The sequence below is a fragment of the Rahnella sp. PD4 genome (assembly GCF_049199325.1).
GTDB lineage: Bacteria > Pseudomonadota > Gammaproteobacteria > Enterobacterales > Enterobacteriaceae > Rahnella > Rahnella perminowiae.
Genome location: NZ_JBLZQF010000015.1, coordinates 1 through 56,042 on the forward strand (window position 1 = coordinate 1; position 56,042 = coordinate 56,042).

Here is a 56,042-nt window from a genome sequence, read left to right on the forward strand (position 1 = left end):
ACCGAGATTGCCGTGACTAAACACGGCCGGATCAAATGAACTGAAGTTCAGTGGCCCCGGCTTTTTTATCAGCAAACTGACGTCCGTCAACAGCACAATTGCCACTTCCGCGATCATCAGCACTCCCAACAGTTTCCCCCCGACTTCTACCCGTTTAATACCGAAAATCCAGGCAATAATGGTAAACAGCATACTGAGTGCCCACCAGGGAATATGTAGCGCAAGATGCTGTGCAAGGAACTCCTGGCTAAAGAAGCCGAGCATGGAAATTATGGCTATCTGAATAGAGAGGTAGGCAATCAAGGCCAGTACTGACGCGGAGGCCCCCCAGTTTTCTCCCAGGCCTTTTGATATATAGGTATAGAAAGCTCCGGCGTCATTTACATAGCGGCTCATCGCTATGTAGCCCACAGAAAAGAGCATCAGAATAATGCAGGCCATAATATAAACGGCCGGAACACCGCCGCCATTCCCCGTAAAAATTGCCACAGGCAACCCACCAATAACCCCTGTCAGGGGGGAGGCAGCGGCAACGACAAAGAAGACCAGAGAAAATAAACCCAGGGAGTTTTTTCTTAACCCATTAATGTTACTCATCGCCAGCGCCCTATTTGTAAGTGGATATAGGACAGCATCATTTCCCAGCGGCGCCAGCGTGGGATAGAACAAATCGGACAGTCATATAGTGCAACATATGCACTTTTTTAGTGCCACCTTCTGTTAACTTGAAAATAACCTAATGGTAACTAATGCGCTCGGCATGGGCGGCAAGAAGCATACGGCGCTGGAAATCAAGCGGGGTGGTACTGATCAGTTTTTTGAATTCGCGCAGGAAATGTGACTGATCACTGAAACCCAAATTCAGTGCCAGTTCGGAAAACGAGACGCTGGCACCCTGATGTAAGCTGTTCAGGGCAGACTGGCAGCGCATGATGCGGCCAAATGCCTTCGGAGACATACCGGTATCCTGGCGAAACTGTCTCTGGATGGTACGACAGGTATAGCCAGTTAATGCCTCCAGTTGCCCGACACGGAAATTGCCTTTCTGTTGCAGGATTGTGCGAATAATTGAAGCAGTCACCGTTGACGTTTTGCGTGCCAGTCGCGGCGTAAAATAGTTATTAAACAAGGTGATTTGCTGTGCAAATAACTCAGTGCGCAGGATTTGCTCGCAGGCCTGACGTGCGTCCGGAACCACGTCCAGAAAATTAAACTCGCGGTCGGTCAGATCTTCTGCCATCACATCGAGAAAATCCGGAATGACACCAGGGGCAAAGCGCACACCGAAATAGCGGTGGTTTGGGATTAACCTTGCGCTGCGCGCTTCAAGGGTGGTTCCGCATACCCGCGCCATGGGATGAATGGTATCGCAGTCAAAGACAATATCTACGCAACCATCCGGTACCGCGAGGGTCAGAGGGGCAGACGGAGATACCTCGAAACTGTAAAAATGGGAAATGGCCGAATTCTCAGCGTTCATCAGCGAATATTGTCTCGCTGCACTGAGCACAAACCACGGCTGTTCCGGATTGATAATGTTTGTACAGGACATAAGCCCCCCGCCATAACAAAGAACATTTCCTGTCTCTGCAATTCGGATGCCATATCCGGCGATCTCTTTTTCACAATGTCGCAAATATTCAATACAGCCGTTTTCCTATCCCGTAATTTTCATCGTGTCGCGAAACGATTAACAAAAATGTAACCCACCCATTAACGGAGTAACTGGCATGTCTGACGCCGCTAAAATTGATTTTATCTATCTTTCCGAGCAGGACATGATCCGTGCTGGTGTAACTGATATGACTGCCTGTGTTGACACGATGGAAAAGATGTTTGCTCTGCTATACCAGGGAGATTATCGCATGGCCGGAGCGAACAACGATTCACATGGGGCAATGGTGACTTTTCCGAACGACTCACCGTTTCCCAATATGCCTAAACCGACAGCTGATCGTCGCTTTATGGCGATGCCCGCCTATCTCGGCGGCGATTTCTGCACTGCAGGTATGAAATGGTATGGCTCTAATATCGCCAACCGGCAGAAGGGATTACCACGATCCATTCTGATGTTTACGCTAAACGATGCGGATACTGGGGCACCACTGGCGTATATGTCGGCAAATTTGTTGTCAGCCTACCGCACGGGGGCTGTACCCGGTGTCGGCGCCCGCCATTTAGCACGTCGCGATGCACAGGTGATCGGGTTGCTGGGGCCCGGCGTTATGGGGAAAACTACTGTGGCGGCGTTTATGGCTGTCTGCCCGCAGATAAACACCATCAAGGTGAAAGGCCGTGGTCAGAAGAATCTCGACAGCTTTATCGTTTGGGCCAGAAATACCTTTCCTCAGATCACCAACATCCAGGTCGTCGATAGCCTTGAACAGGTGGTGCGTGATTCGGATATCGTCACCTATTGCAGCTCCGGGGAAGTCGGCGATCCGGCAACTTATCCGTTGGTAAAACGCGAATGGGTCAAGCCTGGTGCTTTTCTCGCCATGCCGGCGCTGTGTAACCTTGACGAAGGCATGGAGCAACCCGATGTGCGTAAAGTGCTCGACAATACCGGGCTTTATCACGCCTGGTATGAAGAGGTCCCGAAACCTGCCCATCACACCATCCCCGTAATAGGCGTGCGGTTTATGGACATGCTGGCGGCCGGGAAATTGTCCGCTGACCAGTTGGAAGACATCGGCAAGATTGTTGCCGGAGATGCGCCGGGGCGCCAAAGCGATGACGAAATCATCATCATGTCAGTCGGCGGTATGCCGGTTGAGGATGTGGCCTGGGGTACTGTTGTCTATCGCAATGCGCTTGAAAAAGGGATCGGCCTCAAACTCAACCTGTGGAATGCGCCTGTACTCTTCTGAGTACCGGACAAGTCACGTCTTCACCTCCAATAATCTGATCTTACAGGTACAAAATGACCCAAATTACTAAAGTAAAAACCGGCTCAAAATTTGAAGAACGGGGGAGTTATTCCCGCATTGTTGCTGTCGATAACTGGATTTTTGTCTCCAATACGGCCGGCCGGGATCCGCGTAGCAACGAAATTCCTGACGACGTGACTGAACAAACACTCCAGGTTTTTGCAAATATTGAGATGGCTCTGGCAGCGGTCGGTGCCACGCTTTCCGATGTGGTTTTTTCCCGGGTATATATTCAGGATCCGAAGGATGTCGCTAGCGTGATGGAGATTATTGGTGCGAAGTTTCGTGGCATCAATCCGGCGACCACGGTGACCTGTCCGCCGTTGGGATCGACCGTTTATAAAGTTGAGTTAGAAGCCACTGCCTGGCGCGGGGCTGGAAAAGCGGAAGTGGAAGAAATCATTGTCGGGTCTTAGTGCCGGGTTCTTTTACTGAATTTTTGCATATTAAACCACTTAAGAAGGTCGCTATGGCTCCGGCAATAACTCCTGTTCAGACTTCCGCCACTTTCCCTGCCGCAACGACTGTGGTGGTGATCGGAGGGGGCATCGTTGGCCTGACTGCTGCACTGGCGCTGGCTGAACGTAAAATCCCTGTAGTTTTATTGGAAAAAGGCGCTATTGCAGGAGAGCAATCATCCCGTAATCTCGGATGGGTACGTAAGACCAGCCGTCTTGCCGAAGATATTCCGTTAGCGCTGGCATCGGATCGGCTCTGGGCGATGATGCCGCATCGGCTGGGAAGTGATGTGGGTTACCGCCAGGCGGGGATAATGTTCGTTGCTCGCACGCAAGCGCAGATGGCTTTGTATGAAGGTTGGCTCAAATCGGTTGCGCAGCTGTCACTTGACTCACGTTTGCTTAGTCGGCACGAAATTGCTGCAATGGTCCCCGGGGGCAGAGGGCAATGGGCAGGGGGGATCTATACGCCTTCCGACGGACGTGCCGAACCGACACTGGCTGCCAGCGCGATAGCAAAAGCTGCGATCGCCAGAGGAGCCTTTATTGTGGAAAATTGCGCAGTGCGCAGCCTGACACTTTCTGCCGGGAAAGTCAGTGGTGTGGTCACGGAACGAGGCGAAATTCGTTGCGATCAGGTGCTGCTCGCCGGCGGGCTCTGGTCGAGGCGTTTTTTGGGCAATCATGGCGTATCCTTGCCGACCTTACCATTAATCTGTTCGGTATTGCGCACTCGTCCGATGGCTGGCCCGACAGAAATAGCAGTTGGCGCACCGGATTTTTCTTTCCGAAAACATCAGGATGGCGGGTTCATTATTACCCAGCGCGGCGCGCTGGACGCCTCACTGGTACCGGACCATCTATTGCTCGGATTACGCTATTTGCCCCAGCTGCGTGCACAGCGCGACAATTTACGCATTTCGCTGGGTAAGAATTTTTTGCATGACCTGACGCTGGCACGTCATTGGGGGGCAAAAAGTATCACGCCGTTTGAGAAGGTGCGGATGATGGATCCCCCTGCCAACCGGGCACTTAATCAGGAAGCAATGGATAATTTAATGGCAGCCTGGCCCGCATTCGCCAAAGCGGAGATTGCCGATACATGGGCTGGAACGATTGATGTTACACCAGACTCCAACCCGGTTATCGGACCTGTAAACCGAATACCCGGTCTGACGGTTGCAACGGGTTTCTCCGGTCATGGTTTTGGTACTTCGCCAGCAGCCGGACAACTGGCGGCCGATCTTGTTTCCGGCTGTCAGCCAATTATTGATCCCGCTCCGTATCGATTTGAGCGTTTCTGAGACAGAAATGATTTATTGCCACTTGGTGCTTTGACCGAAAAGGGGATGTTAAGCCGCTCATCAGTTTACTTCCCTAATAATTTCTTCTGAATATAACTGGTTAAATATTCCCATATTTTTCTGACGCCGATAAAACCAATGATACCGCCGATACTCATCGTCATATTTTCAGAGGCTCCAAAGTATAAACTTATTGAAATCGCAGTTATAGTGAGAGCTCCACAAAGTAACGCTTCGCATATTATCTCCCGTCGGGAGCCTTTCAAATATATTGTCCTGAGCAGTGCCATTAACATTGACATCATTACACCGCTGGCAAGAGAATCCTGGCGAAAAAAAAGCGTTAAGAACAACATTATTAATGGATGGTCGGGTTTCAAAATAAAGCCTTTTTACCTTTGAGGTCTGATGAGGCATATAACTTTCAGATACTATGACTCATTTAATCTGCCCCTCCGCAAACAGTATGCGGAAGGGCAGATTACCTCATTAATTTAAAATAATGTTTTTCATTGGCGGGATATACCCGTAATCAAACACGCGCTCTACAAATGAACGGTTTCCCTTAAGGACAATTTTTACGGTAGGAGCTTCTGTCCCACCAATACGATAATTACCGTCGCTTGTCGGAACGTTATCAATAAAGGATGTCACCAGGCCATTGGGCATGACGCAATGTGAGTAGGTCTGGAAGGGCTGAGAAGGCGGATTGCCTAACACCAAACCGGAGCCGTTCATCGGAGAATACGGGCCGGTAAGGTTATCACTCAGGAAGCCGTAAACACCGTCAGGACCTGTCAGACCATCTGCATAAGTAAATTTATGACTGATAGTGAATAAGTAATATTTTCCATCCTGGAAGACAAAATGCGGGCGTTCGGTTTGATCATTCACACCGACAGCCGTGACCAGAGGTGGGAGAATTTCCCATTCGTCTCCCGACAGATCTTTGGCGACGGCCATACCAATACAGCCCACCTGGAATTTCGAATTACCCACATCACGATGGCCCGGCGGCAGGATACCCATTTCCTCTTTGCCAACGATGTGAGAACCGCGTTCACCCGCCACATTTCCTTCAAATACCATGTAGAGCTTCCCGTCATGGGGATCGATAAACGGGCTTGGATCCCTGAAGTTCCAGTACGGATTTTGACTTTCAGTTTGGTAGTACACGCCGTCAGCTGAAAATAATGATTTAACCTCGTTGAAACCGGCCAGCGTTACACCTTCTTCTGAGGTCAGCACTTTGCCTCTCACTTTTGCAATGGTCGCTCCCGGCGTGACGCAGGTATAATAAAGATCAATATCACCGTCTTCATTAAGCAAAATGGGTGTTCCTGCCCATTCGCGGGCTGTAGGGGAGACACCTTCTGCCATAACACGCCCGCCAAAAATCCAATCTTTACCCGTACGGGAATACCAGTAACAAATTCTTGCGCGCCCGTGGCGATTATTCCAGTCACTGGTGATGTCATAATTTCCTTCCGCATCGAGATACTCTGAATTATTGTTATTACGCTGAGCGGTAAGCGTGAAAATAACAGACCATCCGTCTACAGAAACCACCGTACCGTCTAATGACCGCAGGGGCATAGTATCCCAAATAAATACTTCATCACTCATGACCGGAAAATCGGCGCTCACAATCGGTTGGGTGGTGGTAGGGTCGTTTTCGTTGACCTTAAGAGCATCAGCACGAGTCCAGATTGTCGGTGTATAATTTAAATTTGTCATGTAAATATCCTTTAATTAAATAAGTATTAAGAGTGTTTGACGTTTGAAGTCGTAAGAATAGTTGCATGATTAAATAAGGCATGCACTCAGTTGATGTTGTGCCATTATGTATACATAATTTATATGAAATACCTTATGTATATGTTTTTGGAATGGAAGTTGTGTAGTTGGCTACATATTATTTTTTCATAGTCAGGAAAGGAAGCGAATTCTATCCTCTACCGGTTCATCACAACTTCTAGTAAAATAGCTAGCAAACGAGATGGGCTTACTCATTATGAATGTCCAGCGAAAAAATAATCGGTTTAACTGCGGGAAATAGCACGAAATTCTAAATAATTATTAATAAATCCTTAGGAAGAAATATTTTGAATTACTTTTCAATGTCAATTTAATTTGTTGTGTGAGGGTTAAGACAGCTATAAATTATTTAATTTTTATGGAATGTATCAGACAGTAAGTACACAACATCTTTAAGGAAAGCGTTATGTCAGGAATGATTTTATTTTCTCCTCTTTATTTTGTTTGCATCCCACCCATTTCTTCTGCGCTCTCAGTCGAAGTAAGACAATCATACCCCACGCAATATAATTTTTAACATTCAATGAGTTAGCATGATTACATTAACGAGGCTTTACCTATGATGCGTTGCCCGCTTTGCAATCACTCAGCACATATACGAACCAGCCGATACCTGTCACAGCAAACCAAGGAGTCATATTATCAATGCCAGAACATAGAGTGTTCATGCACTTTTAAAACAATTGAAACCGTTTCTAAAATCCTCTGCAGCCCAACCTTTGAAAAAACAGAAGATGCAGGCTGGAATCAGGAAGAATCCTATTTAAAATAGCTAGCGACCACAGATTAATATTGTCTATCATATTCTGCGCTTTTATTAAACAAATGAAAAAACTAAGGTCTTTAATTTGTTTGAAGCGCATTCTATTGATCACTTTTAGTGAGAATTAACAATACACTTAGTTTGATTGGGGACGAGGCTTGAATGGAGAGGGCGATCCATCAGTTAATTTCCTGCTACCAAGATCAATTGATCGTTAAGATAAGCCACTCTGGACAGAGAATTTGAGTTCCATTTTGAAACGCACAGAATGCTATACCGCTCAGCGAGCTGGCTCAACATCCCATGTTTGCTGAAGTGGATCGTTATTCCTTTCGTCCTGGTTGCTGTATTGATGAAAGGCCGTTATTTAATACGCCTGATATGCACTAAAGAGCCGATCAACATTTTTTTATCCGCATCTGTCAGATGCGGTGCCTGCAATAGACTAAATATTTCTGACTCGTCTGACTCACGGAAGCCGCCAGCAAGTAATTTCTGACTGATAGCTTCAAGAATCTTTTTATCCTGCAGAGAAATGGACGCCCTGACGTCATCCAGGCTTCTTTGCGTACCCGTGCGGTCGGGTGGTTGAGATAACCACTGGGCAAAGTAACGATACTGAATCGCCTTTGCGACATCCATTTGCGCCTGAATAAAGGGCTGTATTGAGCTGCCGTCGAGCCCTGACTCTTCAGCCTCCTCACGGGTACGGGTTAGGACACTTTGTTCCCGGATCATATCTTCTACAGGCAGATGGTGTGCGGCTTTATAATCCGCGACATCTTTCATGTCCAGCATGCGCTGATTCATGGCTGAAGTGAGGGAGGAAATCGCAACGGTGGACACGGAAGCCGCAAATACGGAACCCACCATAAACAATGATGATAAAAAAACCACGATGTAAGCCATAGAACCCTCTGACGCAACAGTAAACATGAGTTAGGTACTCTACTCAGGTAATAATACCGTTCCGTGACAAAATACCTTCCGTTAATCCTAAAAGTGAGTCATCAGTTGATGAAGTGAAAGAAATTGTTGGAGAAAATCGCCGTTTTTTTTGCCCGATTATATTTATTTAATATGACTTCTCATCGGGAGAGGAGCCGCTAACATAATGACCCACCACAGAATTTCATTTTAAAGCAGGTTTCCCCCTGACTTTGAATGAACTCATGTCCCTGAAATTTATCAAGGCAGCCAAACACATCATTGAAGTAATGCAAATCCGCATAAATACTTTCTCTGGGCCCCCTGATGGGATAACGATGATCTGCCTGTCCACGGTTCTTACGCGCAATAAACCTGAGATTACGCATTGTCCTCTCATCCAGGGACGGTATTGTGGCACCGCCATTAAATTGCATACACCAAATTGGATTATTGTTTAGCGAGATAATTATCTGTCCGAAAACGATTTTACCTTCCGTAAAGTAGTTTCTGTACGAATAATTATCCCTACTGTATTCAATGAGATTCACATCATTTTGAGGTAATTTTCTTATAATTAATGTATCGGGTGCAGTGTATAGAAAGCGATTTGCTTCGATTAAAAAATCCTTCATTAATATGTTTTTTCCTGCCTGAAATTAAAGAGTCGTAAAAATAGTTAAAAATCTTTTATTTGACAAGTTTCAAAAGTGAAATATTTGTTAATAGTTTATTCCCCTGTAGCGTCGGAAATTTTTCTGACGCTACAGGGAGCGGATAAACAGCAATGCCCCGTTTAAGAGGTTTAAATCCTTATCAGAGTTTAAACATGCTAACCGCCTTCACCAGTCGGACAGCCTGATCCTCCAGTGACTGCGCAGCTGAAGAGGCTTCCTGAACCAGGGAGGCATTTTGTTGTGTGACGCTGTCCATCTGGTTGATCGCAGCATTGATCTGACCGATGCCGGTGCTTTGTTCAACACTGGCGATAGAAATTTCACCCATAATGCCGGTGACATTGCTTACGCTGCTCACGACGTTGGAAATAGTTGAGCCCGCCTGAGCGACCAGACGGGTACCTTCATCCACCCGGGTAACGGATTCCTCAATCAGACTTTTAATCTCTCTGGCTGCTGTCGCAGAACTGTGTGCAAGGCCACGTACTTCTGTTGCAACGACCGCAAATCCTCTTCCCTGCGTTCCGGCCCGTGCAGCCTCCACCGCAGCGTTGAGCGCCAGAATATTGGTCTGGAAAGCGATGCGGTCGATGACGCTGATGATGTCGACAATTTTCTTAGAGGCGTCATTAATCATGTCCATGGTCACCACAACCTGACTCACCACATCGGCACTTTCGGTGGCAACACGTGACGCTGATTTGGACAAGTTATTTGCCTGATGGGCATTGTCTGCATTTTGTTTTACGGTAGATGTCATCTGCTCCATCGCAGAGGCCGTTTCTTCAAGCGAGCTGGCCTGTTGCTCGGTACGTGAAGCGAGATCAAGCGTTCCCATTGATATTTGCTGAGAAGCCGTCGCAATGGTGTCAGTGCCCGAACGGACTTCGCTGACAATTTTCCGCAGGTTATTATTCATATTCAGCAGAGCAAGCATCATTTGCCCGGTTTCGTCCGTAGAATTGACCTGTATTTCGGAGGTGAGATCGCCTTTGGCTACGTTTTCAGCAATACGAATAGCATGCATCATCGGACGTGTGATAGAGCGGGTGAGTAAATATCCTAAAATAATGGAAGATATGATGGCCATGAGGGATATCAGCAGGGTTATCCTGATTGCCATTGCACTCTCATGCAGTATCTGACGACCTTCTTCTTTCATTTGTGAAGCCTGAGAGTCGGCGAAATCTGCTGTGGATTTCAGCATTGCAGCTTCCGGCGCCCGCATGCTGCGTAGGACATAATTTTCTGCCTCTTCACGTTTGCCTGCTTTCAAAAGAGCAAATAATCCTTTCTGTGCCTCCCTGTATTCTTCGTTTGCCTGGGCGAGTGCTTTGATTTTTTGTTGCCCGATGGCCGTCGTTTGAAGAGCAGTGATTTTTGCAATCAATTGTTGTGTCGCAGATGATGCATTATTAAGCGATTGTATGCGCTGATTATTATATTCAGGTCTGGCGTAATCAATGACGGCACCTCGCAGAAACTTGATCTGTTCATTGACCTGAAAGCGCACATCAAAAGCCAACCTGACTTTTTCGTAGCGAACCTCAATCATTTGCTGGGTTAATGCATTGATGGCGTTTATTTTTACGAATGCAGTTATGCTCACGATAATTAAGAGCGTGATAATAAATCCAAAAACGAGTCCTAAACGCACACCAATTTTAATGTTATTAAAAGTCAAGATATTACCCTCTGGCAGGTGAATCATAAATGAGGTTATGGAGAACACTGTTACCTTACGCAGCTAAGTCAAATAAACTCCGTACATTTCCAATCAAAATGAACGTTTAGTTGATTTAACGCCGGTTTAGGTTTGTGACGCTTTATCGGGGGAGGTGGAGCAGATCTTTAATATTAATAAAAGAGAATGTGTAAATAACAGTGAAGAAGTGTTAATTTGGTTTTGTTATTTGTGGGTACATTAGTTATTTAATTTAATTTACAATTAAAATCAACAGGTTGATTGTTATCTTATCTTGTGTGAATGATTATTTAAGAATTGAGACGCATTAATTAAGCAACCGATTACTTAATTTTGTTTTGAGTTTCTTAGGTTTCTGTTGATAACAGAATGTTGAACATTTCTCGGCTTAGCATTCGTTTGATTACGTAATGGTAAGAGTAGGGTTAAATATTTGCTTCTCCATTTGTGATTGGTTTACCAGAGACAGGTTAACTTAGTCGTGTTTCACCCAATATATACAAAAATGATCCTGATCTATTTGCCCGCCTGTCGCGGGCTTTTTTCATCTCGGGCGCGTAAAGTAGATTCATTATTGATCAGTTTGAGTTAGTGAGACAAATTTATGCAGACATGATATGTAACCCATATTTAATGGTTATGATAATAATTCTTTTCCTCTACCACTGGTTCATTTAAGCCAATCTTTCCATAAATATTACACTGATCCTGACCCAAAATCCTGCTCCATTCAGAAACTCAGCACCGATCCCTGTGTTACCGCCGGTGATTAAAATAACTTTATTTTCAATTCCATTGTTCATGATATGCCCTTTAAATTTGTTAACGCTGCGCGTTGTAAACCGGATAATCAGTAAAACCTTCACCGGTCCCGCCATACAGCGTGGCGGCATTAAGATCGTTAAATGCCCAACCCTTCGCAATGCGTTCAGGGAGATCAGGGTTAGCGATAAATGGACGACCAAATGCGATGAGGTCAGCCAACTGCTCCTCAACCATCCGGGCACCACGTTCTGCTGTGTATCGACCGGCATAGATGATGCGTCCACTGAATATCGCGCGGATCGCACGGCGGAACGCTTCGGGTAAGTCGGGAGCATTTTCCCAGTCGGCTTCGGCTATAGACATATAGGCCACACCGGCGTTTTCCAGGATTTTTACAGCTTCGACGTAGGTTTTATGCGTATCACTTTCAACCAGGCCGATATAGACGCGGTCTTCATCTGTGCTGGAAAATAAAGGCGTGAAGCGAACGCCCAGCCGGTCTGGCCCTATTGCATGAGAGATAGCCTGCACAATTTCATCCAAAAACCGCAGTCGATTTTCAATAGAACCGCCGTATTCATCCTTACGCTGGTTTGCATGCTCTGAAATAAACTGATTAACCAAATAACCATTCGCAGCATGGATCTCGACCCCGTCAAAACCTGCACTGATGGCATTTTTCGCCGCCTGGGCATATAAATTCACGAGGTCTTTAATTTCTGACCGCGTCAGTTCGCGAGGAACCGAAGGGGTAACCAAGGTGCCCGTACCTGGCCCTGTCTCAATAAAAGCCTTTGCTTGTTCAGCCTGAATCGCTGAAGGAGCCACGGGGGCACTTTCTTCTGGTTGCAATGCAGAATGAGAAACGCGTCCCACATGCCAAAGTTGTGCAAAAATAATCCCCCCTTCGGCATGGACAGCGCGGGTCACTTTTTTCCAACCCTCAATTTGTTGCTCAGTATAAATTCCCGGTGTCCATGCATAACCTTGTCCCCGGGGCTCAATCTGAGTGCCTTCAGTGATCATGAAACCTGCACCCGCGCGTTGACGGTAATATTCGGCCATGAGGTCGCTGGGTACATTACCGGGTTGTTCACTTCTTTGGCGCGTCAGTGGGGGGAATACAATGCGATTTTTAAGGGTATAAGGGCCAAGCTGAGTTGGCTCGAATAAGGCTTTATGATTCATAAGGATTTTCCATGAGTGATCATCGTAAGAGGCGACATTAAGTGACAAATATTAGACCGGTCGTATATTAAACGGATACAAAAAACGACTCTATACTGAGTACCCCCTTGCTAGGGGGTAATATGAATAATTTTTCTTGTCGTGATCAGCGCTGAATCAAACGGGCCAGTATTTCGAACAATCTTGACCATTACGCTTGCACCTACCCAAAGCTGGTAGAGGCTTTCTGCCACAGTGCGAGGTGTATCGTCAATAGTGAGAGACCCCTCGGCTACGCCCGTTTCTAACGCTTGTGCCAGACGCGAGATTATTCCTGAAGTGCCTGCCTCTAGCGTTAAGCGCATCGTGTCCGAAAGATCGGCAACTTCAGCACCTAATTTCACGGCAAGACACTTACCCTGACAGTCAGAGAACGACTGAGATTCTCGCCACTGCTGCCAGTAGTTCATCAGTCGCTGAGCCATATTGAGACCTGGCTGGCCCAGTGTCCTGTCGATATCGGCGAGATAATCATCAAAATAGTGTGCCAGCATATCTGCGCCAAAAGCTTCTTTCGAACTAAAGTAATGATAGAAAGAGCCTTTAGGCACACCAGCATCTTTAAGTATTTCGTTCAATCCGACCGCAGAAAATCCTTTACCCGCCATAATACGCTGACCTGTCGCCAGAATATGCTCGCGGATTTCATTGTTATGTAGTTGCGTTGTAGTATTCATAGGTTCAATCTACCAAGAACTAGACCAGTCGTCTACAGGCAAGATAAAACTATTCCATTTTGCTAACGCTTATTTGTAGATTTCAGCAGTGCCGTACAGATGGTTATCGCCACCGGCTGAAATAATACGGTAAGACGTTGCGCCATGTTCAGTCGCTTTCGCCGCCAGTTTGTCCTGCAGGTCGCTCAAATTGCTTCCGACAGCTGAAGCGTTGATCACCCCAATACTTTGTCCCTTCACAGGTACAGCGTTGACTTCGGTCGCGGCAAAAGTGGCAAAAGAAGCGGCAGTGAGTACGATTACAGCAAAGGCTTTAGTTAGTTTTTTCATGATCATATCCTCATTAAATTATTTTTAAGCACACGTTAAACGTGGGCAAGGGTAGGCACTGAATTCTTTTTAAAATTCGTTCAATGCCTGGGAAACGGGTATAAATGGGGACCCTGTATGTCCCTTATCGCATTACTCTTCAATGAATCTCAGCAGGTCTTCATTAATCGTCCCGGCTTGGGTGATTGTCATCCCGTGGCCAAATCCAGCATAGACCTTGAGCTGCGCATCTTTGACAAGTTGCGCGGACAGAATGGCAGAGTCGGCCAGCGGAACGATCTGATCGTCATCACCATGCATGATCAGGGTTGGCACATCGATTTTCTTAAGGTCATCAGTGAAATCAACCTCAGAGAACTGTTTGATACAGTCATATTGACCTTTGATCCCACCCTGCATTCCCTGAAGCCAGAAGCTTTCCCTCACACCCTCAGAAGGCGTCTCTGACGAACGGTTATAGTTGAAAAACGGCGTGGTTAAATCCTTGTAGAACTGAGAACGGTCTTTTTCGACCGCAGCACGGATGCCATCAAACACTTCCATAGGCAGACCGCCAGGATTTTTCTCACTTTGCAGCATAACCGGAGGTACTGCGCCGATAAGAACGGCTTTGCTGACGCGTGCCGAGCCATACGTACCGATATAGCGTGCGACTTCACCACCGCCAGTCGAGTGTCCAACCAGAACAACGTCGTGGAGATCTAACTGCTCGATGAGTGATGATAAATCTTCAGCGTAGGTATCCATATCATTGCCGTCCCACGTCTGACTCGAGTTGCCATGGCTGCGGCGATCGTGAGCGATGACACGGAACCCCTGCTGACCGAAGAACAACATTTGCGCGTCCCATGCATCACTTGATAATGGCCAGCCGTGGGAGAAAATAATGGTTTGTCCCTTGCCAAAGTCTTTGTATGCAATCTTAGAACCGTCTTTCACCTGAATAGTTTTCATCTCTTTATTCTCTTTTCTGTTGGCGACGCCTCATGGGCGGAGCATTTGATTTAAAAGTATTTTTCTTCGTATATTTACTTTTACACTGGGCGGTCATTGACAGAATGACTGGCCTAGAAAGCATTTAACTGATGTTTACTGAGATAAGCTTTGTGCCGCTTTTTCGATCAGGACCGCAATTTTTTCCGGTTGCGATGCGTAAATGGCATGGTTACCTTTCAATTCAGTGACGGTGCTGTGCGCGCGTTTAGCCATGAAGCGCTCCAGTTCTGGATTAATAGCACGATCCTGCGTCGCCACGACTGCCCAGCTTGGCTTCGTTTTCCATGCAGGAACGCCTGCCGGGGCAGCGAATGCTGCTACTGCGGTCATGACTTGAGATTGCGCCAACAGATTTGTCTCTTTGACCGGCAAGTCAGCGGCAAAGTCAGCGTGGAAATTTTCCGGTTTGATATAAAGGAAGTGATCTGGCGTTTCAGTAATTGACTGAGCGGCTGGCGGATATTTTTTGGCCAAACTCAGCAATGATTCACCTTGCTCCGGCTGGAACGCTGCGATGTAAACCAGCCCCGCAACAGAGGGGTCATTTCCCGCGTCACTGATGATCATCCCGGCGTAGCTATGGCCAACCAGCAGTGATTTACCACTTTGTAATGCCAGAACGCGTCGAGTCGCCGCGACATCATCAGCCAGCGAGGTTTGCGGCTCCTGAACAATCGACACTTTGTAGCCCGCTTTATTCAGAGTGCGAGCCACCGGATCCCAACCTGAACCATCAACAAAAGCGCCATGTACCAGAACGATGTTTTTTACCGGCGCAGCCATTGAAGACTGAGCATAAACAGACAGAACCAGGCTTAAAGCCAGCGTGGTCAATGATTTTTTAAACATGATGTATTTCCTTCAATTGTCATTTTTTAAGTTAATACCCTGACATCCTGGCTCCCTGCCTTACAGGCCAGCGGACGGACATTCAGGTGTGTAATGTTGTCCAGATTTGCTCAGTGGGGGAGGGCTTAAAGAACTCCCTCCCCACGTGATTAACCGTTATGCACCCAGCTGTTTAATCAGTTCTTCTGCCGCCTCGGTAGAGGAGGTTGGGTTTTGCCCGGTGATCAGCAGGCCGTCAGTAACAACATAAGAACTCCAGTCCGCCCCTTTCGAGTAAATCCCGCCTTTGGCAATCAGCTCGTCTTCTACCAGGAAAGGCACAATCTGCGTCAGGCCCACGGCGTCCTCTTCGCTGTTGGTAAAACCGGTGACCTTACGGCCTTCTACCAGCGGTTTTCCCTCCGGGGTTTTGACATGGCGCAGCACGCCAGGCGCATGGCAGACCAGAGCGACGTGTTTGTTTGCCGCCAGGAAGGCTTCGATAAGGGCGATGGAGTGTTTATCTTCGGCCAGGTCCCACAGAGGGCCGTGACCACCCGGATAAAAAACGGCGTCGTAATCAGCCTGTGAAACGCTGTCGAGACGAACCGTTGACGCCAGGTGTGCTGTTGCTTCGGGGTCTGCCTCAAAGCGGTGGGTCTGCTCGGTCTGGAAGTCAGGCTCATTACTTTTTGGGTCTAACGGCGGGTTACCGCCTTTCGGTGAAGCCAGCGTAATTTCTGCGCCAGCGTCTTTAAAGGCGTAGTAAGGTGCAGCCAGCTCTTCCAGCCAGAAGCCGGTTTTGCGGCCGGTGTCACCCAGTTTGTCGTGTGAGGTTAAGACCATCAGAATTTTCATCATTACTCTCCAGTATTTCAAAGTGATAGTAGAATTAGACCAGTCGTCTAATGAGTTCTTAAATAAAAATGTTTCACCTGTGCCTGTTATTCCGGCCAACTCTGCGTGCTGTTTGATTTTTTCGGAACGGCTGTCGTGCTATGTCGCTTAGTCGCCGTTGCCATGTGAGTAAGCTAACACTGAATAGACCGGTCGTCTACAGATAGTTAATAAAACTTTTTGGTCTTTTATGTGCCAGGCACCTTCTCATAGCAGATGCCTGTCACGATGAGATAAACCACTCATTTTACTGCTTATTCAACTGCGTTTTTTCACGTATCGATAATGCACTTAGTCAACTTTCTTTGCCCAAACTGCCTGAGCATTTGTGAATTCACGCAGGCCAAAGTGCGAGAGTTCGCGACCATACCCACTTTTTTTCACACCACCAACCGGGATGCTGGCATTAGTGGCAGAAAATCCGTTGATGAATACGCCTCCGGTTTCTAAGCGCCGCGCGATTCGCTGGGCACGGGAAACATCGCTGGTCCAAAGGTTGCCCCCTAAGCCGTAATCGCTGGTATTTGCCAGCTCAATGGCATGCTCGACGTCATCTGCGATAGTAATGGCTGCAACAGGGCCGAAGGTTTCCTCATCAAATGCAGCCATTCCCGGGCCTACTTCGCCCAATACGGTAGGCTCATAGAAGTTGCCGGGGCCCGAGATTTTGTTCCCCCCAAGAAGAAGTGTCGCGCCGGCTGCGAGAGTTCGTTCTACTTGATGATGTAATTCATCACGCAAATCTTTTCGCGCCATGGGCCCGATTCTATTTTGCGGGTCCAGCGGATCGCCAACGTTCAACAGTCTGACGGCCGCGATGAATTTTTGTGTGAATTCCTCCGCGATGGGTTTTTCCAAAATAAACCGTTTCGCGGCTAAGCACACCTGGCCCGCATTTTGGAATCGCGCTTCAACACCCGCTTTAACAGCCAAATCAATATTGGCGTCAGCGAGCACAATAAATGCGTCTGATCCACCTAGCTCAAGCAAGCTTTTTTTCAATGCTTTGCCTGCAATCGCCGATACGGCAGAACCCGCCCGCATACTCCCCGTCAATGTCACTGCTGCAATGCGATCATCCTCAATCACTTCTGCAACCGTTTCGTTATCAGCAATAAGATTGGCGAATAAACCTTTAGGGAAGCCTGCACTCTCATAAGCATCCTGCAAAGCATAGGCAGAGCCCATCACATTGGGCGCGTGCTTGAGGATAAAACCGTTACCCGACAGCATAATCGGGCCCGAAGCGCGAATGACCTGCCATAAAGGGAAGTTCCAGGGCATGACGGCCAAAATAGATCCAATCGGCAGATAGGAGACATGTACCTGATCGTCATTTTCGACAGAAACAGGCTCATCTGCGAGGATTGCCGGGCCATTGGTGGCAATCCAATCAATAGTCGCTGCACACTTCTCGACTTCTGCGCGGGCAGCCGCGAGGGTTTTTCCCATTTCAGCGGTGATGATCCCTGCCAAATTTTCTGAGCGCTCGCGCAGAATCGCGGATAAACGACGATAAGCTTCTACGCGTTTAGACATGGGAGTAGCACGCCACAGGCGAAAAGCCGCGTTATTACCTGCCAGCATGCCTTCTACTTCGTCTGCAGTTTGGAATGCATAAGTCGCGATCAACTCGTCCGTCGCAGGATTACGTGAAGTCGCGACATCAATAGAAAGCGTATTCTGTGTGACATGTTGGGATGACATAGTTTTTGCCTCATAAACGGTTTAAGAGAAGCACGTTGTGTGCTTCGATAAAATCCAGTTTAGGCAGGTCGAATCATCCCTGGAAGGCGTCTTGTTATCCTATGACTGGGAGTCACAGGCAACGTGCCGGGGAATATAGGTCACCAGAGAGAGGTCGGGTCTCCCCTCTGGCGTGAGTGCAACGTAGGTAAATTCAATATGTCCGGAAGTGGGATGCAAAAGCCGCTTGCTCCCCTCTCCCATGCCTTTCACTTCCGTATCCAGCCACCACTCCTTGAATTCCGGGCTTTTTTCAGAGAGTTCTTTAATGAGATGGTCAAAAGGCTTTTTGTCCTGAGCATGGGCACGTGATGCGCGGAAAACGGAGATCATCCCTCGTGCCATCTGCTCCCAATCCAGGATCTGCGTGCGATACGGACGATATAGAAACAGCAGTCGCAACGTATTACGCTCATGAGGTTCCAGCGATCCATAATCAATAAACAAATCAGCAATAGCATCATTCCAGGCGAGAATATCAAGTCGGGCATTTCTCACATATGCCGGAATGGGATCGATAGCGCGCACTAAACTTTTCAGGCCATCACTCACACCATCCGCGAGGGGATGGGGTACCGGCTCTTCGCGCGGTGAAAGGGCAAAAAGATGGGATGATTCAATTCGGTTAAGTTTAAGAACTTTGGCTATACGCTGGAGTGCATCTGCCGAAGGTTTAATCTCTCTCCCCTGCTCAAGCCAGGTATACCAACTCACACTGACTCCAGCCAGGACGGCGACTTCCTCACGACGTAAACCGGGTGTACGGCGAGCACCCTGTTGCATGCCGAAGTCCTGAGGATTAAGGCGTGCGCGCCGGCTTACAAGGAAAGCACCGAGTTCACGACGCTGCTCTGAAGTGGTTTTTTTAACCATAATAGCCTGCCTATTAATGTGCCTGTTGTGCCAACGCTTCATCAAGATGCTGATGAATCTCTTCTTTCTTCATCTGAACCCTATGCTTAACGGAATGATTTATACAAAAAATCCTTCATTTAGCTGTCTGGCAACACTGTTAAGTCTTTGCTGGCTGTGAACCGATAAGTCAGTTCCTTTTGGAAAATATTGTCTGAGCAGCCTGTTCGTACTTTCATTTGAGCCACGTTGCCACTACCGGATGCGAGGTAGGGAATGGTAAAGCGACCCCTGAAAACATTATGCTTTCGCATTTTTACACAGCCTGGGCCGCTAGCAAACGCTGAGAGAACGTCTGATCGTGCTAAAAAAGCTGCGACTTCGATATCGAGCGCATCCTATAAGTTAGGATTTCACTGCTGAGCGCAAGAACTCAACAAATGCGCGTACTCGCGCCGATAGATGACGATTCTGGGGGTAGAGAATCGAAAAAGGGCGAGAGCAGCCGCTGTATTTTTGAAGGACCTCTACAAGGTCTCCACGCCTTAAAGCGTCTCCCACTGCAAAGCGATAGGTTTGATAAAGGCCTCCGCCCGCGTTAACCCAAGCGACAGCCCCTAACGCATCATTATGTACACGCATCCGGCTCGTTATCTGTTTCTCGATTGAAGTACCTAATTCATCGGTGAACAGCCACTGCAGCGGGCGCCCTGTATTCGGTGATATGTACTGGATGCAATCGTGTTGATTGAGCTCATCAATACGGTATGGTTCACCTTTTTTTGCAAGATATGTCGGAGTTCCAAATACCCCAAGCGAGGCGTCCTCAAGCTTTAAGGCGACAAGACGCGAATCTTGCGGAACGCCTAGCCTGATTGCCAGGTCGAAGCCTTCTTCAACAAAGTCGATTATTTTGTCCGAGATACTAATCTCGATATCGACCTGCGGATAAAGATCAGTGAACTTGGGCATCAAGGGTAAAAGGCGAAACGTTCCGTAAGCAGCACTGACGCTAATGCGTAGCGGTCCGCTAGGGACGGTTTGTGAACCCGTGATCGCTCGCTCAGCCTCGGCGATTTGCTCAAGCGCTAGATGACATTCTTTCCAATAGAGCTCGCCCTCCGTTGTAAGCTTGACGGCGCGGGTGGTCCGAAAAAAAAGACGTACTCCGAGGCGCTGCTCGAGCCGACTGATCGACCGACTGACTGCGGCCGGCGTCAGACCGAGAGTCTCAGCCGCACTGGTGAAGCTGCCGGTCTCCGCTGCTCTGCAGAACTGTTCAATACTGCCAAGCTGAAGTGGGTTACCTGCTGCCATATTGATTACCATTTGTAATAAATGAATTGATTATTACATGGTTTATCAACCAGGAACAACGCATTAAAGTACGTCTACAGCTTCAGCAACACCGTGACAAGGCCGCGCTACTCAAGCAGTGCACGGTTTTGACCTACACCTCAATTTACTTTTAGGAGCGACACAATGACTAGCAAACTGAACGTTTTTACTTCGCCTTCGGCTTTCCCTAACCCACAGCGCCTGCGCCTGTTCATGCATGAAAAGGGAATCGCTGATCAGTTCCAGGAGACTATTTACGACATGACGCCGGTTGGCGAACAGCGTGGATGGCGTCACTTGAAAATGAATGCTTGGGGTGAGACGCCGACCCTCGAGCTCGCTGACGGTAGCTATATCTCCGAAACTGCAGCTGTCGTCCGTTACCTGGACCAGTCCTACCCCGGCCGCAAGATCATGGGGGATACGCCGCTGGAACAGGGCTTGGACAACATGTGGGATAACCGCATCTGGGTTCACATCCTGTATCGAATCGTCACGGCTTTCCACGTTCTGCATACCGGTCTCGGCTTCAAACTCGAATTGACGAAGAACGAAGCTTGGGGCGAACACTGCCGTAAAGAAGCGTTGGCCCATGCTGCACTGGTCAACAAACATCTTTCAGACGGACGCCAATGGCTGCTGGGGGGCGACGAGCCTACTTTCGCCGACATCACGCTGGCAACCGCGATCGCGTTCTCGAAGTTCCCGGTGAATGCTACGCCGCTGGACGAACGTTTCGAGTTCCTGGATGCATACTGGCAGCGCTGGCAGCAGCGTCCAAGTTTCCAGGCTGCATATGCAGACCGTAGCAGCGGTATCCCTGAGCTCGAAAACAAGGCGTGATCTAACTTTAAAGTCGCGCGAAATTCACGGTTGGATTTAGCGCGATCGAAGAGGCCTACTTTGGGGCGGTATGAGTATTCAGGAATTTGCAGCGCTTCCCTGCGAACGAAAACGCTATGTTGGCAACGGTTTTTAGGGTTTGCAAATGCGTGCAGTACATGGAGGCGACACCCCATTTTGAAAGGAACGTTATCGGTAAGGGTCTCCGGTAGCGCGGCGCAGCCGCCCTGGTTTTATAGGTAACACCGATGCTCACCCCTCGTCCTGCCAGACCATTCCCGCTAACAGCAATGAAACGTCAAGGTACGTGGCCGGAGTGGTCCTGGCGAAGCGCCTTTGGCGCTTACGCGCGTGTACTTCAACGTTAACGCCACATCTCTTAAAGCGACACATTTTTAATAGTTACAACATTCACTTTTAAAGCCACTTTGTTCCGGGCCTTTGGCCCGGGGCGGGGCAGCTTTTCAGGGGGGCGGAGGTGTTACATTGTTTATTTCAATGAAACATCTCTCCAACTCGTTTGGTTTTCATTCCGCAAAGGTCCGTGGGCGTCAGACTTCTTGATGCAGGCTCAGGCATAACGCGTTAAGGCTCCAGCAGATCAGGTGAACAAGTCCTGAGAAGCGCGTCCAATTGTCACGTCGGTTCGCTGTGACCTGCTGTGCGTTGTCCGCGACCATACTGGCGTGGCGGACAATTCATGACCCGTTTGAATGCCGTACTGAAGGATTTCTCGGACTCATACCCAACCGCGCGGCCAATCTCAGCAACTGAGTCGCGGGAATGCCTCAGCCTGTCTGCGGCGAGCGTCATTCTCCAGCGCGTCAGGTAGTCCATCGGCGAAAGGCCGACGAACTCCTTGAACCGAAGCGCAAAGGTTGTGCGTGACATGGCGGCTTGCCCGGCGAGCTTCTGCAGAGTCCATTTCGCGTCGGGTGCCTCATGCATGGCATTGATCACCGCACGCATGCGCTTGTCCGCCAGAGCGAACAGCCAGCCGACATCATCACTGTTCCTCGCAGTTTCCTAAATTAGCGCTTTGGAGTAACAATTAAGTACGCATAATCATAATTATGTTAAAAGAACCCACTCTCTCCCAAAAATTCCTCACTTCACTGTAGATGATTCTTTTTTACTAACTTTATATAATGGGACTTATATAAAGTTAGTAGTCTACTGGGATGGCTGGTATTCTATCCAGTAGTTACAGATGCAAATGATTCTTCACCGTGGATCGCGTACAGATATCGCTACGTGAAATCTGCAAGGTAAATCCCCTGCATCTTTCTCAGAATCCACGTAGCGTTGTCAGTGACTGGGAGTTCGCTTTTTAAGCTATCTATGGGTAAATTAACACCAACGAACCAGATGCTGCCTGTTATCCAGGCCGAAGAAGATGTTCTGGACAGGCTTAAGGAGTTTGTACAGGATCGGGAAGCCTTTTCACCCAATACCTGGCGGCAACTGATGAGCGTAATGCGGATCTGCCACAGATGGTCGATAGATAATCGCCGCCCATTTTTGCCTATGCTTCCGGCCGACCTTCGCGATTACCTGAACTGGCTGCAAGAGAACGGCCGAGCCTCTTCGACAATTGCGACGCATGGCTCATTGATTTCCATGTTACACCGTAACGCCGGTCTTACACCGCCAAACGCTTCCCCTCTGGTTTTCCGGGCGGTGAAGAAGATAAATCGTGTTGCTGTCGTTACTGGCGAACGTACTGGCCAGGCTGTGCCCTTTCGTCTTGAGGATCTGCTTGAGCTTGATGCGTTATGGTCTGGCCCGGCATCACTTCGCCAAAAACGAGATCTGGCATTTCTGCATGTCGCTTACAGTACTTTGCTGCGTGTCAGTGAAATATCCCGTCTCCGTGTTCGGGATATTTCCCGGGCACCGGATGGCAGGATCATCCTTAACGTGAGCTATACCAAAACGATTGTTCAGACTGGCGGACTGATCAAATCTCTCAGTTCGCAATCCTCGCACCGGTTGTCAGAATGGTTATCGTTGTCTGGTATTAGCACTGAACCTGATGCCTTCCTCTTTTGTCCGGTGCACCGTTCGGGGAGTGCAACTTTTTCAATCACCCGTCCGCTGAGCACGCCGGCGATGGAATCCATTTTTGCACATGCGTGGCAGACGATTGGAACCGTTGAAACTGTCAATCCCAATAAGGGGCGATACAAAACCTGGACTGGCCACAGTGCCCGCGTAGGTGCTGCACAGGATATGGCAGGACGTGGTTATGCGGTCGCTCAGATTATGCAGGAAGGAACCTGGAAAAAACCTGAAACTTTAATGCGTTATATCCGTAACCTTCAGGCGCATGAAGGGGTTATGATTGATCTGATGGAAAAAAAACCATCAGGACAAAATTAATTAAATATGAATTCATAAAAAATAAGTATGAATTATGATTTTAATCTATCTGTTACTTCACTCAGAAACGTGCTGGGCCAGGATGGTGGTCAGGTTTAAACAGGGCGATTTTTCATGAGAAAGATGGGTCAATGGCCTGCTGACGTTGCCATAATAGGGAGAGTGATGTGTAGTCAATGAGTGGGTAGCACGCCAAGAATCAATTAAATTGGGCCAATATGTCATCCGGTCGAGTTAAAGACCTAATCAGTTAATGCCATTCAGGAAATCATTCAGCGTTCATTTTCTTTTTTATCTGGATGCTGCTTTTGGTTTGAAGGCTAACCAGACTGATTAGGCATTTTTTGCCTGAAAAAAATCAGGCAAAAAAACTGTTACTAAATGGGGTCATGCGCAACAGCGATCATTCCATGAATCGCGGTAGATAATATTCCCGTCAGTGTACTTCCAAGTAATCGCTTCATAACGTAACTCGAGCGTTTCCAGATGCGTACTGCTCATACCATTTGGAGCTAGGTACGGCGCAATCGTCGTGAGCTTGACGTTATCCAAGATGATATTGAAATACTCAGCCTCGATGCCAGATTCCAGGATGCGGTACATCTTGATTGTTGCCTTTTTCATTGTTCGACCTTCACACACAGCGCGATACAGGAGTGGTGTAGTCTGATCGAATTCTTTCACTATCGAGATAGGCCGATGAACGCGCGTTCCTGTGAGTTTTCCCCATTGTGGATCAACGGGAATAGTGACGCCGTGGGAGAATGATTTTAATTCGATAGAGCCTAAGCGCAGTGGCATCATGCAGCTACCGACAACGGGAGAGCCGTTTTCATCTTCAAGCCATAAGTGAGCGGGAGTGGACATTTAATTTCCTTATAAATTAATCATCATTTAACGTAGCGATAAAAAATAACTATTACGATCACGAAAAATAGAGGCACAGGCCATAAAGGGCCATCAGGGAGAAAACGCACTAGAACAACTGCAAATATAAGTGTTAGTACGGCGGGTCCGTACATCGAAAATAATGACTTGAAAAATCTCTTAAAAACCCTTCTGATAAAATTCATCATATTTTATCTAATCATCTTGATGATGATGTCTGTAATATCACCATCCGATCCCCACAGTGCTTTAAATGCGCCAGCCCGCTCAAACAATGGCTCTATCAGGAAGTACATCATTTCCAGTTCTTGAGCATATAGCGCAGAGTAGTACGCAGGGTAAGTAAAGCGAAGACGATCTGCACTATTTGCTGCTTTCTGGACTATGCCATATATGCCAAGCCCACCAACAACCCCGCCCGCCCTGCGTCCTGCTAGTGCGCTGATTTCAAGATTTAGATTCATGCCGATGGTAACGGATGATGCAACAGCTAAAGAAAACCCGACATTTGTGAGTGAACTTGCAGCAATATGGACATTCACAGCCATAAGCCGCTGCTTGATGTGTTCTAATTGAGTAGTTGTTTTAAATTTAAATATTTCTCCGAAATATATTTTAAGCATGTCGTACGCAATATTGCCATTTTGGAGAAGATGGTAGACTCCTTTAGAAAATCGAATATCCTCAGTCTTTTGTTTCTGACAGACGTCCTGATATTCATCCGTGAAACAGGATGTGTAATACAATGCACGCTGTGCGCCTGCACCTATCGTTTCAATCTGATTTGATACCTCTTCTCTAACACCCGTTAATGCGTGATCGAGCTTTAACGCAAGAATCTTATTGGCCTGTAAATGGCTGATAATTTCATCATTACCGTACATAATCATTCCTTGCTGATGCCATTAAGTCCGTATGGATATTCAATTTACCATAACATGCGCTCACCGCCCCAGACGCCCTCCGCGCGCTTTTCCCCTGAAGACACCCTTTCTTGCGGCTTATCCGACACAACGTCAGGCTGGTCTGTACGTTTCCAGTACTTTGATTGGCTCTTTCATACATGTAATCATCGATTCTGGCCGCTCAACCTTTGCTGTTAGCGCTGTTCTCAACAGATCCGCTATCACTATGTGTTTAGGTTCAATAGCCAGGTCATGTAACGTAAATACTAAATCTCCAACAATCCGGCACATTTGATCGTACAGTTGGTCCGTTTCCTCTGTACTTATAGCAACCTCATAATTGTTTGTATCGGTTGTATATTATCAAACATCCCTAATTAAATTGCGGTTAAGTTGTATTTGTGTGCGTTAGCACATGAAGCCGACAAATAGTGTCACATAGGATACCTCAGCTTATGGTCGCCGGTGACGCTGCGCAGCCCCCCGCCCTGCAAGACCATTCCCGCTTACAGCAATGAAACGTTTAATTACGCGGTCGGAGTGGTCCTGGCGAAGCCAGGGCGTATCTCCGCGTTAGCGGCAAAAGCGCTTACGAGCGTGTACTCTAAAACCAAAGGAAAACCTCTTAAAGCGACACAACCGCAGTAGTTACAACATTCATTTTAAAGCCACTCTGTTCCGGGCCTTTGGCCCGGGGGCGCGGCTTTTCAGGGCGGCCAGGTTCCACACGGGTGTTACCGCTGTGCACGGTCCGTTATTAAGGGCCAGCTCGGGAGCTTCAGATTTGCACGGAGTAGTAGAAGGAAATCATGTGAATGTTGTAACTAAATTCGGGTTGTTAAAACCCTGCATTGCAGGCCTTTTTAAGAGAGGAAATTTACGCGGCGACCTTACTGCACATATCGGCACACTGCCGGCAGCGCTTCGCACAGTACTGACAGTGGTCATGCTGATGTTGCGAACATTCTTCAGCACAGGCGGTACAAATGTCCGCACACAGATAACATATCTGTTGCGCATAGCCGCTTTGGAGCGCCAGAAAATGCGCGGCAAGACGACAAATCGCGGCGCATTGCATGTCCAGCCGGATACAAGCTTTCATCATGCCAATGTCTTCTTCGTTAAGGCAGGATGTAGCACAGTGATCACATGCTTCAGCGCATTGATAACATTCATCGATAATCTCCTGATTATTGATCTTCATACAAGCCTCCTAATTAAATTTAACACCTTTCAAAGTCTGAATAATATTTCACGATAAGCAAGTTCAGAGTGTCATAATAACAATTTATTATAAGAGACTCCTGGTGAATAATCATTTAATACAAACAGAGGCTTGCTATACATTTAAATGTCAGGACAGCCATTGTTATCCTTTTTAATCACATTACACGCGATACCTGTGGCTATACTTTAAGTTCGATTAATTCGATTAATATGACGGGAGGTTGTTGTAATGACAGGCATCACTGATCAAGATAAAAGTAAATCCGGACAAGATCATGAACGGGATAAGGATATTCATAAGCGGGAAAGGAATAAACCTCAACCAGATTATCAAAAAGATCATCCTGCAGATGCACCGGAGTCAGGCAATAAGAGGTTGTAATACAAAGATATATATCCTGCGATATGTAATGAAATGCGTTTCAGCAGGCAGCCATGTTCCACGGTTCTCACGATTGTCTGTTCTAAGCCCTGTTGATATAGCACTCCACGCCGGGGATAATTCCATGCTTTTATGATCCTGACGCCAATATATCAATAAGATAAGGTATCTTCGCTTAGCCCTCCCTTTTTCCTGATTTACAGATTTATCTGAAGAATATGTAAATCTGGCGTTATTAATTGAAGAAAAAAGCATGTTAGCTAAGCTCATATACATAACCTTACAAACCAGCAGGGCGGAAATTGCCTTTTTCATTAACCGGAACGCGGGGGTTTAATGAACCAACAAACATGCACGATTTTGTATAACGGCGAGCCTTTAACGGGGAGGATTAATCAACCGCTGATTGATTTTCTGCAAGAACAGGGGAAAAAACTGCCACATGTTTGTTATCACCCTGCGCTGCCACCGCTGGAAACCTGCGATGTGTGCTGGGTAGAAGCGGATGGTGAAAAAGTGCGCGGTTGCACGCTCACTACCTATGATGGTCTTGCAGTGAACAGTCAGAGCGACGCCATACGCGCAGCGCAGGAAGAAGGGATGGATCGCATACTTAACCGCCATGAGCTGTATTGTACGGTTTGCGAACACAACACCGGTGACTGCACCCTGCACAATACTGTCGCCGATATGCATATCCCGATTCAGTATTACCCTTTCGAGCGAAAACCCTACGGGAAAGACCATTCTAACCCTTTTTATACTTACGACCCGGATCAGTGCATTCTCTGTGGTCGTTGCGTTGAAGCCTGCCAGAACGTTGAGGTGAATGAAACGCTGACCATCGATTATACCGAAGCTCATCCGCGCGTACGCTGGGATGGCGGGACTCAAATCGCCGGTTCAAGCTGCGTCAGTTGTGGGCATTGTGTCACTGTGTGCCCGTGCAACGCACTGTTGGAAAAAACCATGCAACCGGATGCCGGTCCGTTTACCGCCATGCCTGAACCGGTTAAACGTCCGCTGATCGATTTCGTTAAAGCCCTGGAGAACAGTATTGGCGCGGAGCCGGTGACGGCTATTTCCCTGATCGATAATGCGCTGCGGCAGGCGGAAATCAAGCGGACGAAGACGGTATGTACGTATTGTGGCGTAGGATGCAGTTTCGAAATGTGGACGCGTGACCGCCATATACTGAAAGTGCAGCCTGTGGCGGAGGCGCCGGCAAACGGTATCTCGACCTGCGTAAAAGGAAAATTTGGCTGGGATTTTGTCAACAGCCCGGAACGGCTGACCACACCACTGATCCGCGAAAATGGACGCTTCCGCCCTGCCAGCTGGGACGAAGCGCTGGAGACCGTTGCCCGCCGGTTGCGTGAAATCGCACAACGTCATGGGGGAGACGCCATCGGTTTTATTGGTTCAAGCAAGGCCAGCAATGAAGAAGCTTACCTGACGCAAAAAATTGCCCGCCTGATTTTTGGCACCAATAATGTAGATAATTCCTCACGCTACTGCCAGAACCCGGCCACACAGGGGCTGTTCCGCACGGTCGGCTATGGTGGCGATGCGGGAACCATCAAAGATATGCAGCAGGCTGACCTGATTATCACGATCGGCAGTAATCTGGCGGAAAACCATCCGGTGATTGCCTCACATATCAAGCAGTCACATAAACACCGGTCGCAAAAACTGCTGGTGGTCGATCCCCGGCGGCATGAAATGGCCGACCGCGCAGATCTGTTCCTGCAAATCAAGCCGGGAACCGATCTGGTCTGGGCTTCGGCCATGTCACGTTACATGTTTGACCACGGTTATGCCGATGAAGAGTTCCTGAACCAGCGGGTCAATCAGGTCGCGGAATATTATGCCTCTCTTATGCCGTTCACGCTGGAATATGCCAGTGAGATCACGGGCCTGAGTGTCGAAACACTGGTATCAGCCGCGGAGATGATCGGCCAGGCGAAAAGCGTCTGTCTGCTGTGGGCGATGGGGATCACCCAGCACAGCCACGGAGCCGATACCAGCACGGCGCTGTCGAATTTACTGCTGGTGACCGGCAATTATGGCCGTCCGGGCACCGGCGGTTATCCGATGCGCGGCCACAACAATGTTCAGGGGGCCAGTGATTTCGGTTGCCTGAGTAATGTTTATCCCGGCTATGAAAAAGTCACCGACCCGGCGGTGCGTGAAAAGTGGGCGGAAGCCTGGGGCGTCGACCCTGCGGCACTCTCTGACAAGGCGGGCGCAGACAATTTTAAGATGGTACAACAGGCCGATAAAGGTGCGCTGAAGGCGATGTACATCATCGGAGAGGAGACCGCATTTTCCGATGCAGATTCGACGAATGTTCATGAGGCTTTCAGCAAACTGGAATTTATGGTGGTCCAGGACATTTTTATGAGCCGTACCGCAGAATTTGCAGATGTGGTGCTGCCTGGTTGCCCGTCTGTGGAAAAAGAAGGCACCTTCGTGAATACCGAACGGCGTATCCAGCGTTTTTATGAGGTAATGAAACCGCTGGGTGAAAGCCTCCCGGACTGGAAAATCCTGACGATGCTGGCCTCCAAACTTGGCCATCCCTGGTATTACCAGCATCCTGGCCAGATTATGCAGGAAGCGGCAAATATCGCCGGGATTTTTGCCGGTGTCAGTTATGAACGCCTGTCCGGATGGCAGTCTCAGCTTTGGCCGGTCAGTGCTGACGGTAAAAGTACGCCGCTGCTGTATACCGACAAATTCCAATTTCCCGATGGCAAAGCACGACTGTATCCGCTTGAGTGGCATCCGCCCATGGAGGAATCGGGCAGCGAATACGATTTGCTGCTCGATAACGGCCGCATGCTTGAGCACTTCCAGTCAACTAATCAGACCGGCAAAGGAGGAAGAATCACTTCCCTTTCGCCAAACTGGTATGTGGAAGTGGGCCCTCAGCTGGCGGCAGAACGTCAGTTACAGGAAGGGGATTGGGTACGCCTGACTTCGCGCCGCGGCTCGCTGGAAGTGCCGGTGCTCATCACGGACCGTGTGGCCGGTAACGTGTTGTTTATTCCCATTCATCATGGAAAACCCGGCGTGAATGGCCTGACCGGAGAGCACCACGATCCGGACGTGAATACCCCGGCTTATAAGGAAATCGCGGTCACGATGACCAAACTGGAGCGGACTCCGCAACCTGATCCCCTGCCGCGAGAAAACTTCCGCTATGGTCAGCGCACCCCGATCAACCAGGTGCCAGCAGAAGATAAATGGCGTCAGGATGGTTATCGCCTGCCGCCTGAACATGTTGAACATCCGGAGAAATTCTAATGGCTGAACGACAGGAATATCAGGTGCCGCCTGCCAGCACCGAAACAACCGCACAGGAAATGCTGCATACCTTAACCGAGAGCCTGCATGAGCATGGGTTTTTACGTTTGCTGAACGATGTGGTACGGGCAAATACGGATATCGCGCGTATTCTGGTCGACGGGATGAATCAGCCCGGTAGCCAGAATGCCATGCAAAACCTGTCCCTGCTGTTTATCACGCTGAGCAAAATCCCGCCGGAGCATTTTAATCATCTGCTGCAGGCGCTCAAATCCGGCGTTATGGCGGTACGCCAGGATAATGAGCGTAACGAACCGAAACACGAAGAGACGGCGCCCGGGGTGCTCGGCATGATGAAACTGCTCAATGATGAGGATTTATGGCGTGGTCTGATGCCGATCGTTAACGGCCTGAAAGCCTTTGGGGAAGAGATACAGAAAGAAGAGCAGAAACCTGTGACCCGAAATACCGGTAAAGAAACGCATGAGTGAAACTGACTGGGTGCTGCTGCTGTCACGCGGACAATTTGCGCTCACTATGGCGATGCACATCACGCTGGCTGCACTGACCTTAGGACTGGCTCCGTTTCTGGTATGGTTCGAAGCCCGCTGGCTATGGGGTAAACAGGCAGCCTCGGGTACTGCCCTGCACTTCTGGCTGAAAATTTTTGCCATCACCGTTGCCGTTGGAGCCGTTTCCGGCGTAGTGATGGAATTTCAGTTCGGCACCAACTGGTCGGTATTTTCGCAAAAAGCAGGCGGCATTATCGGGCCACTGTTGTTTTATGAAGTGCTGATCGCCTTTTTTATGGAATCTGGGCTGACGGGCGTGATGCTATTCGGGATGGGGAAGATCCCGCCGAAGTGGCATTTTGTTATCACCTGTCTGGTCGCAGCCGGAGCATTGTTCAGCGCCTTCTGGATCCTTGCCGCTAATTCCTGGATGCAGACGCCGGCGGACTTTATGCGTGACGCAAACGGTAATTTCCATCCCACAAACTGGATGGCGTTTCTTTCAGCCCCCTCTTTCGCTTGGCGCTTTTTCCATATGGTGCTGGCCTCACTGATTGCTGTCGCATTTATGATTGCCGGTATTGGCGCATGGCGTCTGCTTCATCATCCCGCTGAAGCCACCTCAAGGATCATGGTGAAAGCAGCCATCTGGTTCGCGGTTGTTGCAACGCCGGTACAAATCGTGGTCGGTGATCAGCATGGGGAAAATACGCTTCACTATCAGCCTCAGAAAGTGGCCGCGATGGAAGGAAGCTGGCATCAGCCCGCCCCCGGAGAAGGTGAACCTCTGCGGCTGTTTGCCTGGCCGGATCAACAGGCGCAACGCAATCAGCTGGAAGTAGCGATACCGATGATCGGTTCTCTTTATCTTCGCCATAATCTGACCGGTCATATTAAGAGTTTGAGTGAATTTCCTGAGCATGAACGTCCTCCCGTCGCTGCGGTTTTTTTCTCGTTTCGTATCATGGTGGGATTGGGGTTACTGATGTTGATGACCAGTGCGGTAGCGGCGTACCGGCTTAAACGCGGCAGATTGTTTGATGCCAGACTATTGCTCTGGTGGCTGGTCTGGACGTCTCCGTCAGGTTTTATTGCCATGCTGGCCGGCTGGCTGGTCACCGAACTTGGCCGTCAGCCCTGGACAATTTTTGGCATGCTGCGCACCGCCGAGAGTGTATCCTCAATGCCACTCTCATGGGTCATCACCTCATGTTGCGGTGTAATAGTGATTTATGGTCTGGTCTTCGGTTTTGGTTTGCGGCACTTTCTGCGCTACGCCTCCGGTCCTTTACCTCAGGGATCGGATGTGGTGGTGACCGCGATACCGACCTCAACCTGAGGAGCTCGTGATGGAATGGTTAGCCGATCTCTCTGCGGCGATGCTGTTATTTTCATTGCTGATGTATCTGATGCTCGACGGTACGGATTTAGGTGCCGGGATGCTGCTGATTTTCTTTAACGACGAGAAACAAAAGCGGTCCATCGTAAAGTCAATGCTACCCATCTGGGATGCTAATGAGACATGGCTGGTGTTGCTGGCCGGCGGATTGTTCGCACTTTTTCCTGCCGCTTACGCCCGCCTTTTCAGTGCCCTGTATATCCCAGTATTTGTAATGTTGCTCAGTCTGATTTTACGCGCATTAGCGCTGGAATACCGGGATACGGTCTCAGGGAGGATTCGTCCCTGGCTTGATAAACTTCTGCCAGCGTCTTCTGCTCTTGCCGCATATTGTCAGGGGATCTGCGCAGGTTTAGTCGTCAGCGGTAATATTGCCGCTGGCGCGTATTCCTGGCTGGGCTTATATCCGATGCTCAGTGGTATAGGGTTGATCTGTGCGTATATGTTGCTGGGCTGCGGCTGGATACGCTGGCGCGTCGCTGAAAAGAAGGAAAAACGCACCCTCAGACTTACCCGTTATTTTTTACTGCTGAGTCTGGGTTTGTTTTTAATTATACAATGTATGAATCCTGCACCGTGGCAGCAGGTATGGCAACTGGCCTGGGGTAAGGGGTTGATCCTATTAATTGTCCTGTTATGGCTTTTTTCGCTTTTGGTATTACAGAAGCTTAGCCCGTTCAGACAACTGGCCGTTACTCTTATTTTACTGGCTGCCATCGTTATACAGACCGGGATAGGCATTTACCCTGAGCTTATTCCGGGGGAAATGAACTTACACAGGGTGGCGTCCGGCGGTATAACACAAGTGTTCCTTCTGACCGGTATTGCCTTTATTATTCCGATCACGCTTCTTTACCATAGCTGGGCCTTTTGGGTATTTCGCGGAAAAATAGAAAAGTAATAAAACAATAAGCTATCACCGTGCAGGCATGCTGCTTCAACTGCGTATGTGGTAATAATGCGCAGGTTTATAAAAAGGAGTGGTAATAACTTCTTTAGGTTAACCGGGCCTTTATAAATCAGTAAATTTTATATCACAGCATACGTAAAACTCACCGATCGGAAAAATCCTATAAATACTTATCCCGACGCGAAGTATTTATTCCCTCTGACTATACTTATAACTTATTCATAGAACCCATTGGAGGCCATATGCTTAAGAATAGCGATCCTGATAATAGCCAGTGTGATCATAAAAGAGATAAAGACAATCCGCAGCCAGACTACAAAAAAGACGATCCTCATAATGCACCGGAATCAGGTGATAAAAATATCTGACCCGGCCCCTGAAATGAGCCCCCTCCTGAGGGGGCTCATTTCACTCCTGTGCTTAAATATTTATTATTAATCAGTTATTTTTCATGATCACAGCACAGCCTGAGCATCTGCCAGTCGTTTTCCTCGTTGAATGTAAACTCTCCAGACTATGTATGATTCTCTCACAGCACCTGTATACGGCATGCAGCGAAAGGCGATCTTCGTATATTCAAATAAATCATTAATTATGTTTCATTGAGTAAAATAATCGCTTACCCACCTGCGAAAAATACCCATTTTTCAGAGAAAGCAAACCCCGTTATAACTCCCACTAATATCATGGAATTACCGGGTTACTCATATCAATATCTTATTCAGTCAACCTCCCGATTGGGACTTTTCTTAATAAAATCCAGCATTTCACCACGCAGTATCTGTTATATTTTACAAAACAACGAATTATGTCTGATATTAAAAGTAAAGATATTACTCTTGCTGTTTCACGCGGAGATGATTATTTAATTTTTAGCGACACCCGGCTTGACGCATTATTAATACACGCTATTATTAGAAGTGAGCACATGCTCTTCAGGAAATATCATCTTTATAAGAAATCCCATTAAGGATGATGTTACAAGTAAATAACTTTTAAAATCCGATAGGAGGACATTATGGCCGAACATCGTGGTGGTTCAGGTAATTTTGCAGAAGATCCAGAAAGAGCATCTGAAGCCGGTAAAAAAGGCGGACAAAAAAGCGGGGGTAACTTCGCGAATGACCGTGAACGCGCAAGCGAAGCCGGTAAAAAAGGTGGACAGCATAGCCATGACAATGATTAGTTAGCTTAATCGTATGAATGTTATGTAGTTATGTATTAGCATTAAAGGCCCGTGGATAATTCTGCGGGCCTTACCTTTGGCTTCCACGTTGGTTAAGCTAAAGATGTCAGAACTGAATAACGCCTTTGATGAGCTGGCGGTTATTGATGATTTTTTCTTCGTAGATTTCGGCCAGCCCGCTAAATGGATAACGGTGCGTCAGCATCATGTCCGCCGTTAACACTCTGTCAGCCATCAGCCTGCCCACTTTTTCAAAATCCTCCCGGGTTGCGTTACGGCTGCCCATCATGGTGGTTTCTTTTTTATGGAACTCAGGATCTGAAATAGTCAGATCCCCTTTAAATAACCCGACAAAAACGATGCTACCGCCATGACGGATCAGATTGACTGCATTGTTCATGGCCTGCTGGTTGCCGGTGGCATCAATAAGCTTCTGCGCCAGAGAACCGCCAAATGCTCCACACAACTGAACGTCAAAGTTCTCTTCTGAGGGATCGATACTCAGTAATCCCAATTTTTCTTTTACATGCTGACGACGTTCCGGACTGGTATCAGCCACCACAACCCGGGCCCCGTCCGCTTTGGCGATGGCCGCCACCCCCAGGCCAATCGGACCTGCGCCCACGACCAGCACCTGATCGCCGGGGCTGATGGCGGCGCGGCGAACGGCATGAGCACTGATAGCAAAAGGTTCGGTCAGCGCTGCGGCTTCGGGGTCTATACCCTCCGCATCAAGCAAATTGCTGGCAGGTATGCTCAGATATTCACAGAACCCGCCATCCTGATGAACGCCGATCACTGATATCTTTTCACAACAGTTGGTATTCCCCGTGAGGCAAGCCGGGCATTGATGACAGGCGACATAGGGAATAACGGAAACCTGTTGTCCGGTATTAAATTGGTGAATATTTTTGCCCAGCCTGACTATCTCCCCGCATATTTCATGACCCAGTACTCGCGGATAGCTGAAAAAAGGCTGTTTCCCGCGCCACGCATGTATATCCGTTCCGCAAATACCCACGGTTTTAATTTTTAGCAGCGCATCATTATCACCGGGAACCGGAATTGCGCGTTGTTTCCAGATAAGTGATGTAGGTTCCTGGCATATCAGGGCATTCATTGTCGTCATGATTCATTTCTCCTGTTTTGTTAACCCAGGTATCAATGAAAAAAACAAAAATCGTGAAATAAGAAAATTGATTTGTGAAACCCGACTCATAAAACGGTTTTAAAACCGTTTTTAATAGCAAGAAACATAAGGATCACCCATGAGCCGGTCACAAAAGTTACGTCATAACGTCGTCAACCAGGTTATCTATGATATGGATCGGGGGCATATCCCTTCACCGCTCCCATCCCAAAGTTCACTCGCGGAGATGTACAACGTTAGCCGCACCACAGTCCGTCATATTCTTGCTCATCTCTGCGAGTGTGGCGTATTGCAGGCTGCAGGAAGTGATTACCTGATCTTGCGTAAGCCAGAGAATAACGACGGTTTTGCCTGCTCCGGTGAACCGCTGGAGGCACAAACAAAAATCTTCGAACAGGCATTTTTCTCGATGATAAATCAGCGTCAGCTTCGCGCCGGAGAATCGTTCTCAGAACTTCAGCTCGCGCGTGCTGCGGGTGTCAGCCCGGTTGTAGTACGTGAATACCTCCTGAAATTTGGCCGCTACAACCTGATTGAAAGCGAGAAACGGGGTCACTGGAGCATGAAACGGTTTGATCAACGCTATGCGGAACAACTGTTTGAACTGAGGGAGATGCTGGAGACCCACGCCCTTCAGCGCTTTTTAAATCTGCCTGCTGATGACCCCCGCTGGTTTCAGGCAAAAGCGCTGCTTGAACGTCACCGGACCCTTCGTGACAGCATTGGCGACAGTTTTCGCAAGTTCTCTTCCCTGGACCGGGAGTTTCACGGGTTACTGCTTTCTGCAGCCGATAATATATTTTTCGATCAGTCACTTGAGATTATTTCTGTCATCTTTCATTTCCACTACCAGTGGGATGAAAGTGACCTGAAACAGCGCAATATTATTGCCATTGATGAGCATATGACCATTCTGAGTGCCCTGATTTGCCGCAGCGATATGGACGCCATGCTGGCGATGCGTAACCACCTCCAGACAGCCAAACAATCGATGGTCCGCTCCATCAATCAGACTGCGTCCGTTTTCCATTAAGTACCGATTAAAAGCAGCAAACTATTATCAGACGCACGCTTCAGTTAAAAGTTAAACGCAAAATAAAATGCCCCTCCTATTTTCAATAATACGTCGGTTATACGACGGAAGATTCGTCAGGAGATGATAACAATCCTCCCCTGACGAATTAATGAGACCTTTCCATTAATCCATTAATGAAAAGTAATAATCAAATCTCAGGAGTCTGGCGTGGAAAAAAATAATATTACCCTCGACCGGCAGACAACGTTTGATCAGACCACATTCGCGGACATCCCAGTTCCGCCAAACGGTTTATTAGAGCGCTCTGCACGTATTAAACGGATCCAGACAACGGCAATGATCTTGCTATTTTTTGCCGCAGTGATTAATTATCTTGACCGCAGTTCCCTGTCTGTCGCGAACCTGACTATCCGTCATGAGCTGGGACTGAGTGCCACTGAAATTGGTGCACTGTTATCCGTGTTCTCCCTGGCTTATGGTTTCGCACAACTGCCCTGCGGCCCCCTGCTTGACCGCAAAGGTCCGCGTATTATGCTTGGCCTGGGCATGTTTTTCTGGTCACTCTTCCAGGCAATGTCAGGCATGGTGCATACCTTCACACAGTTTATCCTGGTACGGATAGGCATGGGTATCGGCGAAGCGCCAATGAACCCCTGTGGCGTCAAGGTGATCAACGACTGGTTCAACATTAAAGCGCGCGGAAAGCCTATGGGGGTTTTCAACGCCGCATCCACCATTGGTGTAGCCATCAGCCCGCCGATTCTGGCAGCGATGATGCTCCTGATGGGCTGGCGCCTGATGTTTATTACTATCGGTATTTTGGGTGTGTTCCTGGCCATCGGCTGGTATATGCTTTACCGGAACCGCGAGAACGTGGAGCTGACCACCGTAGAGCAGGCCTATCTGAATGCCGGCAGTATTAACGCGCGTCGGGACCCGCTTAGCTTTGCAGAATGGCGCAGCCTGTTCCGTAACCGCACCATGTGGGGAATGATGCTGGGATTCAGTGGCATTAACTACACCGCGTGGCTGTATCTGGCCTGGCTCCCCGGCTACTTGCAAACTGCGTATAACCTTGACTTAAAAAGCACCGGGATGATGGCGGCTATCCCCTTCCTGTTTGGTGCGGCCGGTATGTTGATTAACGGTTTCGTCACAGACTGGCTGGTGAGACGGGGAATGGCCCCGATCAGGAGCCGCAAAATCTGCATCATTACGGGTATGCTCTGTTCAGCGGCCTTTACCTTTTTAGTGCCGCAGGCCACAACATCCATGAGCGCAGTGCTTCTCATCGGCATGGCCCTGTTCTGTATTCATTTTGCCGGTACCTCATGCTGGGGTTTGATTCACGTCGCAGTGGCATCACGCATGACGGCATCGGTAGGCAGCATTCAAAACTTTGCCAGCTTTCTCTGCGCGTCGTTTGCGCCGATTGTTACGGGTTTTATCGTGGATACCACCCACTCTTTCCGTCTGGCACTGATCATATGTGGTTGTGTTACGGCGCTGGGAGCGCTGGCTTATGTAATACTCGTACGGCAACCTATTAGCGACCCGCGAAAAGATTAAAAGCTGAAGGTTGATTTGTATTATAGAGACTCAGTTATGGTGCATCAGACGGGAGTGCCCGTCTGATGCAGGAATAGCGATAATGACGGGCGTTACTGCCGTTATTACACCGGCAGGCCCGGAACAGGAGTAGACCTGAAGGCGTTGACTGCCTTGTCCACTACAACCTGAGCATCACTACCGGAATCAAGAATGGTATTTTGAATGGACTCTTTTTCAATCTGTACCGTGGTCACGTCAAGCGCTTGCAACCCCTGAGTCGCCAGTAATGAGCTCACTTGTGTAGAGAAACATGAACCTGTAGCGTCCTGCACTTGCGATGCTTCGGTTGTAGCAACAACATGATTATCAGAAATATAATTCCCCTGACCTGCTACCACTCGGATGATCACCGGTGTCGCTCCTGGCGGTGTAATGTACTGAGCATCTATCGTTTCCGAAATATGATTAGCAATGATCGAATTATGATCGCCGCTGATATACAGCAGGCCATACAAATCATCTAAGCCATTGTTGTAAGGCTGCATCGGGCCCCAGGGTTCACGCTCACGGAAGAAATGATTTGCAGATACCAGGTTTTCTGAACAACTGCCCTCAAAGACCAGCATTCCCGGATAAAATGAATGGAACCGGTTACTGCTGACAGACGAGCGTACTACGCCCGAAAAATGAATACTGCTTTTGCCGCGCGGGAAAATGTTGTTTGCAGTGATCAGGAGGCCGCCGAAGTTCTGCGCATAAATTGAGTAACCTCGATAACCCGCGCCGATCAGATTATCGGTGACTTTTGAGGCCTGACCCGACCCGCGTAATTCTATACAGTTACCACACTCAGCAATGAAATTATTATGTATCGCCAGAGCATCGGCATTATAGACAGTCACGCCATGCTCTAAATACACCAGGCCCATGCCGCTGATGCGGAATGAATCCTGCGCGCTGGCAATATAAATGCCCGTTTTACCGTTGAGATAGGTGTTTTCAGGATCATTATTTCCTGAACCGTCATCAACAAAGTGCAAACCATCGATGCAAAAATCAGCGAACTCGACCGAACTTATCCGCGGATCCCCGCTGCGCGCGACGTAAAAAGCGGCGCCGTCGGATTCTTTCGTGCCAACACCTGCGGGCAGTTCAACGAGGATACGGCTTCCACCTGGCCACACTTCGTGCCAGTTAACCCATTCACTCTCAGGCGTATTAAACCGGATACTTGAAGAGGTGAATCCATGCCCGGAACCCATGATTTTCAGATAGCTGATATCTATAACAACTTGCGTGAGGAGAGGATAATCACCGGGTGGAATATAGATAACCGCCCCTGGCTTTCCGCCTTGATTAACATTCGTATCCGTTTGCCTGCTTTTAATATCCGCGATAATACTGTTAATGACCTCGCCAATATCTTCATACGGATTACCTTGATTCCAGTCAGTGACATCATAATAGTTTTGACTCGGCATGTGTAACATCCTTCTTTGACATTAATAAGTGATAAATTGGTAGCGCAACGTATCCGGCGCAGTCGTAAGGACGCTTACTGACATTAATGCACGGGGATATCCTTAAACTCCTGCGACTGATCTGAACCGTTTTCCAGTTCACGTTTTGCGAGATCAACTTTTATTTTTTCGACAAGGGTATTATTGAGTTTGAAGTAACGCACCATGAACGCGCTGATAAAATAACTTACCATCGGCAGCAACGAGAACATGATAACGATGCCCTGTATGGTTTGCGTATTTTGCTCAGGTTTATTGGCTACATAACCGGTGAATGACAATATCCAGGCGACGATGGCCCCGGCGACAGCCAGCCCCATTTTGAGCATAAAGAGATTACCGGCAAAGGATATACCGGTCAGGCGTTTACCGAATTTCCAGTCACCATAGTCATCAACATCGGACATCATGGCCCAGAGAATAGGACCGGACTGAATTAAATGCAGGATATTAATAATGATAAATAAGCTTAACAGCGGTGTCAGTGACTTCGGGTCGACGAACCACAATGCGAAGGATAGGACACCCAGGATGATATTAATAATCCGGAATAGCTTTATTTTATCAAATCGATCAGTGAGTGGCTTCGCTATCACACTGCCCAACATATTGCAGGCAACGCCGAGCGCCATAAATAAAGTAATAAATCCTACTGAGGCCTGCATGACATAGGTAGCATAATAGATAGTCACCGCACCACGAATAAATGCAGGAAAAACGTTCAGAAACGTAATCGAAATCATCAATAACCATTGATCATTCCTGGCGATATCTTTTAAATCCTTCATCAGGGAATCGTTGGGCTTAATAGAAACCACACGCTCTTTAATACTGGAAAAACAGAACAGAAACATCAAGGTCGCGGCTCCGCCCATGATCATCATCGTCAACTGAAAACCCGATGCACGGTTGCCGTTACCCAGCCAGTCAGTTAACGGTAAAATGGAAGAGGAGACAATAAGTGTCGCCAGACCATTGAGAAAGAAACGCCATGACAGACAACCCAGTCGTTCCTTTTGGTTCAGCGTAATCACGCCTGCGACCGAGCAATAGGGGATATTAATGGCGGTATAAATCAACGACATGATCAGATAAGTCACCCATGCATAAATGATTTTTCCGTTCATGCTTAAATCAGGCGTGGTGAACATCAATATGGCACCCAGACCAAAGGGCACAGCCATCCACAATAACCAGGGGCGGAATTTACCCCATTTGCTGTGTGTCCGGTCGCAAATTGCCCCCATGATGGGATCGCTGAAGGCATCGAAAATACGTATTACCAGGAATAATGTCCCTACGATGCCTGGAGATAAACCATATACATCGGTATAAAACCATGTCAGATAAAGTGCCAGCACGCTCCAGATCATACAGGAACCTGCATCACCCATTCCGTAGCCAATCTTTTCTTTTAGACTCAACTTTGTGTAAGCACTTTGTTTTTCCATTACAGTGGCAGACATAATATTACCTCGATAATGCGCAGTCATAAATTTGAAGCACGGGTTTTTATGACCCATACCCGTACTGATAACATAAAGGGAATAGGTTTTATCCTACCGGCAACGTTAAATAATGGAATATAGAAATTAAAAGGTCGTGATATCCATATTGACGCTACTCTCACGTATAATTAACCGGGAGACAATTTCATACATTTCGATCCCTTCTTGTTTGCTTTGGTTTTTAACCATCTGGAATGCCAGATGTGCAATTTCATGTATCGGCTGTGCAACGCTGGTAATACCCTTTGTTTGCGCCAGTAAGGTGTTATCGAAACTGGCGATCGCAATATCCTGAGGAACAGAAATCCCTTGCTTCTTTAATCCATCGATAATATAGCTGGCAGCGACATCGTTATATACCCAAAGGCATGAACATTCGTTTCGCCAGAGTGTTAATTTCTCGATAATCTTGTCAAGGATACTGATATGTCCCGACGTTCTCTCCCCTTCCCCTTTCGCTATCCAGAATTGGTTCTCTTTATTGAAAGTCAGCCCCTGACCGGTAATTTTTTTACTCCAGGCGGAGACTTTACGATTATCAACGCCCTCCTGGGCAACAAACCCAAAGGTGGTATGCCCGGTTTGTATAAAATGTTCCGCGATACTTTCCGCACCTTTACTCTGGTTGATAGAGACGGAATTAAAAAAACGTGAAACCTGCGTGACTACCGCGACCGGAATATGGGTAGCGGTTAACCATTCAGAAAGTTCGGCCTCTGCTTCTGTTGGCACCCAGAGCAGACTGTCAATTCCCATACCAATTAAGGTGTGGATAATCTGCTTATCCTGTTGCGGTTGATTCTGGTGTGTCTTAACAATCACCGATTTTCCAATGTACCTTGCCTCTTCTTCAAATGTCGCCAGCAACTCGCAAAAGTGAGGATTGACGAGATTTGGCACGACGACGGCAATCAGCCCGGAACATTTACCACTCAGCTGGAACGCGCTCTTACTGGGCACATAACACAGGTAATCCATGGCATCACGCACCGCTTTGCGTGTTTCAGGTATCACGCTGGGGTGATTATTCAGCACTCGCGATACGGTAGCCGTTGATACTCCCGCTTTTTTCGCTACGTCTTTAATGGATGCCATGATAATGAGATGCGTCGTTTAACAATTCTGTCACTATAAATTGTGATGCAGGTCAAAAATGTAAGCCAGTTCACATGTTGTTGCGTTACATGAAACCTTGTCTGCCCGCTCAGTTCGGCCTGAGTCGCTAAACGCATCCCGGATTGCTGCTACATCATTCGCAACTAATCCAATCTGTGGATGCCCGCCGCCAGCATTACAACGGCCGCAATAAAAGCAAAGGCAACGCCCAAAGTTAGAATCTTGATTATTTATCATCTCTTTGTTGCCAGGATATATAGGTGTCTCCCCAGCGCTTCATCGTGTCGAGTACCGGCTCAAGCGTAAAACCCAACTCAGTCAGTGAATATTCGACGCGTGGAGGAACTTCAGCAAATATTTCCCGGGAAATAATGCCATGAGCTTCAAGTTCCCTGAGTTGTAACGTCAATGAACGCTGTGTGACCCCGCCGATAAGCTTACGGAGCTCGCCAAACCGCTTGGTTCCCGTGAGCAGATAGTAAATGATCAGCGGTTTCCACTTGCCACCCGCTACTGCAATTGTTGCTTCGACGGTACACCGGTAATTCCGTTCTTGCTGAGTCGTCATTCTCAAACACTCCATTAGTATACTTTTTATCTCTATATATCAAAAGTGTGCCTACTTTCCAACAGAGCTTATAACTACTAGAGTATCTCCGCAGAGGTGGCTGATATGGCCATGAATTTTTTACTCGTATAATGAATGGGTTATAAATTATGAAAGCTGCGTTTTATGAAACCCAGGGCCATGCTCATGATGTGCTGAAAATTGGCGAAGTATCCAAACCGGCACCAGGTCCTGATGAAGTGCTCGTGCGTATTTCTGTCTCCGGAATCAATCCGACGGACATTAAGGCCAGAACAGGTTTCTCTGCGAAAATGCCGTATCCACGTATCATTCCCCATCAGGATGGTGCAGGTGTGATTGAGGCAGTGGGCGGGAACGTATCATCTGAACGACTCGGTGAACGTGTCTGGCTTTATGAGGCGCAATATGGCCGGGCGACAGGCACTGCGGCTGAGTTTGTTGCTGTTCCGGCACATCAGGCCGTCAGGCTCCCTGACAACGTTTCATTTGAAACAGGTGCGTCACTCGGCATCCCCGCACTCACAGCCCACCGTTGTCTGTTTTCCGATGGTGATCTGAAAGGCTGTCGGGTCCTTATTCATGGCGGGGCCGGCGCAGTAGGAACAGCAGCAATATCATTAGCAAAATGGGCTGGGGCATGGGTCGCTACCACGGTGAGCAATGCAAAACAGGCAGAAATAGCGAGAACTCGTGGTGCAGATTTGGTGCTCAACCGTTCAACTGACGATGTGCCACGTACTATTTTGGCAAATACTGAGAATCTCGGTGTTGATCATATTGTCGATGTGGCTTTGAAAGAGAATTTTGATACCAATCTGGCTTGTTTGTCTCAGGGAGGTGTCATCAGCGCTTATGCAACAAGTCGCGCAACAGAAGAAATTTCCGTCCCACTTCTTAAGGCCATGACGCACGGTTGTGTACTCCGCTTTGTGTATATATACAACGTGCCTCGTGAACTGAAACAAGCCAGTGCAGCAGATATTAATGCCTGCCTTGAAACGGGGAACTATTCACCCGTAATAGGCTTAAATCTGCCTCTTGAGCAAATAGCGGATGCTCACTACGCTGTAGAATCTTCTGAAGTCATCGGCAAGGTCCTCGTACACCTCTGACCGGCTCAATAATTAGTGCAACGCGAGGTTATTCAGTAACAGGTAAGCCTGAAGGATTACGGTGAGCGAAATCGCCCTGAAATCCCTCAATTAACTGCCGCAGTAAAGTTTTCTATGGCTGCTTTTTCCGAAAAAGGAAATCGTATCCGTCTGCACAGGACACCCACGCGACTGGTGGCGCATCGCATACCACATCTGTAAAAGAGTACCGTTACGACTGCATCAACGCACGGGTCTCGTCTGCCACACGCTGTAAGATTTGCTGCGCCTGTTCAAACGATCGGATATCGGTATAGCCAATCACCAGCCCGTAACGCTTCTGAGTCTGCGCATACCCGCTGGAGAGAGGCCGCACGTAGAGCTCGTGCTGCCTCCATAGCACGGCCAGCGCATTGTCCTGAATGCCACGCTGCAGAAAAGTAACAATGTGCATGCCGCCATCGGTCAGCTCAAATCCAGACAGCCCCGGAAAGCTCGTCTCAATAGACTCAAGCATTATGCGACGACGCTGCTGATAGAGAATGCGCATTTTTTTAAGATGGCGGTAGAAGTGCCCTTCGCTGAGAAACTGCGCAAGGATCTTTTGCGGCAACAGCGGCAGGCCAGTTTCAAGAATTTCCCCCAGCTCGCTGAAGCGCGTCACTGCCTCCTGCGGCATGACCAGATATTCGGATCAATTTTCCCTCTTTGATCTGCTCCCCCGTTGATTAACACACGGGATGTTTTGAAATACGTCCCCGGTAGTCAGAACGATTTCGTACTTCCGTTTCTCGTTCTTAGCAGACGACATGTCCCTCGGACCAAGCCGCTCCGTACCAAAGGCGGGCCTGTTCGAATCACGCAGATCAATAGCACCCCGTCAGCCTTGAGCCTTCTTCCCTGATTTATGGTCATTGTAATAGCGCACGAATTACTCATTCATCACTCTTTAACTGACGAAAGGGTTACTATATGCTTTATCTTGTGCGCAAGATAATCAACAACAAGATAAGAGACTGGAGTATGAATATGCAGTCGCGACAGGAAACAGGAACACAACTTTCTTTTGCGCTCTACGGTGCGGCGAACCGCATGAACCGGTTACATAAGCCATTCCTGGACCCGCTGGGGCTTACCTTTCCGCAGTATCTGGTCATGCTGGAGTTGTTTAACGGCACACCACGCACCGTGGGTGAGATCGGTAATAAGCTCGGCATGGATACCGGCACCATTACGCCCATTCTTAAACGGCTTGAATCCGCCGGTCGCATACTCCGCACGCGGGACCGCGCGGACGAAAGGCGGGTGCTCATTACCCTTACGGATAACGGACGCGCTTTGCAAAACGAGCTGTGGCGCGTGACCGAAAGAATCAAATCAGCCTGTCAGTTATCGGATGCAAAGCTCGAGGAGTTACGAGATACCCTGAATAATTTTGCCCATCCTGCTGATAACCGCTAACCCCCCACGCAGATAAAAGGTACTGGTATGAAAATAGGCATTATTGGCGCAGGAAATATTGGTGCGACGCTGGCACATAAGCTCTCTGAGCAAGGTCATACGGTCAAACTGGCGAATTCAAGAGGCCCGGAAACGATTTCAGAGCTGGCACGCAAGGCCGGCGCAGTGGCGGTTGAGCGCCAGGAGGCTGTACGCGATGTGGAGGTTATCATCCTCTCCATACCTTTTGACAAGCATGCTGAACTGGCTGAACTCCTGCACAACATCCCGGAAAGCGTAATTGTCATTGATACGTCTAATTACTACCCCTTCCGCGACGGAGACATTGAAAAAATCCGTGAAGGCAAACCTGAAAGCGTGTACGCCAGTGAAATAGTCAGGCGGCCTCTTGTCAAAGCCTGGAACGCTGTTCTGGCCGAGACGCTGAAAGATAAAGGGCTGGCGGCCGGTTCTCCGTCCCGTATCGCTATTCCGGTTGCCGGCGATAATCCGGCAGCAAAATCTGTTGCGCTGGAACTGGTGAGTCAGACCGGTTTCGATGCCGTTGACGCCGGTACGCTCAGCGAATCATGGCGGCAACAGCCCGGCACGCCAGCCTATTGCACTGAGCTGAAAGCAGGAGAGCTTGAAGCGGCCCTGCAGGCAGCGAATAAAACCCGCGCTCCATTGAACAGAGATGCGCTGATCGAGGAATTCACATCTGCAGGCGCTCAACTCACTCATGATGCTATCGTCAAACGTAACCGTGAAGTAACGGCCTGATTCAAAAGGTAAGTTTATGACTAATAATGAAAAGTACCGCATTGCTGTCCTGGGAACAGGCCATATCGGTAAAACGCTTGCGCGCAGTCTCGCATCTGCCGGTCACTTCGTTAAGGTTGCAAATTCACGCGGCCCTGAAACGATAGCCCCCGACGTGCTTGCAACGGGTGCTGAAGCGGCCGATGCTGCCAGCGCCATGCAAAATGCGCAGGTTGTTATTCTGTCCATACCTATGGCGAAGCTTGTGGATATCGCCCCTCTGATAAGAAAGTTACCCCAGCATGTTATCGTTGCTGATACGTCAAACTATTATCCCCATCGCGACGGCAACATTGATACGTTCTCAGATGGTCAGGTCGAAAGCCTGTGGGTGGCGCATCTCCTGAACCGCCCTCTGGTAAAGGTGTGGAATGCAATAGGGTCAGATTCTCTCGCGACAAAAGGTACAGCAGAAGCAACGGCAGTACGTATTTCAATTCCTGTGGCGGGGAATATCGAAGAGCACAAAAAAGTGGTTATGAGTCTTGTCAATGAAACAGGGTTCGACGCCTTCGATGCGGGCACGCTTGAGGAGTCATGGCGTCAACAGCCGGGCGCGCCCTGCTACTGTACGGATCTCACATACAATGAAATGAAGTTGGCGCTCGCCGCAACGGAAAAATCACGGCTGCCCGCGCGTCGGGATATTGCTGTGCAGGCAATTCAGGAACGAATGGGCGATAAACGATCCAATCCGAATGCAGATTATATTGTTCGCTTACACCGGGCTCTTTTTATGTAATCCGCAAGCCGTATTACTGACTGCACTAAAATCTGCTCTGGAATATCACCATTTCTCATTAAGCCCTGTTCCATTTATCGATATATGAGCGAGAAAGCATACGTCCTTTTTTCGCTCACAGCGGACGATTATATTGTCCGCTCCGTGCCAGAGGTGAACCTGTAAGCACACCCGTTTTAGTTCCCTGCACTTTTTAAGATCCCGGCAAGGTTGATCCTGGCAGGTCATCCATCACTTCAACACGGCATCGTTGAACAGAAGACGGATGTGTGTAACTTTCGTAAGGTAAGCGACGATTTTAAGAATAAAAAAGGAGTGGTTATGGGCAGATTTCACGGTAAACGTATTCTTATCACGGGGGGTACCAGTGGCATAGGGCTGGCGGGTGCGCTGCGCATTGTAAAAGAAGGTGGGCAAGTTGCCATCACGGGACTCAGTGAAGAACGTCTGGCACAAGCCCGCAAGTTATTACCGGACACTGCACTGATCCTGAAAAGTGATGCAGCCAGTGAGGCTGATATTAATGCGCTCGCAACGGCTGTCAGCAGTTGGGGACAACTTGACGGATTATGGCTGAATGCAGGTTACGCGGAAGTGGGTGCCCCTGAATCTGTGACAGCTGACGCCTTTAACCGCATGATGAATGCCAATGTTCGCGGGCCAATGCTCCAGCTTGCATCACTTTCCCAAAGGCTGAGTCCCGGCGCATCTGTGTTGGTCACCGCGTCGTCTTCGGTCTATGAAGGCGCGGCAATGACGAGCCTGTATGCGGCAACCAAAGGCGCCGTTGTCGCCATGGTAAAAAGCTGGGCCGCCTCGCTTGCTACGCGCAACATTCGCGCCAACACACTGGTACCGGGGCCCATCGAGACTAATTTCAGGCACTTCATGCCCGATGAATCGCGGCAACAGTTTGAGGAGTTTGTGGTAAACCAGGTGCCTCTCGGACGAGCCGGTACAGCTGATGAAGCTGCCGCTGTCGCGCTTTTCCTGCTCTCCGATGATGCGTCTTACGTAACCGGAAGCCAGTATGCGGTAGACGGCGGACTGGTTCACTATTGATACAAAATCTGCTTCCCGCTTACAGGCGCCAGAGTTTCTCCTTTCAGACGGCTTCGTGCCTGAAGCGGGCTTAACGAACAGAGCAGAGGATCCCCCGCGCATCGTGGCGTGACTTTCATCTGCCAGCAGCTACCCCTGACCTTTCCGGGACTCACTTTCCGCAAGCATCAGTAAAGTGTGGTTTTTAATCGTCCGGGCAAGGCCTCGTCGTAAGCCAAACCATCAATTTCTGACTGCGAAATCATACTCAGGATACTGCCTGTGCTGGGAAGAGTCTGGCGCTCAATTTGTGTGGCAGGATCCCAAAGTTTTGAACGAATAATTGCCCTGCTGCACTGAAAGAAAACGCTGTCTACTGAAATGCGCAACACCGTTTTAGGTGTTTGATTATTGATTGAGAATTTATCAAGCAGAGCCGGGTCTTTACGGATTTCAGCTGTCCCGGTTATACGCAATGTTTCGCCAATGCCGGGGATTAAAAAGAGAAGCGCAACCCGGTTGTCATTTAAAATATTGCGCAGACTATCGATACGGTTATTCCCCCGGCGATCGGGCAAAAGTATCGTTTTAGCGTCCTCGATGTGAATGAAGCCGGCTGGATCGCCTCGCGGTGATACGTCCAGACCCTCCGGTCCTGATGTCGCAAGCGCCACAAATGGCGAAGCCTCAATAAAAGGCCGGTAAGCAGGATGAATATGGTCAGTCACCTTTGTTAAAGAAGGTTTAGCTATCGCGCCGTAAAGTTGCTCAAGCTCATTACTGTCAGTAATCAGCATGTTTTCTTCAGCCATCTTATTCCCCTCCATTGATTTCAAAACAGTATGCACGCTGAGATGTTATCGCTGATGCTTTTTAGATGTCCATTTTTATGGCCTGGATACGTAGTGACGTTCCAAAAACCTTGGGAGATATTGCAGATGAATGGCAGCGTACGCATTAACCGGCGCAGGCAATTCCGGTCATTTATCGTTAAACACCCCAATTAAACAAGTAATATCTTGTTTAATTGATGAAGGATCGGATAGGTTAGTTATCCACTCACTTCACTACAGGGCGAAAACATGCCTATTTTGCATACAGAGCATGGCGATATCGATTATCAGGATATCGGTACGGGGGACACAACGCTGTTCCTGATGCCGGGCTGGTGCCAGCCAAAAACCGTCTTCAATGACTTCTCTGAGCTGGCCGCCGTTTTCTTCCGTGTTGTCATTATTGACTGGCGTGGTCATGGAAAATCATCGACCGATGGACAGGATTTTGACGGTGCGGCGTTATTAACAGACGCGTTGACCCTCATTGAACATCTCGGCCTGTCCCGCGTAGTACCGGTCTCCGTTGCCCATGCCAGTTGGATAGCTGTAGATTTGGTGGAAAGTTTAAAAGAACGTGTACCTGCAGTGATATTCCTTGATTGGATCATGAATCAGCCTGCGGCGGCGTTTTTCACTTCAATCAAAGAAATGCAGCATGAAGATCGCTGGCAATATGCGCGGGATCATCTTTACGAATTTTGGCTGGCAGGAAGCGACTCCCCCATCATGAACCACCATCTGAAAACCGAAATGGCTGGCTCCAGCTACCAGCTTTGGCGACTTGCAGGTCAGGTGATCGCCGATGCCTACCATAAATACGGTTCACCGCTGCAACGCCTCGAAAAACTCAAAAACCCACCGAAGGCTACCCATATCTATTCCCTCGACAGAAACGACGAATACCTTGCTTTACAGCAGCGTTTCGCTACAACGCATGATTTCTTTAAGGTGAAACGTTTGGAGAATGCCAGAACTCATCTGGCCGTGCTTGAAAGGCCGGGGGATGTATTGGCGGGAATTAAGGCATCGATATAAATCATTAATCGTTTTTCACAACACATTGATGCTTCGGCGACGACCGAAGCATCAGGCTTCTGTCGGCAATAAACTGACTGGAAATTAACGACGGAGCAGACTAATGATTGCAGTGCTTTTTGAGGCAGACGCCCTGCCAGAGGCTCAGGAAAGGTATCTTCAGCTTGCCTCTGAGCTGAAACCCTCATTATCAGACACGCCGGGATTTATCTCTATTGAGCGATTCCAGAGTCTGAGTACGCCCGGAAAAATCCTTTCTTTGTCATGGTGGGAAGATGAGGAGTCTGTGGCGGGCTGGAAACAAAATGTTATGCATCTGGCAGCGCAGAAAGAAGGTAAACAGTCAATTTTCTCATTCTACCGAATACGCGTTGCCCGTGTATTCCGTGATTACTCTTCTGATACGGGAGCACATCGGCATGTATGATATTCACGTCATTCTCAGTCATACTCCAGGTTCGCTTGGCTCACTTGGCCGCGTGCTGGGTACAAACGGTGTAGGACTTGAAGGAGGTGGTGTATTTTCGACGCCTGAAGCCGGACATGCACATTTCCTGGTTGAAGACGGTGAAAAAGCCCGCAAGGTTCTGACGGATGCCGGCTTTGATGTCATCCGCGTATGCCGCCCTCTGATAAGGAAATTATCTCAGGAACGGCCAGGAGAACTCGGAGAAATAGCTGACACAATGGCCCGAAATGGCATTAACATTCTGGTACAGTACAGCGATCACAGTAACCGGCTTATTCTGGTCACGGATGACGATATCCGGGCGGCTAAAGTCACTCAAAAATGGGCAATACACCCTGAATGACCCCTCTGAAAACCGTATATGACAGTGAGCCGGATAATTCGCTAGAGAAATCGATGTCACTGGTTGCGTCTGCCATCGCTGACACATCAAGGGTCAGCATTCTGTGTGCACTGATGGATGGCCGCGCGTGGACAGCAACGGAACTCAGCGTGGTAGCGGATATTGCTGCATCCACCACCAGCGGTCATCTTACCCGACTTCTCAGCAGCGGGCTGGTCATCTGTCTGACTCAGGGGCGCCACCGGTATTACAGCCTTGCGGGCCATCATATCGCCGGGTTACTGGAGAATCTCATGGGAGTGTCCATGCATCCCCTCATTTCCCCTCAATCCAGGACGCCGGTATCTCTGCGTTACGCACGAACCTGTTACGATCATCTGGCAGGAGAACTGGCTGTAAAAATTTACGATTTTATGCAGCAGGAAAAATGGATTGAGGCTGACGGCACTGCGCTGACGCCAGTCGGCAAAACACATTTTGAGAAACTTGGCGCGGTGCTTAATTCACGTCCGCGCCGTAAGTCTTGTTGTCCATGCCTCGACTGGAGCGAAAGACGCTTCCATTTAGGCGGTGATGCTGGCTCGGCACTCATGACACTTTTTCTGCAGAAAGGGTGGATAACCCGCACGCAGGGATATCGCGAGGTGCACCTGACCGGCAGTGGCAAGAGTGCAATGTATCGCCTGTTCGGTTTGAACTTAACCTGATCTCACATCCTTTCTCTGCAGGCGCGCTCTGCATCAACCATCGCTTTCCATTGCTGAACGGATGATCTGGCCTGCATTCTGGTATACCACTCACGCAATGCGTTGCACTCTGCCGGTACGGGAAGTTTCACTAATGCGGCAAAAATCATCCCTCCGATCACTGCCATATCCGCCATTGAGAAAGCGTCACCGGCGACATAAGGCTGCGTTTGTAGAACGCGATCATAATAATGCATCCCTCTGATTGCCTTATCGCACATCCGGTTGCCCCACTCCGGATTTTGATACAATTCAACCTCCGGCCCCAGCCCCGGCGTAGCGTGATGGAAATACACGCTTACTGCATCAAGGAATTCAATTTCAGCACGCTTCGTCATCATATGAATGATGCCCTTCTCTTCCGGCGTTGTTCCTGTCAGCGCGCATGACGGGTCCAGTGCATCCAGATACTGTGTGATGGCTGTACATTCGGCGATCAGCGTGCCGTCATCAAGCTCCAGAACAGGCAGCGTGCCCGAATAATTAATGGCGAGAAATTCGTTTTTTTTATGCTCACCCTTCCATAAATTGATCGGGACAAATTCTGTCTTTGACAGCCATCCTTTACCACTTTGACAGCAAGGCAAGCCTTGGCGCTGCGGTTGCCCACCGATACTGGCAGGATACCGCTCAGCACCTTGAGACCATACGCAGCACAAGTGCCAGTGCCGGCGAAGCCTTAAAGCGTTATCCTGCTATTTTCCGTCAATCCCTTGAAGATGATAACAGGCTGTGTTTATCCAGTTTCATGGCCGCTGAATATGAAGACCTGCCTCAGGACGTTAAGGTTGAAGTACAGGCTTTTGTTGATGCCAACGTCGCGTGGCTGAGCCAGGTGCTTAGTGAGAAAGGTACAGGTAGTTCCGAGGATTACAAAAAACAGGCCCTCGCTATTTATACAGCCGTCGCGGGCGCGCAACTGATTGCACGGATCCATAAGAACACTGAACTGTTTGATGAACTGATGGTGACTTATCAGCAGACAGGACTGATACCCATCATCTAGACGGGTCACAGCCACGCATCAGGAAATAGAACGCCCGCGTCTCTCCCGGTGTTTCAACCAGCAGTGAAAATAACATCGATCGCTGGCCATTCCGGTTAAGGCTAACGCAGCCTGGCGAACGTGGCGCGCACCTCGTCGACAAAGGCGAGTGGCTGCTCCAGCGCGAGACCAGGCACTGAGCAGAAAGGGATCTCTTCACCAGATTGCATTGTTATCAATACCGTATGCCTGAATGCTTCCTCAAAACCATCAACCGCCATTACAACTTCCCGGTCTGGTGGCCCGGCAATTTTATTTGCCTCAGCAACGCCGCCAAAAGGAATGATGTCGAGTTCAATATCCTCCAGTACTTGACGATGGGCATTCCCTTTTATCGTGTTTGCACCCGCTGCAGTTAATGCTTGCTTCAGGTCGTCAAACAGTTGCCACTCCTGAACAAAAACTGCGAAATCAATATCACGGGTACGGCGGCCGATGGCTCTCCCATACACATGGTGAAGCAGGATTTCGCGCGCCGTTGTACCCGCAATAAAGTAAGGAATACCCTGAGCGCCGCAGATAGTTCGGAAAGCACAACAAACAAAAATTTCATGACCCCAGCAGGGAATATCCCTCCTGCTGCAGTAACCTTTTTTTCTTCCTGCTTTCCCTGGATGATGATGCAAAGTCCCGGTACATCAATGCGCGCATTTCCGGCGCTGTCGATAAAGTTAATGCGGTTTTGCGAGCAGTAATCCACCCGCGCCGGGGAAAGCCGATTACAAATAAGCAACACCGGCAAACTATTGACTGGCGTGAGAGTCCGTCTTTCAACGCCAGAAAGGGTCTCCATTCGGTGGACCGTTTTTACTTCCAGAGTAAAATGTGTTTTCTGCCCATATGAGGTAGTCAGTGTGGCGCTTCCATCAGTACCGCCCTCCCCTTCAGTAAGTTCATAATCTAATCTGATGCCGTAGGGCATATTTTCGGCAGCTTTTGTGACAAGTCGTTAAGGCTTCATTTGTTCACGCCTGATGTTTGTTCACGAATCATGAACAAAAAAGTTTTTATGCAACTCTGTATTGGTGTGGTTCAGACATGATGAGGATATAAACCCTGAGGCTGAGGCGGTCACAGCTGTGCTGATTTGTTACGACGTAGACACTGGCGGCGCGGCGCCAGGCCCTGCTTACTGAAAAAATGGAGCAGGATTTCGGGATCGGGTTACCAGGTTAAACAAAAAATTATTACCCATTTTTGTTCCAAAGCCTTACCCGCTGTTTCTGTGAATAAATCTGGGCACAGGTCAACATTCATATTGGATGATTATGTGTTAAGTATGAATGATTAAACATGAAATATGAAACATTAAGTATGAAGTGTGAAATCACACCTGATATTGATTTATCGTTTCTTATAACTTATTAGATATGAACTCATATTTATTACGTTAGAGGTGGCAGGAATCGTCAAGAGTGAGTTGTGAGTTGTGAGTTGTGAGTTAATACTTAACACTTAAAAAGGAGTAAATATTACTTATTATTCTCACTCCCCTCTTTCTAAAGGGCCAGCAGTTCAGTCTGGAGCTGCCATATCAATGCACCTGAAATTTATGTTAATTCAACATTCATTAACAACGTCTAATAAGTAATAATTATGCATTCATAAGTATGAAATAATACCCTACACGGCCATTACATTGATCAGCTATCCTCTGTTCTTGAAAAGTGAACTCACCCCACGCAGTTCCTGAATTAAGTCATTTCACCGCGATGACTCCTAATCCGCCATGTCTCAACCTTGCGCCCAAAAAACTCATCATTTAAACTTTATGAGGTGTGAGGTGTGAGGTGTGAGGTGTGAGGCGTGAGGTATTATTTTCATACTTCATACATATTATTTAATAATCGGAATCATTTGAAGATTAAAGGGAGCCTGGCCTTTCAGAAATAGCATACTTAACATTTCATACTTATTATTTATTAGCGTAAAATCAGGTTACAACTTCAACAACAAACCGCAGTTTCGAGGGACCAAACTTCATAGGGTAATGAGCGATTAAAAACAGATTTTTGCATAGTTACTAAGTAATACTTATTACATCATAAGTAGGGTAGTGAATGGCAAACCTTATGAAACAAATTTCAGAATTTTAAAATAAAAACAGAGAGTTACCACAACGCTAAAGCTGTGTTAGTCGGTAACTTCAGGTGGGGGAGGGGAGTTGTAGAATGGTGGGAAATTTTAAAAGAGCTAATTTTACCTGCAAACCTGGCAGTGGCAGCATCATATATAACTGCCCATGCCATTAAAATATCAAACCTTTTTTAGGTAGGCTTCCAATGCGTCGCGAATGATTGCGCTGACGCTTTTTGGAGCTACACCGATACGCTTATTATGGAGAGCAAGATCTTCAAGCTCGCGCAACGTATTCTGAGGTATTGAGATGGTTGTCCTGGTCAGGATTTCCTGAGCCGGTTCCACAACTTTTTCGTCACCGTAGGGGCGGTCAGCCAGTCTGTTAGCCAGCGCGTCAGCCTCAGCTTCCGTAACAACACGACGATTTGAAAAAGGGGGTTTTTTTAGAGCCATTAAAATACCTCATTCATCAATGCCAGCACTTCTGCCTTGGCTTTTTCATTAGTTGTTTCCAGTACAGATTTACCTTCGGACATCACATCGCGGTAAACCTTTCGGTAACATGCGGTGGCAGTCAAAGGAATGAGCCCTTCAAATTCGCGAACATATTCAAGAAACTCATGTCGTTCATTGCCCTGCAACAGCGGGTTCGTGGTTGCCATACTTTGATAGCAGTACGCCTTAAGCTCGGGATTGAGATCTCGCATACTTTCCAACTGCTGCTGCAATTCAACCATAGTATCAAGATCTAACTGTGAGCATTGATGTGGGGCGATAATCTGATGTGCGACCGTGCCTCCGGTGATTAGCTCACGGCTATTGCGACCAGCAACATCAACGATGACATGAGCAAATTTTTCATCAAGGCTTCTTAGCGTTTGAGAAATGTTATCTCGTTTTTCAATCAGGGTAATGGATGGGCTAATTCCTGCAGCTTCACGTTCTGCATACCACCTTGAAGCTGAACGCTGAACGTCAGCATCGACGAGACATACATCTTCGCCACGAAGGGCCAGGCCTACAGCCAGATTAATAGCAGTAGTGGTTTTGGCTGCCCCACCTTTATTGCATCCAATAATCGTGATCATTTGTCACCTGTGATATCGAAAATAGCATTTCCTAAATAATAACGCATAAAAGCTAAATGTGAAGTAATATTAACTAATTAATATTTATGAAGTAATACTTTTTTTACTTTAACAAATCTAGCGCTCATTAAAAGTGACAACGTAACTCGAAATATCTCAGGTTAATTATTTAAAAACAATTACTTATAATATTTTCAATTATCAGTCATAACAAGCGGGATTAGAATTCATGAATAAAAGTCCGCCACTTATGATGACAGTGGCGCCTGCGCATCCGGTCAGTTTTGGGAAGCCTTCTTATTCTGGTTGAAACGGGGGTTCATCAGCTTCGGCGATCCGGCCGGGCAGATATCACGTACTGTGGCCAAGGAGTTTTGAGGGGGAACCGACAGGGTTGCGGCAGTAATTGCACTTGCCGCGGCGGTCGCCCTGTTCAGGTTTAAATTCAAAGTGACACACGTCATTGCCGGCTGTGCCACTGTGGGGCTGGTTTACCACCTGATATGAACACGGTTTCTGGCAGTATCTGCGTTCAAAAAACATTTTATATAGCCTGTGCCAGATATAGTCAGACCGGCAACTAAAAATAGCTAAAGTAGAATTCTGCGGTTTGC

General features: G+C 48.2%; 58 protein-coding genes and 2 pseudogenes. 26 read left to right on the forward strand and 34 right to left on the reverse strand.

The window, feature by feature from the left end; translation table 11 throughout:
• Together ACOZIO_RS23615 and ACOZIO_RS23620 are read right to left on the reverse strand one after the other, a co-directional pair.
• Positions 1 to 597, reverse strand: a pseudogene (locus ACOZIO_RS23615) (APC family permease); the annotation flags it as partial.
• 139 nt (positions 598 to 736) lie between these two features.
• On the reverse strand, positions 737 to 1,552 hold the full coding sequence (locus ACOZIO_RS23620; protein ID WP_129992223.1) for a helix-turn-helix domain-containing protein: 816 nt from the start codon (positions 1,550 to 1,552) through the stop codon (positions 737 to 739).
• Positions 1,553 to 1,730: 178 nt separating this feature from the next.
• Here ACOZIO_RS23620 and ACOZIO_RS23625 point away from each other — a divergent pair, with 178 nt between their 5' ends.
• The 3 genes from ACOZIO_RS23625 to ACOZIO_RS23635 are packed head-to-tail and all read left to right on the forward strand — an operon-like array spanning position 1,731 to position 4,692.
• Complete coding sequence (locus ACOZIO_RS23625) at positions 1,731 to 2,870, forward strand: tyramine oxidase subunit B (RefSeq protein WP_129955395.1); 1,140 nt, start codon at positions 1,731 to 1,733, stop codon at positions 2,868 to 2,870.
• A 53-nt stretch (positions 2,871 to 2,923) separates the two neighbouring features.
• The gene (locus ACOZIO_RS23630; RefSeq protein ID WP_421595771.1) at positions 2,924 to 3,346 is read left to right on the forward strand and encodes a RidA family protein; all 423 of its coding nucleotides are present in this window, start codon (positions 2,924 to 2,926) and stop codon (positions 3,344 to 3,346) included.
• Between the two features lie 53 nt (positions 3,347 to 3,399).
• Positions 3,400 to 4,692 carry an NAD(P)/FAD-dependent oxidoreductase gene (locus ACOZIO_RS23635; RefSeq protein ID WP_217219352.1) on the forward strand — a complete coding sequence of 431 codons (1,293 nt, stop codon included), beginning with the start codon at positions 3,400 to 3,402 and terminating at the stop codon, positions 4,690 to 4,692.
• Between the two features lie 65 nt (positions 4,693 to 4,757).
• Here the strand turns inward: ACOZIO_RS23635 and ACOZIO_RS23640 are convergent, their stop codons facing one another.
• Complete coding sequence (locus ACOZIO_RS23640) at positions 4,758 to 5,072, reverse strand: phage holin, lambda family (RefSeq protein WP_129955389.1); 315 nt, start codon at positions 5,070 to 5,072, stop codon at positions 4,758 to 4,760.
• A 109-nt stretch (positions 5,073 to 5,181) separates the two neighbouring features.
• The gene (sacB, locus tag ACOZIO_RS23645; protein WP_129955387.1) at positions 5,182 to 6,429 is read right to left on the reverse strand and encodes a levansucrase; all 1,248 of its coding nucleotides are present in this window, start codon (positions 6,427 to 6,429) and stop codon (positions 5,182 to 5,184) included.
• A 640-nt stretch (positions 6,430 to 7,069) separates the two neighbouring features.
• Between sacB and ACOZIO_RS23650 the strand changes: the two genes are divergently transcribed.
• On the forward strand, positions 7,070 to 7,282 hold the full coding sequence (locus tag ACOZIO_RS23650) for an ogr/Delta-like zinc finger family protein (protein ID WP_129955385.1): 213 nt from the start codon (positions 7,070 to 7,072) through the stop codon (positions 7,280 to 7,282).
• A 354-nt stretch (positions 7,283 to 7,636) separates the two neighbouring features.
• On the opposite strand, the gene ACOZIO_RS23655 is transcribed toward ACOZIO_RS23650, so the two are convergent.
• The 14 genes and pseudogenes from ACOZIO_RS23655 to ACOZIO_RS23720 form a co-directional block, all read right to left on the reverse strand.
• A complete protein-coding gene (locus tag ACOZIO_RS23655; protein ID WP_421595774.1) occupies positions 7,637 to 8,209 on the reverse strand; it encodes a chorismate mutase in 573 nt (190 codons plus the stop codon).
• A gap of 170 nt (positions 8,210 to 8,379) precedes the next feature.
• Positions 8,380 to 8,835, reverse strand: a complete 456-nt coding sequence (locus tag ACOZIO_RS23660; protein WP_235174996.1) for a DUF5680 domain-containing protein — start codon at positions 8,833 to 8,835, stop codon at positions 8,380 to 8,382.
• 181 nt (positions 8,836 to 9,016) lie between these two features.
• On the reverse strand, positions 9,017 to 10,564 hold the full coding sequence (locus ACOZIO_RS23665; protein WP_129992248.1) for a methyl-accepting chemotaxis protein: 1,548 nt from the start codon (positions 10,562 to 10,564) through the stop codon (positions 9,017 to 9,019).
• Between the two features lie 692 nt (positions 10,565 to 11,256).
• Complete coding sequence (locus ACOZIO_RS23670) at positions 11,257 to 11,385, reverse strand: hypothetical protein (protein ID WP_255466776.1); 129 nt, start codon at positions 11,383 to 11,385, stop codon at positions 11,257 to 11,259.
• 19 nt (positions 11,386 to 11,404) lie between these two features.
• Positions 11,405 to 12,535, reverse strand: coding sequence for an alkene reductase (locus ACOZIO_RS23675; protein ID WP_421595776.1), 1,131 nt, complete (start codon positions 12,533 to 12,535; stop codon positions 11,405 to 11,407).
• 110 nt (positions 12,536 to 12,645) lie between these two features.
• Positions 12,646 to 13,251 carry a TetR/AcrR family transcriptional regulator gene (locus tag ACOZIO_RS23680; RefSeq protein ID WP_014333868.1) on the reverse strand — a complete coding sequence of 202 codons (606 nt, stop codon included), beginning with the start codon at positions 13,249 to 13,251 and terminating at the stop codon, positions 12,646 to 12,648.
• Positions 13,252 to 13,320: 69 nt separating this feature from the next.
• Positions 13,321 to 13,581: a multiple stress resistance protein BhsA gene (bhsA, locus tag ACOZIO_RS23685; protein WP_129955378.1), complete on the reverse strand. Its 261-nt coding sequence runs from the start codon at positions 13,579 to 13,581 to the stop codon at positions 13,321 to 13,323.
• 132 nt (positions 13,582 to 13,713) lie between these two features.
• Positions 13,714 to 14,535, reverse strand: coding sequence for an alpha/beta fold hydrolase (locus tag ACOZIO_RS23690; protein WP_421595778.1), 822 nt, complete (start codon positions 14,533 to 14,535; stop codon positions 13,714 to 13,716).
• A 135-nt stretch (positions 14,536 to 14,670) separates the two neighbouring features.
• Positions 14,671 to 15,426, reverse strand: a complete 756-nt coding sequence (locus ACOZIO_RS23695) for an alpha/beta fold hydrolase (RefSeq protein ID WP_421595779.1) — start codon at positions 15,424 to 15,426, stop codon at positions 14,671 to 14,673.
• A gap of 156 nt (positions 15,427 to 15,582) precedes the next feature.
• Positions 15,583 to 16,263 (reverse strand): type 1 glutamine amidotransferase domain-containing protein, encoded by a 681-nt coding sequence (locus tag ACOZIO_RS23700; RefSeq protein WP_129955473.1) that lies wholly within the window; start codon positions 16,261 to 16,263, stop codon positions 15,583 to 15,585.
• 330 nt (positions 16,264 to 16,593) lie between these two features.
• Positions 16,594 to 18,009 carry an NAD-dependent succinate-semialdehyde dehydrogenase gene (locus ACOZIO_RS23705; protein WP_129955375.1) on the reverse strand — a complete coding sequence of 472 codons (1,416 nt, stop codon included), beginning with the start codon at positions 18,007 to 18,009 and terminating at the stop codon, positions 16,594 to 16,596.
• A 99-nt stretch (positions 18,010 to 18,108) separates the two neighbouring features.
• Complete coding sequence (locus ACOZIO_RS23710) at positions 18,109 to 18,921, reverse strand: helix-turn-helix transcriptional regulator (protein WP_421595781.1); 813 nt, start codon at positions 18,919 to 18,921, stop codon at positions 18,109 to 18,111.
• Between the two features lie 117 nt (positions 18,922 to 19,038).
• A pseudogene (locus ACOZIO_RS23715) lies at positions 19,039 to 19,155 on the reverse strand (IS30 family transposase); the annotation flags it as partial.
• A 150-nt stretch (positions 19,156 to 19,305) separates the two neighbouring features.
• Positions 19,306 to 20,217, reverse strand: coding sequence for a LysR family transcriptional regulator (locus ACOZIO_RS23720; RefSeq protein WP_421595783.1), 912 nt, complete (start codon positions 20,215 to 20,217; stop codon positions 19,306 to 19,308).
• A gap of 165 nt (positions 20,218 to 20,382) precedes the next feature.
• Between ACOZIO_RS23720 and ACOZIO_RS23725 the strand changes: the two genes are divergently transcribed.
• Positions 20,383 to 21,081, forward strand: a complete 699-nt coding sequence (locus ACOZIO_RS23725; protein WP_014333875.1) for a glutathione S-transferase family protein — start codon at positions 20,383 to 20,385, stop codon at positions 21,079 to 21,081.
• A gap of 636 nt (positions 21,082 to 21,717) precedes the next feature.
• Here the strand turns inward: ACOZIO_RS23725 and ACOZIO_RS23730 are convergent.
• A complete protein-coding gene (locus ACOZIO_RS23730) occupies positions 21,718 to 22,050 on the reverse strand; it encodes a helix-turn-helix transcriptional regulator (protein ID WP_129955370.1) in 333 nt (110 codons plus the stop codon).
• Positions 22,051 to 22,422: 372 nt separating this feature from the next.
• On the opposite strand from ACOZIO_RS23730, the gene ACOZIO_RS23735 reads away from it, so the two are divergent.
• Positions 22,423 to 23,463: a tyrosine-type recombinase/integrase gene (locus tag ACOZIO_RS23735; protein WP_421595784.1), complete on the forward strand. Its 1,041-nt coding sequence runs from the start codon at positions 22,423 to 22,425 to the stop codon at positions 23,461 to 23,463.
• 387 nt (positions 23,464 to 23,850) lie between these two features.
• Here ACOZIO_RS23735 and ACOZIO_RS23740 read toward each other — a convergent pair whose 3' ends face one another.
• From ACOZIO_RS23740 to ACOZIO_RS23755, 4 genes are all read right to left on the reverse strand, one after another.
• Positions 23,851 to 24,330, reverse strand: coding sequence for an Hcp family type VI secretion system effector (locus ACOZIO_RS23740; protein ID WP_129955367.1), 480 nt, complete (start codon positions 24,328 to 24,330; stop codon positions 23,851 to 23,853).
• A gap of 212 nt (positions 24,331 to 24,542) precedes the next feature.
• Positions 24,543 to 25,235, reverse strand: a complete 693-nt coding sequence (locus ACOZIO_RS23745; RefSeq protein ID WP_129955364.1) for a hypothetical protein — start codon at positions 25,233 to 25,235, stop codon at positions 24,543 to 24,545.
• A gap of 132 nt (positions 25,236 to 25,367) precedes the next feature.
• A complete protein-coding gene (locus tag ACOZIO_RS23750; RefSeq protein WP_276320347.1) occupies positions 25,368 to 25,583 on the reverse strand; it encodes a DUF2767 family protein in 216 nt (71 codons plus the stop codon).
• Positions 25,584 to 26,133: 550 nt separating this feature from the next.
• Entirely contained in the window at positions 26,134 to 26,460 is a 327-nt protein-coding gene (locus ACOZIO_RS23755) for a four-helix bundle copper-binding protein (protein WP_129955360.1), read from the reverse strand.
• A 252-nt stretch (positions 26,461 to 26,712) separates the two neighbouring features.
• Between ACOZIO_RS23755 and ACOZIO_RS23760 the strand changes: the two genes are divergently transcribed.
• From ACOZIO_RS23760 to ACOZIO_RS23790, 7 genes are all read left to right on the forward strand, one after another.
• On the forward strand, positions 26,713 to 26,865 hold the full coding sequence (locus ACOZIO_RS23760; RefSeq protein WP_165383771.1) for a hypothetical protein: 153 nt from the start codon (positions 26,713 to 26,715) through the stop codon (positions 26,863 to 26,865).
• A gap of 336 nt (positions 26,866 to 27,201) precedes the next feature.
• On the forward strand, positions 27,202 to 30,174 hold the full coding sequence (gene fdhF, locus ACOZIO_RS23765) for a formate dehydrogenase subunit alpha (protein ID WP_421595787.1): 2,973 nt from the start codon (positions 27,202 to 27,204) through the stop codon (positions 30,172 to 30,174).
• Positions 30,174 to 30,665, forward strand: a complete 492-nt coding sequence (locus tag ACOZIO_RS23770) for a DUF1641 domain-containing protein (protein ID WP_129955357.1) — start codon at positions 30,174 to 30,176, stop codon at positions 30,663 to 30,665. The genes fdhF and ACOZIO_RS23770 overlap by 1 nt, the downstream gene beginning before the upstream one ends.
• Positions 30,658 to 32,025, forward strand: coding sequence for a cytochrome ubiquinol oxidase subunit I (locus ACOZIO_RS23775; protein ID WP_421595789.1), 1,368 nt, complete (start codon positions 30,658 to 30,660; stop codon positions 32,023 to 32,025). The genes ACOZIO_RS23770 and ACOZIO_RS23775 overlap by 8 nt, the downstream gene beginning before the upstream one ends.
• A 10-nt stretch (positions 32,026 to 32,035) precedes the next feature.
• Positions 32,036 to 32,986: a cytochrome d ubiquinol oxidase subunit II gene (locus tag ACOZIO_RS23780; RefSeq protein ID WP_129992234.1), complete on the forward strand. Its 951-nt coding sequence runs from the start codon at positions 32,036 to 32,038 to the stop codon at positions 32,984 to 32,986.
• Positions 32,987 to 33,237: 251 nt separating this feature from the next.
• Entirely contained in the window at positions 33,238 to 33,363 is a 126-nt protein-coding gene (locus ACOZIO_RS23785; RefSeq protein WP_255466777.1) for a hypothetical protein, read from the forward strand.
• A 650-nt stretch (positions 33,364 to 34,013) separates the two neighbouring features.
• Positions 34,014 to 34,181: a general stress protein gene (locus ACOZIO_RS23790; RefSeq protein WP_129955354.1), complete on the forward strand. Its 168-nt coding sequence runs from the start codon at positions 34,014 to 34,016 to the stop codon at positions 34,179 to 34,181.
• A 106-nt stretch (positions 34,182 to 34,287) separates the two neighbouring features.
• Here ACOZIO_RS23790 and ACOZIO_RS23795 read toward each other — a convergent pair whose 3' ends face one another.
• Entirely contained in the window at positions 34,288 to 35,310 is a 1,023-nt protein-coding gene (locus ACOZIO_RS23795) for a zinc-binding alcohol dehydrogenase family protein (RefSeq protein WP_421595792.1), read from the reverse strand.
• A gap of 139 nt (positions 35,311 to 35,449) precedes the next feature.
• On the opposite strand from ACOZIO_RS23795, the gene ACOZIO_RS23800 reads away from it, so the two are divergent.
• Together ACOZIO_RS23800 and ACOZIO_RS23805 are read left to right on the forward strand one after the other, a co-directional pair.
• A complete protein-coding gene (locus ACOZIO_RS23800) occupies positions 35,450 to 36,364 on the forward strand; it encodes a GntR family transcriptional regulator (protein WP_129955472.1) in 915 nt (304 codons plus the stop codon).
• 210 nt (positions 36,365 to 36,574) lie between these two features.
• Positions 36,575 to 37,936 carry an MFS transporter gene (locus tag ACOZIO_RS23805; protein WP_129955471.1) on the forward strand — a complete coding sequence of 454 codons (1,362 nt, stop codon included), beginning with the start codon at positions 36,575 to 36,577 and terminating at the stop codon, positions 37,934 to 37,936.
• Positions 37,937 to 38,040: 104 nt separating this feature from the next.
• Here ACOZIO_RS23805 and ACOZIO_RS23810 read toward each other — a convergent pair whose 3' ends face one another.
• The 4 genes from ACOZIO_RS23810 to ACOZIO_RS23825 form a co-directional block, all read right to left on the reverse strand.
• Positions 38,041 to 39,399 (reverse strand): right-handed parallel beta-helix repeat-containing protein, encoded by a 1,359-nt coding sequence (locus ACOZIO_RS23810; RefSeq protein WP_421595793.1) that lies wholly within the window; start codon positions 39,397 to 39,399, stop codon positions 38,041 to 38,043.
• 83 nt (positions 39,400 to 39,482) lie between these two features.
• Positions 39,483 to 40,904 (reverse strand): glycoside-pentoside-hexuronide (GPH):cation symporter, encoded by a 1,422-nt coding sequence (locus ACOZIO_RS23815; RefSeq protein WP_421595794.1) that lies wholly within the window; start codon positions 40,902 to 40,904, stop codon positions 39,483 to 39,485.
• 126 nt (positions 40,905 to 41,030) lie between these two features.
• A complete protein-coding gene (locus tag ACOZIO_RS23820) occupies positions 41,031 to 42,041 on the reverse strand; it encodes a LacI family DNA-binding transcriptional regulator (protein WP_421595796.1) in 1,011 nt (336 codons plus the stop codon).
• A gap of 247 nt (positions 42,042 to 42,288) precedes the next feature.
• Positions 42,289 to 42,630 (reverse strand): winged helix-turn-helix transcriptional regulator, encoded by a 342-nt coding sequence (locus tag ACOZIO_RS23825; protein WP_129955467.1) that lies wholly within the window; start codon positions 42,628 to 42,630, stop codon positions 42,289 to 42,291.
• Between the two features lie 149 nt (positions 42,631 to 42,779).
• Between ACOZIO_RS23825 and ACOZIO_RS23830 the strand changes: the two genes are divergently transcribed.
• On the forward strand, positions 42,780 to 43,763 hold the full coding sequence (locus ACOZIO_RS23830; RefSeq protein ID WP_421595798.1) for an NADPH:quinone reductase: 984 nt from the start codon (positions 42,780 to 42,782) through the stop codon (positions 43,761 to 43,763).
• A 211-nt stretch (positions 43,764 to 43,974) separates the two neighbouring features.
• Here the strand turns inward: ACOZIO_RS23830 and ACOZIO_RS23835 are convergent, their stop codons facing one another.
• On the reverse strand, positions 43,975 to 44,421 hold the full coding sequence (locus ACOZIO_RS23835) for a hypothetical protein (protein WP_238485895.1): 447 nt from the start codon (positions 44,419 to 44,421) through the stop codon (positions 43,975 to 43,977).
• Positions 44,422 to 44,771: 350 nt separating this feature from the next.
• Between ACOZIO_RS23835 and ACOZIO_RS23840 the strand changes: the two genes are divergently transcribed.
• The 4 genes from ACOZIO_RS23840 (at position 44,772) to ACOZIO_RS23855 (ending at position 47,808) form a co-directional block, all read left to right on the forward strand.
• Positions 44,772 to 45,203 carry a MarR family winged helix-turn-helix transcriptional regulator gene (locus ACOZIO_RS23840; RefSeq protein ID WP_238483234.1) on the forward strand — a complete coding sequence of 144 codons (432 nt, stop codon included), beginning with the start codon at positions 44,772 to 44,774 and terminating at the stop codon, positions 45,201 to 45,203.
• 12 nt (positions 45,204 to 45,215) lie between these two features.
• A complete protein-coding gene (locus tag ACOZIO_RS23845) occupies positions 45,216 to 45,965 on the forward strand; it encodes an NADPH-dependent F420 reductase (protein ID WP_408004159.1) in 750 nt (249 codons plus the stop codon).
• A 16-nt stretch (positions 45,966 to 45,981) separates the two neighbouring features.
• Entirely contained in the window at positions 45,982 to 46,746 is a 765-nt protein-coding gene (locus ACOZIO_RS23850; RefSeq protein ID WP_421595800.1) for an NADPH-dependent F420 reductase, read from the forward strand.
• Between the two features lie 321 nt (positions 46,747 to 47,067).
• Positions 47,068 to 47,808 carry an SDR family oxidoreductase gene (locus ACOZIO_RS23855; protein WP_421595802.1) on the forward strand — a complete coding sequence of 247 codons (741 nt, stop codon included), beginning with the start codon at positions 47,068 to 47,070 and terminating at the stop codon, positions 47,806 to 47,808.
• A 167-nt stretch (positions 47,809 to 47,975) separates the two neighbouring features.
• Here the strand turns inward: ACOZIO_RS23855 and ACOZIO_RS23860 are convergent, their stop codons facing one another.
• Positions 47,976 to 48,599, reverse strand: a complete 624-nt coding sequence (locus tag ACOZIO_RS23860) for a pyridoxamine 5'-phosphate oxidase family protein (RefSeq protein WP_421595803.1) — start codon at positions 48,597 to 48,599, stop codon at positions 47,976 to 47,978.
• Positions 48,600 to 48,676: 77 nt separating this feature from the next.
• On the opposite strand from ACOZIO_RS23860, the gene ACOZIO_RS23865 reads away from it, so the two are divergent.
• The 5 genes from ACOZIO_RS23865 to ACOZIO_RS23885 all read left to right on the forward strand — a co-directional run bounded on the left by ACOZIO_RS23865 (position 48,677) and on the right by ACOZIO_RS23885 (position 51,177).
• Entirely contained in the window at positions 48,677 to 48,748 is a 72-nt protein-coding gene (locus tag ACOZIO_RS23865; RefSeq protein ID WP_420878459.1) for a DUF6434 domain-containing protein, read from the forward strand.
• A gap of 121 nt (positions 48,749 to 48,869) precedes the next feature.
• On the forward strand, positions 48,870 to 49,658 hold the full coding sequence (locus ACOZIO_RS23870; RefSeq protein ID WP_421595805.1) for an alpha/beta fold hydrolase: 789 nt from the start codon (positions 48,870 to 48,872) through the stop codon (positions 49,656 to 49,658).
• A gap of 103 nt (positions 49,659 to 49,761) precedes the next feature.
• Complete coding sequence (locus tag ACOZIO_RS23875) at positions 49,762 to 50,085, forward strand: antibiotic biosynthesis monooxygenase family protein (protein WP_421595806.1); 324 nt, start codon at positions 49,762 to 49,764, stop codon at positions 50,083 to 50,085.
• On the forward strand, positions 50,078 to 50,470 hold the full coding sequence (locus tag ACOZIO_RS23880; RefSeq protein WP_217137998.1) for an amino acid-binding protein: 393 nt from the start codon (positions 50,078 to 50,080) through the stop codon (positions 50,468 to 50,470). The genes ACOZIO_RS23875 and ACOZIO_RS23880 overlap by 8 nt, the downstream gene beginning before the upstream one ends.
• Positions 50,467 to 51,177, forward strand: coding sequence for an ArsR/SmtB family transcription factor (locus ACOZIO_RS23885; RefSeq protein WP_129955458.1), 711 nt, complete (start codon positions 50,467 to 50,469; stop codon positions 51,175 to 51,177). The genes ACOZIO_RS23880 and ACOZIO_RS23885 overlap by 4 nt, the downstream gene beginning before the upstream one ends.
• A gap of 2 nt (positions 51,178 to 51,179) precedes the next feature.
• Here the strand turns inward: ACOZIO_RS23885 and ACOZIO_RS23890 are convergent, their stop codons facing one another.
• Positions 51,180 to 51,875, reverse strand: coding sequence for a glutathione S-transferase N-terminal domain-containing protein (locus tag ACOZIO_RS23890; RefSeq protein ID WP_421595809.1), 696 nt, complete (start codon positions 51,873 to 51,875; stop codon positions 51,180 to 51,182).
• A gap of 89 nt (positions 51,876 to 51,964) precedes the next feature.
• Here ACOZIO_RS23890 and ACOZIO_RS23895 point away from each other — a divergent pair, with 89 nt between their 5' ends.
• Positions 51,965 to 52,222 (forward strand): hypothetical protein, encoded by a 258-nt coding sequence (locus ACOZIO_RS23895; RefSeq protein WP_421595811.1) that lies wholly within the window; start codon positions 51,965 to 51,967, stop codon positions 52,220 to 52,222.
• A 101-nt stretch (positions 52,223 to 52,323) separates the two neighbouring features.
• On the opposite strand, the gene ACOZIO_RS23900 is transcribed toward ACOZIO_RS23895, so the two are convergent.
• The 3 genes from ACOZIO_RS23900 to ACOZIO_RS23910 form a co-directional block, all read right to left on the reverse strand.
• Complete coding sequence (locus ACOZIO_RS23900; RefSeq protein WP_421595812.1) at positions 52,324 to 52,887, reverse strand: hypothetical protein; 564 nt, start codon at positions 52,885 to 52,887, stop codon at positions 52,324 to 52,326.
• A 1,630-nt stretch (positions 52,888 to 54,517) separates the two neighbouring features.
• Positions 54,518 to 54,793 carry a ribbon-helix-helix protein, CopG family gene (locus tag ACOZIO_RS23905; RefSeq protein WP_421595814.1) on the reverse strand — a complete coding sequence of 92 codons (276 nt, stop codon included), beginning with the start codon at positions 54,791 to 54,793 and terminating at the stop codon, positions 54,518 to 54,520.
• Complete coding sequence (locus tag ACOZIO_RS23910) at positions 54,793 to 55,428, reverse strand: AAA family ATPase (protein ID WP_129955455.1); 636 nt, start codon at positions 55,426 to 55,428, stop codon at positions 54,793 to 54,795. The genes ACOZIO_RS23905 and ACOZIO_RS23910 overlap by 1 nt, the downstream gene beginning before the upstream one ends.
• Between the last annotated feature and the right edge of the window lie 614 nt (positions 55,429 to 56,042).

What these genes read in the sequence shown, in the direction of transcription:
- ACOZIO_RS23620 (WP_129992223.1), bottom strand. Translation starts at nt 1,552, where the DNA reads ATGTCCTGTACAAACATTATCAATCCGGAACAGCCGTGGTTTGTGCTC.
- ACOZIO_RS23625 (WP_129955395.1), top strand. Translation starts at nt 1,731, where the DNA reads ATGTCTGACGCCGCTAAAATTGATTTTATCTATCTTTCCGAGCAGGAC.
- ACOZIO_RS23630 (WP_421595771.1), top strand. Translation starts at nt 2,924, where the DNA reads ATGACCCAAATTACTAAAGTAAAAACCGGCTCAAAATTTGAAGAACGG.
- ACOZIO_RS23635 (WP_217219352.1), top strand. Translation starts at nt 3,400, where the DNA reads ATGGCTCCGGCAATAACTCCTGTTCAGACTTCCGCCACTTTCCCTGCC.
- sacB (WP_129955387.1), bottom strand. Translation starts at nt 6,429, where the DNA reads ATGACAAATTTAAATTATACACCGACAATCTGGACTCGTGCTGATGCT.
- ACOZIO_RS23650 (WP_129955385.1), top strand. Translation starts at nt 7,070, where the DNA reads ATGATGCGTTGCCCGCTTTGCAATCACTCAGCACATATACGAACCAGC.
- ACOZIO_RS23655 (WP_421595774.1), bottom strand. Translation starts at nt 8,209, where the DNA reads ATGTTTACTGTTGCGTCAGAGGGTTCTATGGCTTACATCGTGGTTTTT.
- ACOZIO_RS23660 (WP_235174996.1), bottom strand. Translation starts at nt 8,835, where the DNA reads ATGAAGGATTTTTTAATCGAAGCAAATCGCTTTCTATACACTGCACCC.
- ACOZIO_RS23670 (WP_255466776.1), bottom strand. Translation starts at nt 11,385, where the DNA reads ATGAACAATGGAATTGAAAATAAAGTTATTTTAATCACCGGCGGTAAC.
- ACOZIO_RS23675 (WP_421595776.1), bottom strand. Translation starts at nt 12,535, where the DNA reads ATGAATCATAAAGCCTTATTCGAGCCAACTCAGCTTGGCCCTTATACC.
- ACOZIO_RS23680 (WP_014333868.1), bottom strand. Translation starts at nt 13,251, where the DNA reads ATGAATACTACAACGCAACTACATAACAATGAAATCCGCGAGCATATT.
- bhsA (WP_129955378.1), bottom strand. Translation starts at nt 13,581, where the DNA reads ATGAAAAAACTAACTAAAGCCTTTGCTGTAATCGTACTCACTGCCGCT.
- ACOZIO_RS23690 (WP_421595778.1), bottom strand. Translation starts at nt 14,535, where the DNA reads ATGAAAACTATTCAGGTGAAAGACGGTTCTAAGATTGCATACAAAGAC.
- ACOZIO_RS23695 (WP_421595779.1), bottom strand. Translation starts at nt 15,426, where the DNA reads ATGTTTAAAAAATCATTGACCACGCTGGCTTTAAGCCTGGTTCTGTCT.
- ACOZIO_RS23700 (WP_129955473.1), bottom strand. Translation starts at nt 16,263, where the DNA reads ATGAAAATTCTGATGGTCTTAACCTCACACGACAAACTGGGTGACACC.
- ACOZIO_RS23705 (WP_129955375.1), bottom strand. Translation starts at nt 18,009, where the DNA reads ATGTCATCCCAACATGTCACACAGAATACGCTTTCTATTGATGTCGCG.
- ACOZIO_RS23710 (WP_421595781.1), bottom strand. Translation starts at nt 18,921, where the DNA reads ATGGTTAAAAAAACCACTTCAGAGCAGCGTCGTGAACTCGGTGCTTTC.
- ACOZIO_RS23720 (WP_421595783.1), bottom strand. Translation starts at nt 20,217, where the DNA reads ATGGCAGCAGGTAACCCACTTCAGCTTGGCAGTATTGAACAGTTCTGC.
- ACOZIO_RS23725 (WP_014333875.1), top strand. Translation starts at nt 20,383, where the DNA reads ATGACTAGCAAACTGAACGTTTTTACTTCGCCTTCGGCTTTCCCTAAC.
- ACOZIO_RS23730 (WP_129955370.1), bottom strand. Translation starts at nt 22,050, where the DNA reads ATGCGTGCGGTGATCAATGCCATGCATGAGGCACCCGACGCGAAATGG.
- ACOZIO_RS23735 (WP_421595784.1), top strand. Translation starts at nt 22,423, where the DNA reads ATGGGTAAATTAACACCAACGAACCAGATGCTGCCTGTTATCCAGGCC.
- ACOZIO_RS23740 (WP_129955367.1), bottom strand. Translation starts at nt 24,330, where the DNA reads ATGTCCACTCCCGCTCACTTATGGCTTGAAGATGAAAACGGCTCTCCC.
- ACOZIO_RS23745 (WP_129955364.1), bottom strand. Translation starts at nt 25,235, where the DNA reads ATGTACGGTAATGATGAAATTATCAGCCATTTACAGGCCAATAAGATT.
- ACOZIO_RS23755 (WP_129955360.1), bottom strand. Translation starts at nt 26,460, where the DNA reads ATGAAGATCAATAATCAGGAGATTATCGATGAATGTTATCAATGCGCT.
- ACOZIO_RS23760 (WP_165383771.1), top strand. Translation starts at nt 26,713, where the DNA reads ATGACAGGCATCACTGATCAAGATAAAAGTAAATCCGGACAAGATCAT.
- fdhF (WP_421595787.1), top strand. Translation starts at nt 27,202, where the DNA reads ATGAACCAACAAACATGCACGATTTTGTATAACGGCGAGCCTTTAACG.
- ACOZIO_RS23770 (WP_129955357.1), top strand. Translation starts at nt 30,174, where the DNA reads ATGGCTGAACGACAGGAATATCAGGTGCCGCCTGCCAGCACCGAAACA.
- ACOZIO_RS23775 (WP_421595789.1), top strand. Translation starts at nt 30,658, where the DNA reads ATGAGTGAAACTGACTGGGTGCTGCTGCTGTCACGCGGACAATTTGCG.
- ACOZIO_RS23780 (WP_129992234.1), top strand. Translation starts at nt 32,036, where the DNA reads ATGGAATGGTTAGCCGATCTCTCTGCGGCGATGCTGTTATTTTCATTG.
- ACOZIO_RS23785 (WP_255466777.1), top strand. Translation starts at nt 33,238, where the DNA reads ATGCTTAAGAATAGCGATCCTGATAATAGCCAGTGTGATCATAAAAGA.
- ACOZIO_RS23790 (WP_129955354.1), top strand. Translation starts at nt 34,014, where the DNA reads ATGGCCGAACATCGTGGTGGTTCAGGTAATTTTGCAGAAGATCCAGAA.
- ACOZIO_RS23795 (WP_421595792.1), bottom strand. Translation starts at nt 35,310, where the DNA reads ATGACGACAATGAATGCCCTGATATGCCAGGAACCTACATCACTTATC.
- ACOZIO_RS23800 (WP_129955472.1), top strand. Translation starts at nt 35,450, where the DNA reads ATGAGCCGGTCACAAAAGTTACGTCATAACGTCGTCAACCAGGTTATC.
- ACOZIO_RS23810 (WP_421595793.1), bottom strand. Translation starts at nt 39,399, where the DNA reads ATGCCGAGTCAAAACTATTATGATGTCACTGACTGGAATCAAGGTAAT.
- ACOZIO_RS23815 (WP_421595794.1), bottom strand. Translation starts at nt 40,904, where the DNA reads ATGTCTGCCACTGTAATGGAAAAACAAAGTGCTTACACAAAGTTGAGT.
- ACOZIO_RS23820 (WP_421595796.1), bottom strand. Translation starts at nt 42,041, where the DNA reads ATGGCATCCATTAAAGACGTAGCGAAAAAAGCGGGAGTATCAACGGCT.
- ACOZIO_RS23825 (WP_129955467.1), bottom strand. Translation starts at nt 42,630, where the DNA reads ATGACGACTCAGCAAGAACGGAATTACCGGTGTACCGTCGAAGCAACA.
- ACOZIO_RS23830 (WP_421595798.1), top strand. Translation starts at nt 42,780, where the DNA reads ATGAAAGCTGCGTTTTATGAAACCCAGGGCCATGCTCATGATGTGCTG.
- ACOZIO_RS23835 (WP_238485895.1), bottom strand. Translation starts at nt 44,421, where the DNA reads ATGCCGCAGGAGGCAGTGACGCGCTTCAGCGAGCTGGGGGAAATTCTT.
- ACOZIO_RS23840 (WP_238483234.1), top strand. Translation starts at nt 44,772, where the DNA reads ATGCAGTCGCGACAGGAAACAGGAACACAACTTTCTTTTGCGCTCTAC.
- ACOZIO_RS23850 (WP_421595800.1), top strand. Translation starts at nt 45,982, where the DNA reads ATGACTAATAATGAAAAGTACCGCATTGCTGTCCTGGGAACAGGCCAT.
- ACOZIO_RS23855 (WP_421595802.1), top strand. Translation starts at nt 47,068, where the DNA reads ATGGGCAGATTTCACGGTAAACGTATTCTTATCACGGGGGGTACCAGT.
- ACOZIO_RS23860 (WP_421595803.1), bottom strand. Translation starts at nt 48,599, where the DNA reads ATGGCTGAAGAAAACATGCTGATTACTGACAGTAATGAGCTTGAGCAA.
- ACOZIO_RS23870 (WP_421595805.1), top strand. Translation starts at nt 48,870, where the DNA reads ATGCCTATTTTGCATACAGAGCATGGCGATATCGATTATCAGGATATC.
- ACOZIO_RS23875 (WP_421595806.1), top strand. Translation starts at nt 49,762, where the DNA reads ATGATTGCAGTGCTTTTTGAGGCAGACGCCCTGCCAGAGGCTCAGGAA.
- ACOZIO_RS23880 (WP_217137998.1), top strand. Translation starts at nt 50,078, where the DNA reads ATGTATGATATTCACGTCATTCTCAGTCATACTCCAGGTTCGCTTGGC.
- ACOZIO_RS23885 (WP_129955458.1), top strand. Translation starts at nt 50,467, where the DNA reads ATGACCCCTCTGAAAACCGTATATGACAGTGAGCCGGATAATTCGCTA.
- ACOZIO_RS23895 (WP_421595811.1), top strand. Translation starts at nt 51,965, where the DNA reads ATGGCCGCTGAATATGAAGACCTGCCTCAGGACGTTAAGGTTGAAGTA.
- ACOZIO_RS23905 (WP_421595814.1), bottom strand. Translation starts at nt 54,793, where the DNA reads ATGGCTCTAAAAAAACCCCCTTTTTCAAATCGTCGTGTTGTTACGGAA.
- ACOZIO_RS23910 (WP_129955455.1), bottom strand. Translation starts at nt 55,428, where the DNA reads ATGATCACGATTATTGGATGCAATAAAGGTGGGGCAGCCAAAACCACT.